This window comes from Legionella wadsworthii DSM 21896 = ATCC 33877 (assembly GCF_000701265.1).
Classification (GTDB): Bacteria; Pseudomonadota; Gammaproteobacteria; order Legionellales; family Legionellaceae; genus Legionella; species Legionella wadsworthii.
Genome location: NZ_KL370760.1, coordinates 1 through 56706, shown reverse-complemented (window position 1 = coordinate 56706; position 56706 = coordinate 1). Strand labels below are relative to the sequence as shown.

Sequence of the window (56706 nt, the reverse complement as noted above, 5' to 3'; positions counted from 1 at the left end):
TGAGCGAAGAAGATCGCTATAACCGCAGTTCTCTGCTAGCCTACGTCTCAAAGCCCTTTCCCTCAATTCCTGTTTTGTAAACTATCTACTCGCCTACGCCCGCGACTACTCACCTAGGTCCCGTGACTATCCACCTACGTCCAGCGACTACTCACTTACGTCCCGCGATTATTCTCCTACGTCCCGCGACTTGTTCGCGGGATCAAAATTAAATAGTTTGGCTTCTGCTGGTCAGCAATACATTGTATTCGCAATAATCGGCCATTTGAAAAAAGATTTCTTTGAATTTTTAACTCAATTTGGGTAAATGCCATAATATTAGATTTACAAAGAATCTGTATGTGTGATATCTAATAACTGTGTATTGTAATAAGGCAAGTAATTAGGACAGTTATAGATGCTATCAAAAAATAATATATTAAATAAAAAGAAGTGTAGTGCGCCATCGGCTAGAACTCATCTGCCTGCAGTTAAAACTATAGACTTGACTCATTTAGTCGAACAATTGATGCGAACAGATCTCGCGATTCAAACGATCAACAAACCCGCTGCGCTAGCTTATGATCGGGTCAAAAAGGAAATCACTGAGGCTGAAACAGAGCTTAATCAAATAAAAAAAAGAAAACGCAGAACCCAAAAGAAAAACACTTTAAACGAAACAATTACTAAAAAGAGAAAATGGATAAGTGACGTACAAAATATAGAAAGTAAAAATTTTCTAAGCCTTTGGGCCGCTATGTTTCATGGATATCGTATGGATGTAGTAGTCAATCAAAATGAACATATTAAAAGCCAGGGTCTTGTTGTCCAATCTGCAAGTGAAGAATTCGTCAAATTACTAAAAATGGTTTTACTACAAGATATAGCAATCTATGGAAAAACTTATTCTTCTGCAGATTTAAAAAAATACAAAGAAATTCTTAGTCGTTTTCATGATTCAATTGAAACAATCATCATTGAAGATAAAAGTGAAATTACTTCAGAAAGAATAAAAAAACTTTTATCTGGAATAGATCTGACGATAGAACACAACTGCACGGGCCATGCAATCTATACGCAAATATACCAAGAAAAAGATGAATTGGTCATCATACATTGCAATCGGGGTAATGGCTTGAGGGCGAATTATAATTTAGTTTACCGAAGGACCATCGCCGGCTTGGATTTAGATAAGTTAAAAACGGCATTGGAAACAATTACTGAATTAGAAGTTGAAACTGGTAATGAAGAGAATTATAAGAAATTTTATGATAGCTACAACAAGACACTAAACGATTTGGGATTTAATTTTAGGTTGGGTCAACATGTAAAAACTCAAAAAATAGGGAATTGTGTTCTGGCTAATATAAAAGGGCTTCTAAAAGAACGGTTACCTTATGATGTTTATAAATGGTGTACCCAAGAAATGAGGGGTTTAAGCACGGTACAACATTTAATAAAGCCCATGCTTCAATCAGGCAAAGAATTAAAAAACAAACCAATTAATATCGATACAGATGACAATTTTTTTCATCTAAGACAAGTCATTAATTATATTTTTGATAAATCCGTTGAAGCATTAATTAATGCTCATTTTGGTAATGTGAGAAAATATGAAAGCTTAAAAAAAGCTTTTAAAGCCTTGGGTGAATATGAGCAAGCCATTAATGAGAACAAAAATTTAAACAGCGCAAACAGGGCTGCTATAAAAAATTATATTCATTCAAAAACGGATAGGTATAAAAAAATATTTTTTAACCCCGAGATGCGAAAACCAGACATTTTTTACCAGGTATTATGGGGTGAAGCTGAGAAAGCTGCTGCCTCATCTGCAGATGATTTAACTCAAAATGATTTTTTTAAATATTTAATCAACAAAGCAGTCAGCAATCCTAATTTTTTTACTGATATTTATCATCATTATTGTAGAAAAGATACCGAAAACAAGTGTGAAGTACTTCAAATTATATTGACTCAAGCAATGGAGTTTATGACTGATGATACTATTTTAAATGATACCGAATACCTTACTGCGTGCCAAGATTCCCTAAGAAAAATACTTCTGTCAGAATGTAGAAAATTGGACTATGAATCTAACCTGGTTACCTTCTTGGCGAACACAGAATTAACTTGTGTTAATCCGGGTATATACCTCTCTGCCATTGCTGCAATGGGTGATCATAAGCACAGTCAGGAGCAAGCTGCTGCCCTTAAATTATTGTTAGGCAATGCGCTAAAAAATAATGAATTTTTGGATTTATTCCTCCGAAAGAAAAAGCCACCTGTTTCAATATTTTTTAAACAAAAGAAAGAGAGCTTCGATTTTTCTGACTTTTTTAAATCGGCAGCCGAGCTGATAATAGAAATCACAGTACTGCCTTTAACTCAAGAAAAATTAAAGCTCTCTGTGGCTACCCTAGTTCCCAATACAACAGAACGAACAGAAGAAAAAGAAAAAGTGAGGCAATTGGTAGAATTGTTCTGTTATAAACAATTATTGGACACTAAAAAAATTAATGAAAAAAATATAAAAAATTGGAATTGGCTCAATGTACTTGCTAATCAATGCAAACAGCTCCAATATTGCTATCCTCATGTACTTAAAGTAGCTGATGGTGTCATTGGAAGTCTTCGCCAATTAGAAATCGCAAATGGAAGATCCGAAAAGAACTATGGAAAAACATCTAATCCAGCTCCGAGTAAGGTTTTTTGATGTCTAAAAATATTTGATATTTCTCCATATCTAAGTCTGATTGCGCGCAACCAGACTTAGATTATCCACCTTAATTCAATAAAACCCAAGCATCTTTCCAGGACAATCCAATCCCCGGCTCATAATAAGCGGGTGCCTGGTTACACCACCCGGAGTAAGGCCAGGGTTTGCATTGGTAGCGTTGATGATCATTGCGCCCAAGAACTATAGTATTGGCTTTGTACTGGCCTATACCATCAGGATAGACAAAATCAAATTGGCTTTGAGGTTCAATAAAATCAATGGCGAGATGATATTGGCTCACATCCTTGTCTTTAATAAAAATTTTATTTGCTGTTTCCCCGGGGGTTAACACAATGTCACCTGTGTCGGGTTGCAGTTGCCCAATCTTCAACAACGAAGAATCGGAGTTCACTTTTTCTGCTAAAGAAAATGGCCATTTATCGCGCGTATTATTTTGGTCGGTTACACTGATACTATGGGATTCGATCTCACTACCATCATGTTTAAAGAGTCTAAGCCTTACCGTCGTTCCCGCGGCGATATCTGCGGTATTGTAAAAGGGCTGCAACTCATTCCATACAGCAGGTTCTGTTGTGGTGGATTTAACAAAGACATCGCTACAAGAATAAAAAGCCTCAGGGCTGTCATCTCTTTGCCAGATCATAAATAGAATACGTTTCCCAGATACATCTGTAGGTATTTTACAAGGTAAATGATAACGATTATTGACTAAGTTGACAGAAGTGATGGTACAAAATGGAGCTTCTAAGTCAGACCATTTTAAAGGTTGGCTAAAGTCGTAGTTCGCGCGAGTGAAATATAATCTAAAATATTTAGCCTTATGAGGTGCTGTAGGGTAGAAAATAAAATTAAATAATCCATCGGCATCTGGTGTGACCAAGCTTGTAGGCCAATCCTGACGCGCAAGATTTAATCCTTTATAAAAGTCTCTGCCGCCTGCACATAAAGTGCCGTCTGCAATAACGTCTTGATGCCGATCATTAGCCGCAGGTTGGTTCACTTCATTCCAATTGTAAATGGGTTGTTTCCCACCAATAGCAACCGCGGCTTTGCAAGCTTCTGATTTAGGATTTTCTGGATTTTCTTTATAGCATTGATAGACGCGAGAAATAGGTGTTTCCATGGAACCATGCGCAAAAATACATGAGCTAAAAATTAAAGCGCTATAGAATAAAATTTTGCTTACATGCATACGATCTTCTCCTTTATTATGGTGGTGAACCTTTAAGGATAGACTACTCGAAGCAACAAGGAAATAGTAAATGGATTCAATCAGATAGTTTCTTCTTGCGGACCCGTTCGTAATATTGTAAATCATCCAGTCCGCGTCAGATTTCTCCAATATTGAATGCAATCATCTATAATGAATTTCATAATATAGTGAAAGCCGTTAGGAAGAAATTGCCATTTAATACTAAACTAATAAAGAAGTAGTCGGTTCATCAATATAATTTTAATAAAAAAATCTACCAGGAACATTTACTTACAGGATGTTAAAATGGATCTTAGTCATTGGTTTCAGCTGCAGAGCATACCAAAAAATGCCATTTATGGTTACTATTCGCCAGGGCTCGTTTTGCTTTCCTATGTCGTTGCTGTTTTAGCTTCGTATGTTGCCTTGGATTTAGTGGGTAGTCTACGTAGTGAACCGCGGAAGGGCGCTCGCTATTTTTGGCTCATGGGGGGTGCTTTGGCAATGGGGGCTGGAATATGGTCCATGCATTTTATTGGTATGTTAGCCTATATCATGCCAATGCCCATGAAATTTTCTTTTGCTTGGACAGTAGGTTCCTTGATAGCTGCTGCCCTTGCTTCTGCTTTCGCATTATTTATTTTACAAAAAAAGAACTATTCCCTAACTCAATTCACCATCGGGGGAATTATCATCGGGCTAGGCATATCCACCATGCATTATATGGGCATGGAAGGTATGAAGGTCCATATGTCCATTCATTATATTCCCAGTTTATTCATTCTTTCAGTGATTATTGGAATTATCGCTGCGGAAGGGGCCCTTTGGCTTGCGCTACGCAGCAATGAAAGTACCAGCAGAGAACAGTTTAACCTTAAATTCGGTAGCGCTTTAATCATGGGCGTTGCCATTTGTGGCATGCATTATATGGGCATGGCGGCAGCAGTGTTTACACCGCTTACAGCCGATCAAATGATTCCCGTAAGTGTGGAAATTATTTCTGACCGCTATATGCCTTATTTAATAGCGGGTACTACCGTTTTAATATTAATTTTAGCTTTAATCACAACAACTTATAAAAAGGCGATGAACAACGAAAAAGCCTTTCTTAAAGCGATGCTCAATAATTTAGAAGATGGCATCATCGCCTGTAATGATGCAGGAAAAATTACAGTAGTTAATGACGTACTTCATCAAAAAATATCTGCAAATATAGTGGGGAAATGTATTCAGGATTTACCTCAATATTTTAATCTCTACACCACCAGCAATGAGCCGGTTACTGAGGAAAAATCACCCTTTAAAAGAGTGCTGGATGGTGAAAAAATCCAAGGGTTACCCTACCTCATGAAGTTCGAAGACAATGTGGTAAAGGATGTCATCATTGACGGGCAGGAAATTCATAATGCGAACGGAAATGTGATTGGGGCGCTTACTGTCATCCATGATGTGACTGAACTAAAAAGAACAGAGAAATTAAAAAAAGAATTCGTTTCTATTGTGAGCCATGAATTGCGGACACCGCTCACATCGATACGCGGATCACTGGGATTACTCGTAAGCGGAACTTTGGGTGCATTTCCAGAAAAAGCAAAAAAATTACTTGAAATTGCAAACAACAATTGTGAACGACTTCTTTTATTAATCAATGATATTCTTGATATTGAAAAAATCGAAGCGGGAAAGATGGAGTTCCGCCTAGAGGATAAAGAGCTACAAAATTTAGTAAATGAAGCCGTTGTGAGTAACAGAATGTATGCAGAGAAATATGGAGTACAAATCAATTATAAGCAACCTTCAGAATCATTTAAAGTAAAAGTTGACCCTGATCGACTCATGCAGGTATTAAATAATCTGATTTCAAATGCATGCAAATTCTCCAATACAGGAAAAGACGTTCTCATTTCAATAGAAAAATTAAAAAATATGGTTCGGGTTTCGGTATGCAATTATGGACCAGAAATTCCTCTAGAATTTAGACCTCGTATTTTCCAAAAGTTCTCCCAGGCAGACTCCTCAGATACTCGCGGAAAAAGTGGCACCGGGTTAGGGCTCAATATCAGTAGAGCGATTATAGAAAAACTGGAGGGTCGGATTAATTTTACGAGCTCTCCAGAAAAAACTATTTTTTATTTTGATCTGCCACTTATTGAAAGTAAAAAATTAACCGACATGCAAGAGCGAATTACGCCAGAGGTGAAACAGAAGTTGCTTATTTGTGAAGATGATGAAGATCAATCCAATTATTTACAAGCTTTATTGGAATCAGGGGGGTACGACAGTGATGTGGCACATACCGTTAGGGAAGCAAAAAAATTAATAAAATCAGATGAGTATCAGGCGTTATTAATCGATTTGGTTTTACCTGATCAAGATGGGGTTTCCTTTATTCGTGAACTTCGAGCCAATCCAAAAACGCAAGACATGCCCATTATTGTACTCTCTGTTATCGCTCAGACCGGACGGAGCTTACTCAATGGAGATGCCATTAGTGTGGTGGATTGGTTAGATAAGCCGATTGATTCAACTACTTTGTTGAATTCAATCCGCCGGATTAAAAACGTAGGCATCAAACCCAATATTCTTCATATAGAGGACAATATTGAGCAGCAACATATCCTCTCAGTTTTATTAAATAATAATGCCAATATCACTACTGCAAATAACTTGCGGCAAGCGAAAGACTTATTGCAGCAACAAAGATATGACTTAGTAATTTTAGATCTGTTATTGCCTGACGGAAACGGAATGGAGATTTTGCCCTGGCTGGCTAAATATCATTTTCCAGTTCTTGTCCTGTCAAATTTAGAACTAAGCCAAGAATATTCTAAATATGTGAGTCAAGCATTAATAAAATCCAAGTCCTCTAATGAGGTATTGCTAAAAACAATAACCAATCTCCTATAAAAGAGCATTACAAGGATATGTCACATCAAGGAGGTGTTATGAAAACCGAACTAAAAAAAATTTTATATGCGGAGGATGAAGAAGACATAAGAGCCATTGCACAAATTGCCTTAGAGGATATAGGGGGATTTGAAGTCAAGTATTGCACCAATGGCGAAGATGCATTGACAGCTGCCCAAACCTTTATACCGGATTTGATTCTTCTTGATGTCATGATGCCTATAAAAGATGGGCCAACCACGCTTCACGAATTAAGAGGATTAAATGAGTTTTCTGCAATACCTGCGGTTTTTATGACTGCAAAAATTCAAGCACAGGAAATTAAAGAATATAAGGAGATGGGAGTTGTGGATGTGATCTCTAAACCCTTTGATCCCTTGGAACTATCAAATCAATTAAATGAAATATGGGTACGATGCAATGGACGTGAATAAAAGATTACAAGAGCTTTTTAACAACTATTCTAAAAATTTGCCAGATAAAATTGGGCAGATCGATGCATCCTGGCAAGAACTAAAGGCTCATTTTGATTCTGAAAATTTCACTGTTTTTCATCGACAAGTTCATAGCCTATGTGGTTCAGCAGGAACTTATGGCTATTTAGAAATCAGCCAAATAGCGCGAGTATTGGAAATCTATTTAAAAAAATTCCTAGACAAAAAAAGCTTGTCTGAGGAAGAGCAGGAAATTATTTCTCAATTATTAATGGACATAAAAGATAAATTGGATCTACCTCCACCTAAAAATATGTTCAAATTAAATGTAACGCCCAAAGAGATTGAAAACAAAGTGATTTATATTTTGGAGCAGGAAAAAGAATTAGAAGCCGAACTTACTAACGGCCTAAACCAAGCAGGATATTCTGCGGTGGTTGTTACCGATTTGAAAGAGTTACAAGCTAAAGTTACTCAGAAGAAACCCATAGCGCTGCTCATTGATACCTATTTTATTATGAATTTAGGTCATCAGAAATATCTAAAAAGAATGTTAAAAAAGGAAAAAACATTTATACAATTATTTGGCATTGTCCCTAATTATGAATTATTACCACGATTGATCGCAGTGCGGACGGGATGTAATGCTTTTTTTCAAAAACCAGTTGATACTTTTAATTTGATTCAAACGATAAACCAAAAATGCAGTTTTGCCATAGATATTCCATTTCGCATTTTAATTGTTGATGATTCCGAATCTCTTGGAGAATATTATTCATTGGTTTTAAAACAGGCGGGTATGATTGCTCAGGCCATTGCGAATCCTATGGATATTTTTAATCATATTGAAAATTTTAGACCGGATTTAATATTAATGGACATTTATATGCCTGATTGTACCGGTCTGGAGCTTGCCTCGGTATTACGGCAAGAAAATAAATACAACAAGATCCCCATTATTTTCCTTTCTACCGAGCAAGACAAAAGGAAGCAATTATCTGCTTTAAGCGTTGGTGGCGATGATTTTCTAACGAAGCCGATTTCCCCTGCGCACTTAATCTCTGCGGTAAAAATTCGTTCTCAAAGAGCAGGAGTATTAAATTACTACATGTCCATAGACGGTCTCACTGGCTTATTAAACCATTCAAGTTTTTTAAAGCGTCTCGAGTTGGAACTGGAGTATGCAAAACAAAAAAATACCACCTTGTCCTTAGTCATGATCGATATCGATTATTTTAAAAAGGTGAATGATACCTATGGTCACCCCTTTGGGGATATCGTGATAAAGAAGCTGGCCACTTTATTGTCGCTTCGCCTTCGCAGTAATGACATCGTGGGACGATATGGCGGTGAAGAATTCGCTGTTGTTTTACCCGGCTCAAATGCGCACCAAGGTAAAAAATTAATCAATGAATTAAGAGAGCAATTTTCTCGCGAATTTTTTTCTAATTCAGACCAGTTTCATGCCACTTTTAGTGCCGGAATCGTGCAAAAAAAAGAGGATAGCGATATCAATACCCTGGTAAATCAAGCAGATAAAGCGCTATATGAAGCAAAACGATTAGGCCGTAATCAAGTTGTCATTTCTGAGGAAATCAATAAATCAGGATAAATGATCTTGACTCTATCTTGGTTTGCATGTTCCCTAATACATTAAATCAGAAACATTACACTATAATGGTAATGTGCATTCACCATGCATACCTATCATGAATAGTTATTTTTTATAGTAAATGATATCCAACTCATTTTTTATTTGGACATATTAATATTTCATTAAGCTTATACAAAGTATAATATATATATTCTCTATTGTGATCACTTTAAAATGCCTTCTCCTAAGATTTCCGCAGTACTTAATAACTGCCCTCTTCATGCCATAACACCTGAGCTAGTAAAGGAAATATATTGTTATGGTCAAGATGAACATTACGACAATCATCACAATGAGGCCTATCATTTATTAAAGAATAAGTTTGCTGAATTTTATGGATTCGATGTGGATAATTTCTCATGGGAACAATTTGCAGCGATTCTAAAGCAGTATAACCCTTTTGATATTCAAATATTGATGGGGCCAGTATTGCGTCTTTTTATAGGCGCACAACTTGAAATTAATCCGAGACTTGGTGATGTTAGGACTTATTCCCATATCAGAGCAGATACAGCGCGTTATGAAAGTTTAGATCCAGGTGAACTGGCCGAGATGGTTTGTAACCCTTTGGGATTTAGCCTAAAATTTATTCCGCAACAAGGGCATGGACTAGAAAATACGTTGATTCCAGACGTTCCTCTCCCAATACCTACCGAAATTACGATTTGTCATACAGGAAATCGTGAAGGTGCTGGCAGTGGAGGTCATTGGGAAAGGACTCTGGATCCGTCCCAACAGGTTTGTTATGAAGAACGTATCAGCACACAACTCCTTCATTATTCACATTTATTAGGCCACAACGCAAATGTAAACCCTACAGGATTTGATTTAATAAAAAGTCACGTCCAATTAACAGCGAGTCTGCTCGAGGGAAATGATGTTAAAGCTGAATTTTGTAACTTATATAATGCAGCCGCCATTATTGAAAAATTCCTTAAAAATATTGGGTATGTACCCCACCTGTTGGCCATTGAATTATTAGGCCCTGCCTTAAATAATAATGAAATAGCTCTAACGTTTATTGAAAATTTCCCTTTTGAAGGGGCTGAGGATCATGATGAAGTCATGGAAGCTTGGTTGCGCGCTAAGAATGACTTCGAAAAGCCTGTTTTAAAAGATCAAAGGCTGGAGTTAGCCCAAGAGCTGGCCACGCCCCCAGTTCTCATCCAACCGGGTCAATTACCTCCTACAGGGCATGAAATGAAGGGTGAGATAACCTTCTATAAAAAACTTGCTTTACTTCAGAATAAAATCACTGAACTAAAAAACAGGAAAGATCATGCTTTGACTGAATCAATGGGTGATATGACGGATAAAGACTATGTAGCACATCACCATGCTTGGGAAGCTGCGACCACGCTACGTATTGAGCTTGTGAAAAAGGCAGATATATACTTTGCTAATCCCAATGAAGCAACCTACCAAAGATTTAAAAGAGACTCCCTGGGTTTAATTAAGAATGCTCATCGAGTGTTGGATAACCATAGAGGTGATACAGAATTTTTAACAAACCTTACTCTTGGGATTATTAGTTTAGGTATTTTGGTCGCAATCAAAGGAGGTATAAACTGGTTGTGTAATCGTCCATTCCTCTTTGTGCATGAAACAAAATCCAGTCAAATATTACATGATATTGAAGTATTTATAGACGATGTTGATCCAAATCAACCTGAAGAAGAAGTAAGGGGTTTGGACCTTTAAACATTTTTGGTAGAAGCAATTCTTTCAAGGATGGTTTGCTCCAAAATGTTTCCACATCAATCGAAAGTAGTAATAGCACTTTAAAGATGACCAATAACTCGGTCATTCCCACTGACTATTCCTGACCTTTCTTGCGAGATGGATTCCCGCCTGCGCGGGAATGACACTATTTTTAGACAAAGAACGAAGGATTTGTGAGTAATGGATTCCCATTTGCACGTGAATGACAAGAATTTTCAAAAAATGAACAAAGCATTTGTGTGAGATGTATTTCTCCTGTGCGTGAATGACAAGCTTTTTAAAAAAAGAACGAAGCATTTTTTCGAGATGAATTTCCGACTTAGGCGGGAATAACAGGATCCTAAATAAAGGAAATAGTGATATGTACTGTATTTCTTTTTAGAAATTCTGTAGCTTTGGAGATATAAGTAGTAATTCAGCTTTGTCATTCCCGCGCAGGCGGGAATCCATCTTGTACTTATTCCTGACCTTTTTTGAGAACTTTTTTGTCTGCACGTAATCACTTGAGCCTCCATAGAGACCAATTTTCACCGTTTAGCATTCTAAAACTTAAAATAATGATTTAACCAATCGTTTTTAATTTTGTTTCTAAATAGGATATAAGCGGCTGCTTTATAATTTTTGCAATCATGTTTTATATATGCTTTGATAGAAGGCTGTGATTTGCACCACGAGATAATCGTGCACCTGATTTATCCAAGTATTACTTATACTACGGCAGCATTATTTGTGTTATCCGCATTGTCTGTCAAACGTATTATTGTTTTACGGTTCCTCTATCTCCTAGGGAGCATTTTATATTTTATATATGGTTTTCAAATAGAAGTTTTAGAAATTATTTTCTGGAATGGTATTAATATTTTAATCAACTCAGTCCGAATTGGACTTTATTTTTTAGAAATAAAACCCTGGTTTATCAATCCTACAGATCTGCAATTATATAATTCATTTTTCAAACAATTTATGTTGCCGGGTCATTTTAGAAAAATCATTAAATTAGCGGAAAAAATAATTTATAGGGATACCATCATTCTTAAAGAAGATGTTTATAACAAAGAACTTTATTTTGTAATCCGGAAGCAAGGCCAGCTCTTAGTGCGGGCGGAACATTATTCCGGTAAATTGTACGAACATAATTTTTTTGGTGAAATGAGTTTTTTAAAAGGGCAAAAAACAAATGCTTCTATTCAAATCATTGGGGAGGCGACCTGTTATCATTGGAGTGAGGAAAATTTGCAAATCTTAAAAAAGAATTATCCCAATATATTTAGCACGTTGATATTAATTTTATCCCATGATCTGATTCAAAAGCTTAATTTATCCCAAACCTGTCCTGTTTAGGAACTTTCAAAGTATCATGCCTAACTGTTTCATTCATTTAAATAAACTAATTGAGTCAGTTAGGCAATGGATTAATGACTTACACAGAAATTTTGGCCGTGATATAAAGTTCATTTGCTGACAAAGAACTTGACCAACCGGGAATAGTTTCTGTTGTAATCGGAGCTCCCGTCAACGCATCCAAACGAGTAATTAAAGCATCGTTCGTTACAAAAGTACCTGCATTAAAATAACGATATCCTGCATCTAAGCTGAAGCGGTTCTTTTTCAATTCAATACCAGCATTTAATTGCCAAGCAAAAGAGGCTCTGGTCAAATCCTGCATGACCGAAGTGATACCTTGAGTTGCGTCTAGAACAGTATGAAAATTACTTATCGAATTGTAAGAAACACCAACCCCGCCGCCAATGATTGGTTGAATCAGTCCAAAATTTCCTATTTCGTAAGCAAGCTTATCAGACCATCCTTGGCCATAAAGAGTTCCCTGAAACATAATGGAATTACTGTTTAAATCAAAAAATCTTGTTCTATCACCGAAGGGGTTTACATTATTTGAGGGCTGAAAGCTTTGATGTTTTTTATACACATAAATTCCACGATAGGAATAGCTGAGATCAACAGAAGCTAAAGGGCTAAACCTGTAGCCAATACCAGCGGTATACAAAGGTACAGTACCTAATCGGTTATCATAACCATCTGGGGATGGGTTCCAATGGATGGGATTAAATTCAATATGTGACGTATTAGACCAACTAATTCCTGATCCGAATTCTAAGAACCAGGGCATGCAGGATAGATCAGGACATGATTTTAACTCTCCCATTGCACCAGCGTAGGTAGAGTTGAATAGGATTGTTAGGGCTGCATAGCTTAAGATTTTATGTTTCAACATTTACATCCTTATAACGTTGTAAAGGGTTTTTGAATTAAGAGCCTGCTCTGAAATGAAGGCTCTCATTTATAAACTTTTCTATTCCTTCTGTAAAGTGCACCGGAATTATTCCGGTAAAGGTTTCAAAATGTTCATATACTTAATATCTGAAAATTCTGTATTCAGAAAAGGGTCTGTTTTGCCTCATGCAAATACAAAAATTTATTATGAATATTTGAAAAAAGATAATTTATTTTATGGGCAATCTGGGTTAAGCTGGATCATTAGGTTTAGAATATGTCTTCTTCGGCCTAATTGAGTCATGTTATAAAACAGGAGGTTTTTATGTCTAGAAATGATCCCGCCGATGTCAAAATGAAAAAAACACTACACGTACTCGTTTATACTAACCTGATACTATCGCCCTTGTTGTTACTGGATACACAGTTTGCATTATTAGCAGCGTTGGTCGTGAATGCGGTGTTAATTGCTCAATTTAATGAAATTGGAAAAACAAGGAGAGCAGGTTCTAACTTAATCCATCATACCCGGAGTTTTGCCCAAAACTTCTTCGCGCAAAAACCAGCGCGAGAGATCAATCTAGAAGATGCCGATAATACGCTGCGCAATATTATTAACGGAGGTGCAGCCGTTTATGATGAGCTTGCTGATTCATTAATGGGTCTATCAAGAAACTAGTAAAAATCCTGGTGTGTTTCCACACCAGGTTCTTAAAAAAATTATTTCCTCTTTTCAACACATTGGTTATTCAAATCCCTTTTAAGCGTTACTGTTCAAAATGAATGTTGGTATGTATTTTTGTTCGGTGACAGATTGAGCATGTTTATTCGATATAGCTAGGACAAACTATCGTTTAAGTATTGCCACGCCATATAAAAAAGCAAGAACGTATTTATTCTGGTTATTTTGAAATAACCAAGCCTACTATTTGACACATTGCGACGGCAATCTCGGCCATAAATTCATCAACTTAATATATTATTAATATAAATGGTTTAAAATTAAACTAATATTGATTAATTTATTAGGCTACCAAATGAATATTCATGTGTACGTTAATGGAAAATACTTATTTAGTATAAAAAGCAATGTAAAGCATGAGAATGTGAAAAATGAGAATCGTGATTATATAGGGGTTCGTGGTTCTGAAGAGATGTTATCGATATACAAAGAAGTTGAAAAAAAGTTAGGAGAGGTGGATTATGGCATCCGCGCGAGCCATGAAAGTGAGTTAAGCAGCATTGACTTGGATGAGACTAACATTAGCGAATATTTAGCTAAAAAATATCCTGGCCTTGAACGATTAGAATTGAGAGCAGATGATGACAGTTATACCTCTAGAGTATCGAATACTGTAGGCAAACAATATGGGTACCCTTTAGTATGGTTAAATTGTAATAAGTATAATTTCCCTTTTTATATCCAGTCTGAGAATGCAGATGAACATCAATGGGAGCGTTGCCTGATTGAACCCCAGGAGGGATTAGATAAAATAGGATCACTCATTGAATATTTTAGAGAACATAAAAACAAGGATGAGCAAGCATTATATCAAGGCAGAATGGCCACCTTAGTGGATTGCCTAAAAAATTCCACAACTGACAATCTATTGCTTCAAGGTAGACCCAGTAATTTAGATGTTGAAATTCTTCGAATGAAAGACTATCACGGTGACGAAAAATTTGCATTTTATGAAAATTCCTTACAAGCCACTTACATAACAACTGATATAAAATCCGGCTTAGCGGATATTTTGAAGAAAAAACTTTTTGATAAACAGTTAGTTCAACATCTTGATGATTTTGATGAAATAGCCGGGGGATCATCCATACCCATAAAAATTTTGTCCCCTATTGATTTCTCAAATGAGAAATACAGCCATGTCACGATGCAATCCATCACTTTAACCATGGTTGATGGAAAAGTACACTGTGATATTACCTTATATGAAGGGCTCTTGAGTGATCCTTTCCGTATTGAAGAACAGAAACATCTAGAACAAGTAAAACTACAAGTAGAAAAATTTCTGGTGGAGCAAGGTCTTGAACTTGACCATATTTCAACACGGGTTAACAATATGAAACTCCAGCTCCCACTACAAACCCATTGCGGTCGTTTTGTTATGACTTGGATGGCTGCCGAAGTTGCTGGTATCGATATTACAAGGTTATCTAATTATAATGAGCCAATTACCCTGCTTTTCGGAAAAGTTGACAAAGTAGGTAAAAAGATTTTTCCTTCGGGGGAAAAAAGAGTTCTTCCTGGAGAGGCGCTCGATGATTTCAAAGAAAAATTAGCTCAATTCTTAAAGGTGCGACAGGAAGAATTTAAAAAGCAATATTTTAATACGGGAAAAGAAGAGATTGAACTCACCCGGGAGTTGATTGTACTTCTGGGTAGTTTACAAAATGAAGATCCATTAAATAATCTGAAAAAGATAGAGACGAATGTTCAATATTTGAACGATCCACGCTTGATAAAAATTATTAATGAAGGCATGGCAAATCTTGGTTATGGATCGCTTCAGTCCTTTATAATCAAAGCAAAACGGGACGACTTCCAGCTATCTTCCAGAGATTCAATAGAACAACAATATTACAAAATTGATCAAATGACGCAATTAACGGTTGTAACTTACGATGAAGATGATTTAAATCTTGAAGAGGTTGTTGAACCTCCTAAAGTGGAAGAGGATGATCTAGGATTCTTTGCAATCGAAGACATCGATGGCAGTCAATTAGCAACAAGTGAAAGAAATGCGACGTTTACCTCAAAAAGCAAGGGAACTGACATAGATTTAGTAGATACAGCAGAAAAGAATGATGAGGAAGTGGTAATAACTACTTCGGTAAAAGTGAACTAATGATAATGAAACTGTTGCAGGTCAATATCAATGGTTCACCGCGACATATTCAATGCCTGTAAGAAATGCAAAAGGAGCGCTGTCTTAAAGTTTAAGCTGGGGAAATACTAGAGTTGTCGGGATTTTCTGGCAGGTTTTGTTTCAATAAATCTTCCAGCATATTTTTTGCATCATCGGGTGAATCAACACCAAAAGAATTACTAAAAGCCAGACCTTTACCTAAACTGGCGTTCTGTATCGAATACTTACTTTGTTCCAAATATTTTGATGCTTTATTACAAGAACTAATAGCAGCCTCTATCGCTTTGGTAAATGTATATGTATCTCTCTGGTTTTTTGCGAATAGAGCATAACGATAATATGCTTCAGCCAAAAGCATATATGCATAACTTCCATGAAGTTCTAAAAGGGGTTTGAAGTTGGTGTTTTGAATGGCTTCCTTGAGTAAACTTTTAGCGTTTTCGTTTTCTCCCAATTGTTCGTTGGCCACCTTATGATATAAAAACTCATTATATCGTTGTACTGCATGAATTGAATTAAAGCGCATTGCCTCTTTTAAGAAATGAACTTCACTAGATGAAAATTTATCAGAGAAAGCAGTTCTAACCTGTTGTGAAAGATAATAAAAATAGGTACCCCTAAGCAAATCAAAGCTGTCCACGTTATCATGGGTATAAAAGGTAAGTGGATTCTCTTCAGAAGACAAAGCAAATCCCAGTTGAGAATAAAGATTACTCCATAATTCAGCATATTTGTCTTTTTTACACATATTAACAAAATCAGGACTTGCATGAGCCATTTTAATGATAAAACCAATATCCGTTAGGGATTTTGTAGTAGAAAAAAACTTAGACTCATTGAATGTTTGGCTTTTAACGTCTTTTAGAGTTATCTCCTCCAAAAAATTAAGCCTTAAAAATTCACTTAAGGTGACAAAGGTAAAAACATGTTCGCGAGCGTGACTCATACACTATATGCGTTAATTATATTCATATTGTATTTTATCAGAATTAATTGGTTCAAGCAACGTCAAACTCACCGAAAGCACTAAACCAAGAATTTTCTTATCTTAGGGAGTTGGGTAAAGTAGAGGATACTCTACCCTGGTGCTTAAGCTTTAAAAAGGGGATGGGAAGGTATCGGGATCAGCCTTTTTGGTACAAGATGATGTAACAGGCATGGAAAAAAATCCCTGACCCTGATTTAATATAGAAACAGGCGTCTCTAGCTGGGGACTGACTGGTGTTATGACAGCAGCAGTAGAATGGCTTATCCTTTTCTCTCGTGCTTTTTGAATGACTTCCTGATGATTTGATGGCAGCAAAGTGACTGAACGAAGATCCTCACGCGGCTGAGTTCGATAACTGAACACGGGATAGTCACATGAAGCTTTTCCCCAAAGCATATCCAAATCTGTTTTCCAATTAAATAAAGCACATCCAGTAGCTGATGGTGCAAATGGATTTAGCTCTATCACCATAATAATATAAGTGCTTCCCCCAATATGAATCGTATTGTCATCAGTCATTTCACCATGATATTGATTAATTGGGATTAAGGCTATGTCAACAATATATTCGCGAATACAATCTATTGAATTATCATCATCCTGTTCGCTTGCAAAATTTAAAAAATTTGCAACAGCAGGATCAATTGATTTAAGGATATAATTTTGAAATTTTAATATAAGATTTTTTTTGGTGTCTTCCTCTAAAAAATTGAAACAATCTGTGGGCGCCTTATCAAAGTACAAAAAGTGAAAATATTGTGCGATAGCGGTAACGATACTTTCTTTACGACATCGTCTGGATACAAAAGCTCTAAATTCATGATCTGGGCGAATAGAGTACCATTCGCGCAAAACGATATTTGTAGTACAATTTGATCGGGATGCGGTACTCATGAGTGCGATTAAATCATTGTGAACTCTTGGACTTTGTTGGATAGTCTCTATAATTTTGCGGCCACTGGTTATTTTCATTGCTTTGGTCATGGATGCAACAAATGCAACCAATTGCTGATTTTTATTATCGAACTCATTCCAATTAGAAAAGTCTTTACTCATGATTGTTGCCGCTTCATCGAATAAAGCTTTAGAGTCTTTAGGACTTCTGCTCGACAATCTCATAAAGGCTTCTTGATTTCTGAGTTGAGAAAGGAAGTGATCGAAAGAGTGCTCCAGCAGGGTACTGTCATATTCAGGTGAACCGTTTCCCATTAAAAACTGAATATCATCATAATCTAGTTTAATAAAAGTAGTGACAAATGTGTATTTTTCCAAATGAGGGTACCAGTTTTCTACTGAAAATTTATCTACAGCTTCCCATCGAGTTAATGAGGTCCCATCGGATTGTGTTGCAGGAAAGTATAAGGGATGCTTGGGGTTTAACCATGGGAAAGTTTCGAAATCAATTTTTTCGCCTTCATCGTTGCTGTCTATAATTACAAAATCGTCATCCTCACTTTCTTCCGGAGAGAAGCTCATCGGATCGATGCTTTGTTTTTCCTTCCTGTTTTGCACTAAATTACGGAGATCATTTTTAATTTGATCAAAAATGGAATCATTTAAAAATTGATTGCTTACGAATAACTGATTGTTGATTGAAAGAGTATCCACAGGTAATTTAAAAAAGATCAGCAGCTTTTTAAAGTCACTCACTGATATTTTGCTCACATCAAAGGATACTTCATTATTATCTTGATCATCGTAGGAAATAGCATCTACATCGCAGTTCAATTGTGCTTGTTTTATTAACCAGGGGATAAAAACGTTTTTTTCCGTAACGCCCATTTCAATTAGAAAAAAATTTAATTTATCAAAAAATTTCATATTTGACCTGTTTTTTGGGGGAGGGTTTTAATCTAGTGCACACATGATGAGCTTACATATGAGCTTGGATATAAACTTTAACAAAAATCATACTTTATTTCAATTATTTGTACTTTATGATCTCATTGACTACACAAAAATCACGCTTTTAAAGAGGATTTGATAGAAAATAGGAGGTAGAGAGCCAAACAAGCTGGCTCTTTGATTTTAATTTTGATTGACCAAACTGAGTTCGCTATTCCAATAATTAGCTGAGGGTAGCGAATCCCAAGGGTTGGGCAAGGTATCTGGAGTGACATACACCCAGCCTGCATGGCGATTTTTTGCCAGGTTTATCGCATTGCTCAAGGATTGTTCTGTAGTATTATAAATCAAATGCCAGAAATGCGAGGCGGGGTATTTTATTTCCCATCCCATTGGCTGCCAATTGAGATAGGTGCTGTAGGATGCTTCAAAATTAATCATAATATCGGATGCATCTACGTAACACTCAGGGGTTCCCGTACCAAAATTTATTGTGGTAAGTCCTTTTCCTCCTTTGGATTTCACATAACTATTTAAATCCTGATAATACTGAAGCTTAGAGCAGTCGCTGGAGAAACCTTCATCAAAAAATATACCATCGACTTGATACCAGCTATAGTACTTATCTATATCTGATTTAACCGCAGTAAGACTACGTTGCCCATAACTGGTGTAAACATATCCCTGGACTGTTTGTGCAGAATTCTGAGCTCTTATGACTTGCTGTACGTAATCATTACTTTGGGTAGAACCTGGTCCATTATATGGGTTAATTAACACTAATCCTGCGGTGGGTGCGGCATTGATTAATTGGTCCCAATAACAATTAGATGATCCCGTACAGGGATAAAAGTAAGAGGGCACCGCTATTTTCTGCGTTTCCTGACACTCTGGGGTGGCTGGGTAGGAGAGTGTCGCTTTGGCCAAAGAAGATATACCTGCTGAGGATTCCACCTGGTATAAGTAGTCGACTGTCCCACTACATTGTTTTTGTGGGAGAATATCTGCTCTTTGCAAATTCCATATTTTGCTCTTCCCAGGAGGCATGGCGATTGCTTTTATTTTAGTCCAATTCCAGCCTGGGCCTTCATATTTGTATAAGGTGTCATTTTCTATTAAATATTTTGCAGCCAAACCACCTTGTGGAAAGCCTGAGCTGGCTTGGTGGTCACTATCAATATATACCCTATAATATTTTTGTTTTTTGGTTACAGCATAGCTAAAGCTAAACTCAGTGGGTGTTGCGGTTGCTTTGGGATTGATAATAATATCAGCTGCTAGAGGGATGGCCCAACTATTAAAGGCGTACAGGCATACGGCTATGGCTGTAATTTTTTTTAAGTCCATTTTTATCTTCCTTTTTTTGAAATTATTCTGCCTTGTCTCTGGATGTGAACTTTGATAATAACATACTTACCTGAAAGATTTTTGCTTTCAAAGTCGTGTAATTAAAGAAATAAGACCTATTTATTTTCAACCCTGAATGAAGTCCCAAATCCTTAGTAATAGTTCACTATGGGATTTTAGTCCAATTGATCCTACCCTTTACTATAATCTACCGGCTAATCAATTATCATTTTCGCACAATTGATCTGAATCTATTGAATTAGATTTTGCTGAAGTTATTTTCTTTATCAGTTATAAGGCTATTTTCTTGAATTTGACCTACAGAACTTAAGAGAACATGGGCAATACAATAAAATTTTTGAATTTCCGGATCTCTCGATCGAAAAAAAGGTAATGCACCATCAGGACTGATGCCTTCAATCTTACGTGTAAATTTACCGTAGGTGTTGGCATCACTGCTCACTACTTGATTTAACTTATTAATACCATCGTTATTTTTAGGGCCAAAAAATCCCCATCCTTTCTTGGTATATTTGTTACTGTGTTCCTGAACCTCATTTTTTAATGCATTCATAACATCCTGTGCATTAAAAATTTGCCTAAATTCTTCTTTTCCCAAAGATTTTTTTACTTCAAGAAACACTGAAAGGTTCTTACATATCTCCTCTTTATATTCCTGGCATAAACGATGGGTTATGTCCTCACCCGGATTGAAGTGAATCGCTTTGGGATTATCACGTACAATTGGAGAGATGGCTTTGACCAAGTCAAGATTACCAAGAACCTGATCTAAGTTATCATGATGAACTCCCTTACTCACAACCGGGGCAATTAAATGTCTCGTGGGAGAGTCCAATTGTAAAAAGGTGGATAATGGATGGCCCTCCAAATGATTCAAATTTAATTTTCCATTTAAAACTTCCCCCACAATCTTTGCCTGAGCTTCTTTATCCAGCAAATGCATGATAGGCCTAAGCTTTGCCAAACATTGGATGGTATTGTCATCATGTAACAACGCTTTAATAAAATGCTCATCGGGGATGATGCATCCAGATTGGTATACGATGTTCAAAGCTGCAATTGCGTCTTGATTTTCTTTAAAAGGTTTGAAGAGGTCTTGACAGTGATGTTTCGTTAAAATGAGTAAGAAGGCTATTTGCGCAGGGCTGCTGTCTTTAGGTAATTTGCCCTCCGCTGTATCAAACCACTCGATCAATCCATTATTTTCAATACATTTTTTATTTAATATAGAAACAATTTCAGGGGGTCTATTTTTTGGCATACCCATTCTATCGGTAAATTCATCGGGCATATAAATTGTTCTAAGTAGGGCAAAAGTATCGACTTGTTGTCGAGTATAGTTTTTACAAAAGCTAGATAAATAGTCAAACGAACCTGAATCATTCCTATGTATTTCCGAGAGCCCGGTACGGGCATTCCCGAAATCAATTAAGGATAATTCTTTGTGAGCATTAATCACCAGCTGGTCAGGCTTTAAATCACCATGAACGTAGGGAACCCCTGAACTCGATAAATAACCTTGATGTAATAAGTGACATTGCCATGCCGCCTGAATCGAAAAATCCAGCATTTGCTCCTCAGATAAATTTGAGGTTTGGATTTTTTTCTTTACACTATCACCCTTAAATTCCATCAAGATGTAAGATTGTAATGCAGTGTATTCTCTTACATCGCCTAACTTATCATCAATGATGCCTTCAACTACTTTCTCGCCTGATGCAACTATAAGGCCCACATCCTTTCCGATGGCTATTTCCTGGTCATACACAATTCTGAGCGACTCTCCGGCAAATATTTTTTGGAAAGCTTGTTGTTGAAGGAGAGCCTTATTTTCGATTTTCATCAAAAAAACATGTCCATATTCGTCCATGGCCAAAGTACCCTTGCCATACTGACCTGAACCTATATCCCCTTGTTTCTGAGGTAACGTACAAACAATCCTTCCGTTGAAATTAAAAAAGCTATGCTCTATATCAGGAATAGGAGTTTGCGCGCTATATCTTTGTTTAAATTTTTCCTTATTGGTCCTCCCTAATTTAAAAACATCAGGGTGGGTTTTAAAATATTCAGAAGCTTGAGCAAACTCTTTTTCTAACTGAGGAGGTAAAGTGACTGGCTTTTTTTGTGGATCAGCTATCCCCATGGAGGCCAAAAAAGCAAGGGAGGTGTCTTTTGAATTCATAAATTGCACACTATAAACATATAGCTGCATTATAGCCCAAATAATGATCAAGTAGAATAATTTATGAGATTATTATTGTAATTTATTGACAGACCATCCAAAAAAGAAGTGAGTCAGGCCATTTTCATTCCAATTAACAGATAATTCTCGATAATATTTTGAATGTTTTTTTGATCTGATTCTTTTTATGCGCTGCCGTGATGAATAGGCGTAGACGTGCTAAATCTTCCGGAACAGCTGGATAAATGATTGGCTTAATGTTGACTTGCTGTAGGAAGCATCGACGGGAAATGGAGATACATTGCATGGAGTCACCGATGATAATGGGCAAAACTGGAGTATGATCATTCAGGCCAATATTAAAGCCGTAATCCAAGGCAAGCTCTCGTGCAAAGGTGCACAATTGTCTGAGTCGTCTTACTCGTTCCGGTTCTTGTTTCAACAAGCGAATTGCTGCTAAGGCTGCTCCTGCCAGGGGAGGAGCCATGCCGACAGAATAGACGAAACCGGGGCAAGTATATTTTAGGTATTCAATTAACTCTGCGCTGCCTGCAATATAACCTCCACAACTGGAAAAGGCTTTACTCAAAGTTCCCATCCAAATATCAACATCATTCGGATTGATATGAAAATGCTCTCGTATTCCGCCTCCTTTTTCTCCCAATACGCCAATAGAATGCGCTTCATCTACCATAAGCCAGGCATTGTGTTTCTTCTTGATTTGAATTAATTCTGGTAAATCGGGGATATCGCCATCCATGCTGTAAATACCTTCAATGATGACCAGAGCCCTTTGATAGGAATGGCGGTTTTCTTCTAATAATCTATCCAAGCTGCGCCAATCATTGTGGGCAAAATTAAGCCGGGTGGCCCCGGAGTATTGGGCACCTAGAATCAGACTGTTGTGGGCGAGTTCATCATGGATAATAAGATCGTCAGGACCATACAAATGGGCAATAGTATTGACGTTGGTTGCGTGGCCTGTAGTAAAAACCAATGCATCTTCTGTTCCAATTAATGATGCAATTTCTGATTCAAGTTCGGCATGTAAATTTTTTTCACCAGAAACAAGGCGGCTCGCTGAAACGGAAGTACCATATTGACGCATGACGCGAATGGCTTCTTTGATGACTTGCGGATGAGTACTTAATCCTAAATAATTATAGGAGGTAAAATTAATCATCTTGTTCCCATTGATAATACAAGTATCTGTGGATGCTGCTTCTTGTTTATCAAAAAAAATATTCGGTAAATTTTCTTTGGTTTTTTTAAATTCCAGATAGGGTTTATAGTGATTCAGATCGGTGGACTGTTCATTAGCCGCCGACAGTTTTATTTTGGATTTGTGATTCTTAAGGTGAGCAGATTCCAGTATCGGGGAAACTTGTTGCGTCTTGATTAGTTCTTGAATGATGACGGCTGTTTCTTTGATGTTTTCCTCATCCAGTGTAAAATAATCATCCAGTTTAATTAAGAATACTTTTTGAATTTCAGCAAATAGCTCCTGGATATGCAATGAATCAAAACCAAAAGTATATAGAGATTTATTGGGATCGATATGTTCCGGTTTTTGGTTCAGAACATGGCCTATTTGTTTGATTAACCAATGTTCTATATGCTCCAATGGGATTGATTTTGCTTTTTCCCCCTTCATGCCGCACCTGCTTTGTTCCATTTAAATAATAGAGACAATTGATTCTCTTCGATGGCTAGTTTGGTATAAGAGCGTCTCAATTTACCGCTTGTCGTTTTAGGAATTGTTTTTGGAGGTATTAAGTAAATTTCATAGACAGGAATACCAAAGTTCAAGTGAACTTGTTCATGAATTTTTTCTGCAATTTCCTGATAAATTACTGCATTGGCAATTATTACTTCCGCAATCACAACCACTTCTTCTTTGTCTTCATGATTCAGTGCCACCGCAACACTACATCCTGAACGGATGGAGGGGTGGCTTGCTTCAATCACCAGCTCAAGGTCTTGAGGATAATAATTCTTTCCATTAATGATAATTAAATCTTTGATACGTCCGGTAACAAATAAGTGTCCATCTAAAATAAAACCCAAATCACCCGTGCGTAAATAGCGGTGATGAGGGTCTGACCTCAATGAAGCAGAATAAACTTCCTGAGTCTCTTGTTCTTTGCTCCAGTACCCTTTAGTCACACTGGACCCCCTTATCCAGATCTCACCAATTTCTCCTTCGTCGCAGGCTTTACCGGAGGTCTGGTCGGTGACAATACAGATTTGTACTTTAGGTTTTCCACTACTCACCAGAACTTTTGAATCGTGATTCTTTGAACTGATGATGACTTTATTTTTCTTTAGGCTTTCTTTGTCAACGGTAAGATAATAAGGAGGTGCATCAAAGCTTGTTTTTTCTCCACTCACATAGACCGTAGATTCTGCCAAGCCGTACAGGGGGTAAAAGGCATTTTTCTTAAATCCGCAAGCGGCAAATTTTTTTGTGAAGTTTTCTATAGTGGCATGATGAATTGGCTCTGCTCCGTTGAATGCGACACGCCAATGCTTTAAATTAATTTGTGACAATTCCGTTTCATTAATTTTTTTTGCGCAAAGTTCAAAAGCAAAATTTGGGCCGCCACTTATTGTCCCGCCAAATTCAAAAATAGCCTGAAGCCATAAAAGGGGATTTCGTAAGAAAACTACAGGCGACATCATCATGGCTTGATAATCGCAATATACCGGGAATAGAACACTACTCACCAAACCCATGTCGTGGTAAGGAGGAAGCCAGGAAACCAAACGCTCATTCGCTGGTTTTCCTATGGTTTCATATACCAAACCAGTATTATCCAGGATGTTTTCATGGCTCACCATGACACCTTTTGGCATCGCGGTGGACCCAGAGGTATATTGCAGATAAGCGATGTCATCCGGATGACTGTTATGGGGTTTCCACGTTCCGGAATAATCCTTAAGTAAATTGATGTCAAGCCAAAAAAATTGCTTGAAATCCCATGCGAGTAAATCGATTGTTTTACTGGCAAATTGTTTGAGTAACTGGTTCATTAGCCGGTTTGCAGCAATTTTTTTTACCAGGCCTAATCGCTTTATTGCAGTGATGACTGCTGTATTTGAAAGAATTAAAGCAGGTTTTGCGTTCTCAATAACTGCCTGGATTTTTTCTACCGTATTTTTATTAAAAGGTGGATAAGCGGGAACCGCAATGACTCCTGCATAGATACATGCCCAAAAAGCCACTATATAATCCATCCCTGGGGCGAATATCATCAATACACGATCCCCTGGTGATGCATGTTCTTGGATAAGCGCTGCAAGATGGATTATTTTTTCTTCTAAAGCACTATAGGTGTAGGACAAATTGTCTTTAACTAGACCGGTTTCAGAAAAATGATACACTTTTTTTTCTGGAAATTGTTGTGTTCTTTTCTGGAACAATTCAACGGCATTTCTTACTTCGATACTCATACAGAATAACTCATGGGTCGCCTTAAAAACAAAGATTGAATCAAAATAAATAATTTATCCTGTAGTATAGTTTCACAACGCCCATTGTTCAAATATTGTCCAATAAAATTATATTTTTTTTTCATCACCTCAGCCATTGCTTTAATTTGAAGGAGAGGGTTGCACATTTTTAGGAATAAAGGAAAATAGGAAAAAAATTTAAAAGCAGGTATCAAAGGCGCTCTCTCATGTTAATTATTTTTGGCGGCTTACCCGGTACAGGAAAAACAACCCTTTCAAAGATAATCGCCCAACGTCTCAAGGCGGTATACCTAAGAGTCGATACCATTGAGCAGGCTCTTATCCATATGGAGGGTTATCCTGATGCGTTAATCATAGGATCAGAGGGTTATCAAATTAGCTACGCAATCGCGCGCGATAATTTAGCTTTAGGCCTGGATGTAATTGCTGACTCGGTAAACCCCATTGAGGTAACACGGATGGCTTGGCAAGAAGTGGCGAAAAAAACTCAATCGGATTTTATGGAAATTGAACTCATTTGCTCCGATGAAGACACCCACCAAAACAGAGTGGAAACACGTGTAGCAGATATAGAAGGCCATGCACTCCCTACCTGGCAAGCTGTTCTGGACCGTCAATATGAATTTTGGGAAAGCAAACAAATAGTACTTGATACTTCAAAGTACTCCATTGAGGAATCTGTGGTTCTTATCATGAATTTTATCGCATCAAAGTCCACTTGATACCCCACACAGTTTTTTGAAAGCGAATGAAATTTGTATTGGTGGTTGGGAAAACTGCTTATCTACCCTAAAGGCACTTGTAAAATGAGCCTGGGTTTTCAATTCATATGGTTTATTAATAATCGTTTAATCTTCATAAGATACAATATATCGTATGTACATCACGGTATGAAAGCATGCAAGTTATCATTATTGGCGCAGGACCAAGCGGTCTTTACACAGCAATCCAACTTAAAAAAGCAGGGGTTAAAGAGATCATTATTTATGATCCTCGTGCAGGGAAATATGTTCGGCCTGGCCATATCAATAAGACAGTAATAGAGCGTGCTGAAAGAGGTCTTGGCACCCATTTTAATTTTCCAGATAAAACCGCCCATATCAAAGATATTGAACGGCTTCTCTACAAAGAGGCTCAATCTCTAGATATACCTATCGAACAAAAAGAATTTTTAGGTTTTGATCCGCAACAACCCGGAGTCATTCTTCAAGATAAATTAGGAATGAAGTCTCAAGTCCCCTGTGATTATGTAATGGATTGTACTGGTGGAAAGCGTTTGGTCATCCAGGCTGTGAACGATCTTGGACAGAATGAATCCAAACCATTTCATCCTTCTGTAGTGACTCAGGATGTTATGGTCCCGCATCATTTATTGGCTTTCGTAAAAACGAACCAGCGCAGTTTAAAAGTCAGTACCAATCAGCCAGAACCCCAAGAAATAACAGGGATGGTTTCTCCGTTAGAGTTTGTCCGTGGTCTTGAACGCTTACGTCAATTTGGGTGGGATCAGTTCGCCGTGCCCAGATGTTATAACATGCCTTTTGATAAAGATAAGGCTTGCTTTTATGTGGAGGCGCCAGCAAATTTGCTGCCTGAGCAAAGAATGCAATGGTTTCAAGAAGTTCTGGAAGTAAGGACAGGTGATGATGGCTTATTCTTCGAACAATTACCTGCTTCTCGAAAATATAAAGACAAACCAAGACTCTCTTACTTTAAAGTAAATCCGGAAGAAATCAGCCCATACACTTATCAAAGTGAAGGTTTGCCTATGGTATTAATCCATGGAGATGGACAAATCGATCCCAACTATTTTTTAGCACACGGAATCATGGGTTCATTTGATCGTATTGATTGTATGGTTAAAAATATGACCATTGTAGATGGGGAAATAAAAGACTTCAACCAGAAAGAATATGAGCTTAATGTGTCCCTAGAAGTGGATAAACATCGAAAGGCACTGATTACTCATTATCAAGAACGAAAAGAATATTTTATTTCCTGGTTAGAAAAAGCGAAAAAACATTACGAAACGGCAGCCTCACGGACAAGAAATCCTAGGGAGGCTTTAATTTTCAACGAACGTCTTACGGAAATTAATGGACGTATTGCTTATTACAGTGCCTTAAAAATTTTCGAAAAAATTCCTTTGGATTCCAATGTGAAAATACCTATCATGGATTTAATCGAAGCAAAAGACCGATTTATTCTAGCGCTTCAAGATTTACCTAAAGAATCAAAAGAAAGAAAAGATGTTTCTATGAAGCTGGATCAAATACTGTCTATTCTAAGAAATCAAGCTAGAATGTATCACGATCAGCAAAATGATGATTTATCTCTACGGTTATACCAAGAAGCACAAGTTCTGGCTCGTCATCTCCTATCTGAAGGAATCATACGAAGTAAAGATTGGGAAGCCGGGCTGTGTGCCAAAATGATGGTGATTTATCGAAACTTGAACCGGCTCTCTGAAGGACTTCCCTTCGCTAATGAAGTTTTAGTTCACCCGGATTTACCATCTCACACCAAAGCAAAAATTTTGTTTCAAATTTTAAAAGGTGCGGCAGATGAGATAAAAGGTATGACTGAAACCGAAATCAAGGGCTCAAAATCGTCCTATATTGAAGAGATCAAAAAAATATATACAAACCATAAAGAATTTGTAATGAAAGAACTGGAAGGTTCATTGAAGTATGAACTCCTTGTTTTAGACTCCATAGGGGAGCCTGTTATGATAAATGAAATTATCAATTCGATGAATTAAAGCAAAAAAACACACTCCAAATTTAGCTGTTCGCAGCCACACCTCTACTGATTTCTCAAGACAAGGTGCTCACGATATTCCATTTATCCTGTGATTTATTTTTTTCATATAGTCCAAAGCCAAGAATACATCATCCACTGCATAAAAAATAAAACTGCCAGGAACTGCCTGTTCTATCGCATAATCAAGGGCATGGAATTCATCTGAAATGACCTTCACTTTCAAATCTGAATTTTGCGCATGAATACCTTCCATAAGTAAATCTGTGAGGTACTCATTCGTACTGCCCCTTTCATCTTTATTATGTTTAATGATTATTTCATCAAACATTTGCGCAGACAGCGTACCTAATTCTTGAATGTCTTTAGAGCGTCTATCCCCGGTAGCACTGATGATTCCTATTTTTTTAGGGCGTTCCAATGTGGATAGGTATTTTTTTATTTCAGCATATCCTCCTTGGTTGTGGGCATAATCTACCATGATGGTAAAATTTTTAAATTCATAGACATTCATTCTTCCCGGTGTATTTTTTGCAGAAGGGACAAAATCGATTAATGCTTTTCGTATCTCAGAGTTAGGCAATCCACTGACTTTGCCTGCCAGAACTGCAGCTAAAATATTTTGAATCATACATTCAGCTGTCCCATTAAAAGAAAGAGGGATTTCATTTATCGATGCGATGCAGTTCCGTTTATTTTTTTCGAATAATACTATCGAGCCGTCCTCAATAAAAGCAGCCATCCCGCCATTTTTGCAATGATGTTTGATGCGCTCACCGTTTGTGAGCCCAAATAATGCCACATGACATTGAACTTTCTCTTTTAAACCATAAACGAGATCATCTTCGGCATTTAATATGGTATATCCGTCTTTTTTTGTACTATGAGCTACTACCGATTTGACTTTGGTCAATTCTTCAAGAGTATGAATGTCTTCTAACCCCAAATGATCTTCTGTAATGTTGGTGATTACACTGATATCGCAGGTATTAAAACCGAGCCCTGATCTTAATATACCCCCACGGGCACATTCTAAAACTGCAAAATTGATATAAGGATTTAGCAATACCGCCCGTGCACTTAGAGGACCGCTACAATCGCCCTGGTAAATTAATTCTTCATCAAAATATATTCCTTCTGTGGTCGTAAATCCCACTTTAAATTTATTTCTTTTAGCTAAATGAGCAATAAGTCGAACAACGGTAGTTTTACCATTTGTTCCAGTCACTGCAACAATAGGAATCTGGAAATCCTTTTCTGGAGGAAAGAGAGAATTGATTAATGCAGCAGCAACATTTCTTGAATTTCCCTGCGAGGGCGATAAATGCATTCTTAAACCGGGAGCGGCATTTACTTCAATAATCGCACTGTTCCTTTCATTCATTGGCGCTTCTATATTTTTTACAATGGCATCGATGCCACAAATGTCCAGCCCGATGATTTTAGCAACACGCTCAACCATTCTTTTATTAAAAGGATGGACACGTTCGGTGACATCCATAGCTGTTCCGCCAGCGCTTATGTTGGCTGAATGTTTTAATGGCAAAACTTCTCCTTCCTTCAGAATGGATTGTAAATTTAAGTTGCGCGCCTCTAAAATCTCTCTGGTGACTTCATCTACGGAAATTCTCGATAAATAATTATCGTGACCCTCACCTCTTTTAGGATCTTGATTGATTTCGTTGATAAGCGCCTCTATTGTTTTGTCGCCTGTACCTATCACTTGGGCAGGTGTTCGCAGGGATGCAGCAACCAATTGGTAGTTAACCACTAAAAAACGAAAATCACATCCTTCAATATGCTTCTCAACAATGACTTTATCGGAAAAACCTTTAGCCAGTTCGAAACCAATTTTTGCTTGTTGCCGATTAATTATATTACAGGTTACTCCTTTACCATGGTTTCCGTCATAGGGTTTGATAGCTAAAGGAAAAGGAACAGTGCTAAAAACATTTTCCAATTCTTCAAATGAGCTTATCAAGTAGCCTTTAGGGACAGGTATTAAGTGTGACTCCAGAATTTTTTTCGTTAAATCTTTATTTCCAGCAGTTTCTACGCCAATGGATGAGGTTTTAGAAGAAACAGTCATCCAGATCTTCTGCTGATGTACCCCATAGCCTAAAGTAATCAATGGGCCATCTTCCATTTGAGACCATGGAATTCCCCTGGCTTCAGCCTCCTGGACTATAGCTGAGGTGCTTGGTCCTAATCTTTCATTCTCATAGATACTTTGCAAGTAGTTAATTTCTTTATTAAGGCTAAAAAAATTACGGCCTCGAGCAAGGCATTCGGTAATTTGGACTGCTAATTTTGCTGCATATAAGGCCGCATTTTCAATTTCATAAGAAAAAATAATATAATAAATATCTTTTTCTCTTGTTTCGGCTTCTTTTTCAAAACAAGCGTCCATTCCTGCCAGGTTTTGTAACGCTACGGCGACATGGCCAATGACAAAAGCCAGCCTCATTTCCCTTTCCAACCTCTCGAAAAAACTTGTATTTGGCATATCAGGGCTTTGATACTTATGAAGACTGGGTAAAAGTTCTTTTAAATTTGTTACAAAACTGTCTGCTATAGAAGTAGGGTTTTTGAAATCTTCTAAATCTAATTTAAGAGCAATTAATTTGTTTTTGTCTTGAAACCAATAATTAGGGCCTCTTAATACTTTAATGTTTAATATTTTCATTTCCCTTTCCGTTCAATATATATCTTCCAACCGGTTCAATATAAAGATGAGACAAACAAAATTACTTTGTATTTCAAAGCCTGACCTGAATGAAATGAGTATAGCTAAAATTAAGAAAATCAGGACATATTTCGAATATATCGATTCCTTGTAATTGGTTTGGTGAATCAAAAAGAGATTTGACAAATAGACGTAACTTATTAAGCTTAAATTGAGGCATTTTGAAAGGAGAAACGTCATGAAGGATTTTAATGACAATGCAAAGGAAATCAAAAGGAAGGCTGGTGAACTCTATGATACCGCCAAGGAAAAAGTAGGTAACGCTTATTATGAAACAAAACCTAAAGCGGAAGAGTTAGCCAATCAAATTGGGAGCACTGCTACAGATTTATATCAATCTGGAAAGGCAGAATTAAGTAAAGCAGAAGGATATATTGAGGACTCTTTAGCTAATTTGTCCGGTTCAATTCGAAGCCAACCCCTCACATCTGTACTGGTAGCAGCAGGGATAGGGTATCTTCTTGCTAAAATTTTTAAATAACCAAAACAAGGAAGAATAAAATGGTAAGCTCAAATGTTCGATCTGGTGAAGTAGTCGGGGTTTCAGTTAAAAATACGGAACTTGAAGATATAGGAGAAGTTGCTGAAATGGTGGTAGATAAGGTTTCCGGAAAAGTGACCTATCTGGTTCTTGATTTCGGTGGCTTTATGAGCTTTGGCAATAAATATTTTGCGATTCCATGGCATGCCTTCAACTATGATCCTGATGAAGATTGCTTTATTTTGAATATAGATAAAGAACGGTTAAAAAATTCACCTGGTTTTGATAAAGATCACTGGCCCGATTTCTCGCCAGAAATGACCAAGACCATTTCAGATTTTTATGGTTAATTCTCATGAAGTGGGCTTGGTATAGCCCACTTATACTACCTCCCCCTGTCCTTGTTTCAGATAAGACTAAAATGCTGGTTTTCCGTATAGGATATTTTATGATAATTCCTGTTTTTTTGCGGATTTATCCTATAATAAATAGGAATTTATAGAAAAATGAATCAATAAGACATTATGAGTTAAAACATGATTTCTGTATAAGAAGTAAATACTGAACAACAGGATGTTGGAAAGTTAAAGGAGTTAACAAATGCCATCCCAATCTAATTTGAAGTTAGATTCTTTAGGGCCCGCAGAAACAAAAAAATTATTAAATGCATTACTTTCTTTTAAAAAAGGTGATTTCGGTGTGCGATTGCCCTCTGATTGGATAGGCCTGCCTGGGAAAATTGCTGATGCATTTAATATGATTATTGAAACTGCCGACGGTCAAAATAAAGAATTGGCTCAAATTAGTAAGGAAGTAGGGAAAGAAGGGAAAATCGAAAAACGAGCAAGTTTTTTACAGGGAGATGGCGCCTGGCGGGTTAATGTGGATTCAATCAATAACCTTATCACGGATTTAATTCAGCCAATGTCTGAGATGGGACGAGTTATCGCTGCTGTGGCTTCTGGAGATTTGACCCAAAAAATGCCGCTTAAGGTAGAAGGCAAAACCTTAAAAGGCGCTTTTTTAACCACAGTTGAAATCGTCAACTCGATGGTGGCCCAGTTAAACGCATTCTCTTCAGAGGTAACCCGGGTTGCCCGGGAAGTAGGTACCGAAGGTAAATTAGGAGGCCAGGCAGAAGTCTCGGGAGTATCAGGGACTTGGAAAAACCTCACAGAAAATGTGAATATGATGGCCAATAATTTGACTTTGCAGGTTCGCAATATTGCTGAAGTAACTAAGGCGGTTGCAAGCGGCGATCTCTCTAAAAAAATTACTGTGGATGTTAAAGGTGAAATTCTTGAATTAAAGAACACCATTAATACCATGGTGGATCAATTAAGTTCTTTCGCTTCAGAGGTTACCCGTGTCGCGCGTGAAGTAGGTACTGAGGGTAAATTAGGCGGTCAGGCTACAGTGAAAGGTGTATCGGGAACATGGAAGGATTTGACAGATAATGTAAACCAGATGGCCAGTAATTTAACGGCACAAGTTCGGAATATTGCTGAAGTCACTACAGCTGTTGCGAATGGGGACTTATCAAAAAAAATTACTGTGGATGTGAAAGGGGAAATTCTTGAGTTAAAAAACACCATTAATACGATGATGGTTCAATTAAACTCTTTTGCCTCAGAGGTAACTCGGGTTGCTCGTGAAGTAGGCACGGAAGGAAAATTGGGGGGGCAAGCCGAAGTAGAAGGCGTGGGCGGTACCTGGAGAGATTTAACAGAAAACGTCAATTTAATGGCCAGTAACTTAACGGCCCAAGTGCGGAATATCGCTGATGTGACGACTGCGGTTGCAAATGGCGATTTATCCAAGAAAATTACTGTAGATGTGAAAGGGGAGATTCTCGAGCTAAAGAATACCATCAACATCATGGTGGATCAGCTCAATTCTTTCGCCTCAGAAGTAACCCGTGTAGCCCGCGAGGTAGGAACTGAAGGAAAACTGGGAGGACAGGCAGAAGTTACCGGGGTCGGAGGAACTTGGAAGGATTTAACAGAAAATGTCAACTTGATGGCCAGCAATTTAACAGGCCAGGTGCGAAACATCGCCGAGGTGACGACTGCGGTGGCAAATGGCGATTTGTCCAAGAAGATTACAGTGGATGTGAAAGGAGAAATTCTTGAGTTAAAAAATACCATCAACATCATGGTCGATCAATTGAACTCTTTCGCTTCGGAAGTAACGCGTGTGGCCCGTGAGGTGGGTACCGAAGGAAAACTGGGAGGTCAGGCGGAGGTTACAGGTGTTGGCGGTACTTGGAATGATTTAACCGAAAACGTTAATTTGATGGCGAGCAACCTTACTGCGCAAGTCCGTAACATCGCAGAGGTCACTACTGCGGTGGCAAATGGTGATTTGTCCAAGAAGATTACGGTGGATGTGAAAGGAGAAATTCTTGAGCTAAAGAATACCATCAACATCATGGTGGATCAGCTCAATTCTTTCGCCTCAGAGGTCACGCGGGTGGCCCGTGAGGTAGGTACCGAAGGAAAACTGGGGGGCCAAGCTGAAGTGGAAGGGATAGGTGGTACCTGGAAGGATTTAACCCAGAATGTGAATATGATGGCAAATAATCTCACAGACCAGGTGCGAAATATTGCAGAAGTGACGACCGCTGTGGCCACAGGGGATCTATCCAAGAAAATTACTGTAGATGTTCGGGGCGAGTTTTTGCAGTTAAAAGACACCATCAACACCATGGTGGAGCAGTTACGTACTTTTGCTTCTGAGGTCACGCGGGTAGCTCGTGAAGTGGGTACTGAAGGAAGACTGGGCGGGCAGGCGTATGTACAAGGGATGGCTGGAACCTGGAAAGATCTCACTGAAAACGTCAATTTGATGGCCAATAATTTGACAGGCCAAGTGCGTAATATTGCCGGGGTGACGACCGCTGTTGCGAATGGGGATTTGTCTAAGAAGATAACGGTTGATGCAAAAGGAGAAATACTAGAATTAAAAGAAACCATCAATATCATGGTGGATCAATTAAATTCTTTTGCCTCAGAGGTTACCCGGGTAGCTCGTGAGGTAGGTACTGAAGGCAAACTTGGTGGACAGGCAGCCGTGCAAGGGGTATCGGGAACCTGGAAAGATTTGACCGATAGCGTGAATCTCATGGCGACTAATTTAACCGATCAAGTACGGGGTATTGCCAAAGTGGTTACTGCAGTAGCGAAAGGGGATCTCGAAAAACAATTGGTGGTTCAGGCAAAAGGCGAAATCGCTGAGCTTACCGATACGATTAACAGCATGATAAATACCCTCTCTACTTTTGCAGAACAAGTCACGACTGTTGCGCGTGAGGTAGGGGTTGAGGGTAAACTGGGTGGGCAAGCCAATGTTCCGGGTGCCTCAGGGATCTGGAAAGATTTAACTGAAAACGTAAACCAGTTGGCGGCTAATCTAACCACTCAGGTGCGTGCGATTTCTGAGGTAGCCCAGGCAGTGACTAAAGGAGATTTAACTCGAACCATTCGTGTGGAAGCCCTGGGTGAGGTCGCTGTTCTTAAAGACATCATCAATGAGATGATTAATAACCTAAAAGACACCACATTGAAAAATACTGAACAAGACTGGCTTAAAACAAATCTTGCGAAGTTCACCCGCATGTTGCAAGGACAAAAAGATCTCATGTTGGTCGCCAAGCAAATTTTGTCTGAATTAGCGCCCGTGGTGAATTCGCAACATGCCCTGTTTTATCTCATGGACAATAGCGGAACGGTTCCAAAGCTCAAAATGATGGCCGCTTATGCTTTCAAACAGCGTAAAAATTTATCTAATGAATTCTTGATTGGTGAAGGATTAGTCGGCCAATGTGCTTTTGAGAAGGAACGAATTTTACTGAATAATGTTCCTGAAGATTATATTTATATTTCTTCCGGGTTGGGCGAATCCACTCCCCTTAATATCATTCTTTTACCAGTTTTATTTGAGGGACAAGTCAAAGCCGTGATTGAATTGGCCTCTTTTGATCATTTTTCTATGGCACAACAAGTATTACTGGATCAATTAACAGAAAGTATCGGTATTGTATTGAACACAATTGAGGCCAACAGTCGAACCGAAGAATTGCTCAAACAATCTCAATCCATGGCTCAGGAATTGCAAAGTCAGCAAGAAGAATTGCAACAAACCAATGAGGAATTGGAAGAAAAAGCGAGATTATTGGCAGAACAGAACAACGAGGTGGAAAACAAAAACAGGGAGGTTGAGCGTGCCCGCCAATCTTTGGAAGAAAAAGCGGAGCAATTGGCTTTAACTTCTAAATATAAATCTGAATTTTTAGCCAATATGTCCCATGAATTAAGAACCCCGCTGAATAGTTTATTACTTTTATCCAGACAGTTGTCAGAAAATCGTTCTAAAAATCTATCACATAATGAAGTGGAATTTGCAAACACCATTTATTCATCAGGAGTCGATTTGTTAAATCTGATTAATGACATTCTCGATTTATCTAAAATTGAATCCGGTACAGTAGCGATTGATATAAACCCAGTGTCTCTCACAGAAATTTATAATCATTTATACAAAATGTTCTCTCATGTCGCTGAAGAGAAAAAATTAGATTATAAAATTGAATTTGCCCCCGATGTCCCTTCAACTATTTTTACGGATACCAAACGGTTATTCCAAGTTTTAAAAAATTTATTGTCCAATGCATTTAAATTTACCGAGAAGGGAAGTATTACTGTTGATATAAGTCTTGCTAAAGGGGGGTGGAGTAGTAAATCTTCGAATCTGGTCAACGCAGATCAGGTGATCGCTTTTTCGGTTCGCGACACAGGTATTGGTGTTGCTAAAGAAAAACAAAAAATAATATTTGAAGCATTCCAACAGGCCGATGGCAGTACAAGCCGCAAATACGGAGGCACAGGCCTTGGATTATCCATTAGTCGTGAAATAGCCAGGTTATTAGGAGGGGAGATCCGTTTAACCAGTGAAGAAGGAAAGGGCTGTAATTTCACTTTATATTTACCTCAAAAATACGAGGGCGAGCCCGAAATTTTAAAATTAATTGACAATTCTGACAGGGAAGACACGCAGAATAAATTTCTTGAAAAACGGCCCCAGATCAAGGCGAATCTTAGTGGAGAGAAAAAGAATCAAATTAGAGATGAATCCACGAACAATTCCCTTCCTGAAATATCAGCCATGATCACGGATGATGAAGCCGATATTACACCTGATGATCGAATCGTTCTTATTATTGAAGATGATTTATCTTTTGCAAACCTTTTGCTTGAAAAAACGCATGAACAAGGTTTTAAAGGTCTAGTAACCACCTTAGGTCTTGAGGGGATAGAATTAGCTAATCGCTATCTGCCCAATGCCATTATTTTAGATCTTCTTTTACCCGATATGGATGGTTGGCGTATTCTTGATACATTAAAAGAAAATCCGGCTACTCGCCATATTCCCGTTCATATTATATCTGCTGATGAAGAATCATTCCGCGGCTACAGGCATGGGGCAAAAACATTCCTGGTGAAGCCTGTTACTGATGAAAAATTACAAGAAATGTTCGAAATCATTAAAAACTTTTCCAATAAGGAAATCAAACAATTATTGATTATCGAAGATGAAGAATTAATGCAGAAAAATATTGTGGAGTTGTTAAATGGGGATGATGTGGAAATCACAGTTGCCGGTACTGCAAAAGAAGCCTTGGATAATTTGAAAAAAGTAAAATTTGATTGTGTGGTTTTGGATTTGGGGCTACCTGATAAAGATGGCTTTGAATTAATAGAAGAGATCAATCAGCACCCAGAGTATAAAAACATTCCCATCATTATTTACACAGGAAAAGAATTAACCCAAAAAGAGGAAATGAAATTAAGAAAAGTGGCTCAAACAATCATCATTAAAAATGTTGCTTCCCAGGAGAGACTTTTGGATGAGACAACCCTCTTTTTACATCGTGTTCATAATAAATTGCCCAAGGAAAAAAGAAAAGCTATAGAAAAATTGCATCAGGGAGATGAATTGTTCGCCGGGAAAAAAATATTAATCGTAGATGATGATTATCGAAATATTTTTGCATTGACCAGTGTATTAGAAGTATACCAGATGGAGGTTTTAACCGCAGATAATGGAAAAGCAGCCATTGAGATTTTAAACACCAATCCAAATATTGATATTGTGCTCATGGATATTATGATGCCAGGAATGGATGGCTATGAAACCATGCGAGAAATCCGTAAACACCCTAAATTTAAAAAACTACCGATTATTGCACTCACGGCAAAAGCAATGAAAGGTGATCGCGAAAAATGTATAGAAGCGGGTGCTTTTGATTATATTGCCAAGCCTGTAGACATTAACCAGCTTGTCTCGATGTTTCGGGTATATCTATTTCATTAAAGGAATTGTATGAATCATTCTCCGATCATGCCCCTGGATAACGCTCAAGTTATCTCTTTGCTCGAGGAGATTTACAATCAGTATGGATATGATTTCAGAAATTATGCCTCTGCTTCTTTAAAAAGACGCTTACGACACTTTATGATTATGAATAACATTCTCACCCTGGGCGATCTGCATGAGCGAATTTTTCATAGTAGTGAATGTTTTAATAATTTATTGTTGACATTATCTGTATTAATCACCTCAATGTTTCGTGATCCGGAATTTTTTCAGGCATTAAGAAAAAAGGTGATTCCCCTATTACATACTTTTCCATTTATCCGTGTTTGGGTGGCAGGATGCTCTACAGGTGAGGAAGCTTATTCCATAGCCATACTGCTCTCGGAGGAAGGGCTTTATCATCGCAGCATCATTTATGCAACGGATATGAATCTAAAAGTCATTGAAATGGCCCAAAAAGGTATATTCTCCGTACCCTTGATGGAACGGTATGCAAAAAATTATGCTGAATCAGGTGGGAAAAGAGCTTTCTCTGAATATTATACTTCCGACAGTGACAATGCAGTGATGCATGATTCGCTTAAAAAAAATATTCATTTTGCCCAACATAATCTTGTAACCGACTCAGTGTTTAATGAGTTTAATCTTATTCTTTGCCGTAATGTGATGATTTATTTCAATCACCATTTACAGCACCATACACACCAATTGTTGTATCAGAGTTTGGCTCCTTTTTGTTATCTGGCATTAGGTGAAAAGGAATCCTTGTTATTTACACCTTATGAACATTGTTATGTCACAGTGGATGAAAAGGAAAAGATTTATAAAAAGGTTAAATGAAATGTCATACCAACTTTTGGTCATCGGGGCATCCGTTGGAGGTTCTAAAGCCATAACGGCCATTTTAAAGGAATTACCTCCTGATTTCCCCACTCCCATCGCCATTGTTTTGCACCGAGCAAAAAAAGTAGAATCTTTAAGCCAATTTTTTCAAAAAAATTGTGTCTTAACCGTAGTTGAAGTCCAAGATAAAATGGTATTCCAACCAGGGTATGTATACTTGGCTCCTGCTGATTATCATTTAATTGTAGACAAGCTTTGTTTTTCTTTATCTTTAGATGAACCGATTCATTTTGCCAGGCCTTCCATTGATGTTTTATTTGAGTCCGCTGCAGACAGTTTAAGAAACAGGGCCATAGGTATACTCCTTACTGGCAGTAATTCGGATGGGGCTGAAGGTTTATTATTGATGAAATTATGTGGAGGGCACACGATTGTAGAAGACCCACGCACTGCTGAATGTAAAATCATGCCTGAGTCCGCCTTAAAATTAGGTGCTGCTACTCAAATCTTGCCCCTGAATAAAATGCCAGGGTATTTAATTGGGCTGGTCCAAGGCTGATAGAAAAGTGGCTCAACCAATCTGAGTATAGGGTGGAAAGCGTTTGATGGTTAATGTTTTGGCAGGGCAACATATAACGATCCTGCATGATTGATCTGATTTGCTTCTACACCAGCTTGATCTCCTTCCCCTTTATAAACATCAATATGTGCCCCTACAATCGCACCCCCAGCATCTTGAGCCACACACCAGGAGGTGGTTTTTTTACAATGATAGACAATATTCATGCCTATTGGTATTACCCGATGATCCGTCGCGCATGAGGCGTGTGGGGTAAGTGGAATATTTTCTGAACCATATGGTCCGCCTTCTTCTTTAACAAAGAATACATAACTTTGATCCCTATTTCTTAAATTATCGGCTTTATCACGGTTAAGTGGGCTATCTAAATATTGGCGGATAAATTTTTCTGAGCCCCCGCTTTGTCTAATCTGTTTTGATAAATTACAGCGCAATTTTGTTTCATCGTGGCATTTGGGGTCTTTTGCACAACGTTCCATGGCATCAAGATTACCACCACAGGTTGGGTCTTGTGCGCATTGAACAATACGGCCAAGCATGGTACGTGGTCTGCCATTGGCCGCATCGTAGTTGAGACGGTATAATTTACCATCTAATTTTAATGAGCCTGAACCTTGAAGCATTAAAAAAGCTGGGTCATTGGGATTTTTAACGTAACCAATGATATATTTTGGATCTAAGGCTCCATGATTGATTTCTTCTCGATCCGGCACTACTGAATACGTGCCATCGGCATTTTTCAAGCAAAATCCCCGCATCATTTTCGTCATCGGATCGACACCGCAAAGAGGGCCTTGCAACTTGAGTTTTTTAGATTCTGACGCGACGTGTACCACACCTGGATTACTGTAAAGAGGGTATAAAAATCCTCCACCACGATGTGAGCGGGCTTCAACTGCGGCAGGTGCGTAATAGGCTGTAAATTGAAACTCACCTTTTTTAAATCCTGCGTGATTCTCAGGCCAACCCTCGCTTTTGTACCAATCAAACTCCGTTTTAATACTGGATAAATATTTTTGAAAATTTCCCTTGGCGGCTTTCGCAAGCATGAGCATTTTTTTGTTGGTGTGGTGGCACCATTCTTGTCGTTTGAATTGCTGCTCCGCAATAACCACTTTCTGAAATTCTCCACGGCTTTTGCTGCAGTTTTCAATTTGATTCGTTAAACCTTGAATGACTTCATCCATATTGCCAGTAGCATTGTCTAAGGGTAATTCGGATGGAGATATTTTATGAAATTTAAATCGCAATACCCCCGGTTCTTTAGCGGCCATTTTTTGTCTTGAGGTAAAGTCCACAAGTCGTCTCACATCTAAACAGCGTTGAATGGGATCAGCAGGCAGGGCAGCTTGAGTGAGAAAACTAAATGCCATAAGCACAATAATCAAAGCAGATTGACGCATGGATATCCTTTAACCTGAATAGGGTTTGGCTGTGTATACCACAAATTTTAAGTTGTATTAAAGATTATATAGATTATTGACCCGCTCTCAAAGGGATGATGGAACAGTAAATGAGTCTGGTAAGGAACTGGAGCGCTTATCGCTGCCAATCCTATTTCAATGTACGAAGAACCACCCAAAAAGTACTCAATCATAATTCACAATATTCTTTTAAAATACATTTATTATAAAAATTAAACTTCTTAAGGTTGTATTAAGTTTAAACATTTAAAATATGGTTTAAACTTAATCAAAATGGTTGTTTTTATGAAATCTAAAAAATGTATTTTAATTGATAATGAAACCACAACTTTAGTTGATTTACCCTCAGGAAAAATATCCGTAAGAGAAAAGCGAATGCCAATCCAACCTCAAAGGAGTGTTTCATGTCTATTATACTCCATGAGAAGAATTGCTTTTTTTAATGATCCTGATGTGAGGCATTCCAATTTATACAAGGCTTTTCGCAGAATAAAACTTGAATTGAAAAATTTCAGAGGCGACTATGATTCTTTATACCGTACTTTGAAGGAACTCTGTGGGCAGCTTAATATTAATTGCAATCAAGTCATTACTCATGCTAAATCATACTCGGAATTTGAAAAAGAACGCATACAAATTCAATGTAGTTTGTTATACGAAGCATTGATCAAACAACGTTTTTATCCACTTTTTCATCTTCATGATTCTGGATGGCATCCTGATAAGGGATTTATCGGCTTAAAAGAATCTTTAGCAACACATGGTGCCCATGTCTTTATTGGTAAATTTGGTGCCTGGTGTCATCGAGGAGAGGATAAACTTGTTCGCTTCTCAAGTGAGGATACTACAGAAAGAGAAGCATATGCCTTTAAAAAAGACAGCTATGCTGGCGATTCCACTACATGGACCCATGCGGTTATTGTCGATATGGTCAAAATTATCAATGATAGAGAGATGGTTTTCTTTAGAGATCCTTATGATTATTCTGGTCCGGATGCTAAAGAAAAAGTATACGTGCTCAGCTATGAGATGTTTATACAACGACTCACTAACCAACAATCACATCGGTATGCCCGAAAGCAATGCGAATATGAAACCAATTTTGGAATCGTAAGCTCTGATCCAGATAGCTTACTTAAGATTTAAGAGGGCAATTGATAATTCTTTGTGCTGGAACGGGGACTTGCTAAAAACATTGATGTATTGCGCCGGTTTGGGTACAAACACGATCCCATATAACAATCGCTGTTCGTATTCCATGAGGTACCTCCCGGAAAAGAAGGATGGATCTTTTGCGCAAAGCCGCTTATTAAACCAAACCCTACAGGCTGACTCCGATGATTCACAAAAGTGATGGTACGCGATTGAGCTGTGGCTGGTTTATTTTTCGCATACGTGATATTTAAAAAGCTGCTTCAAGCAAAGAACAAAATATAGGGAATAAAAAATTAATTTTTAAAATAAATTTGTTTTTATCTCATTCTTTTTTTCCATATTTAGGACTTCATTTTTAAATTACCATTCTTTCCATCTTAAAAAAACCTCAATGAGATAGCTCGATTCTATGGAACACATCGAGCAATCTCATGAGGGTAAGAGTAAGAGTGAGACCTAATTAATAAAAACATCCTTCTGCAACATGGTTGAACTTTGGTCATTGCATACTGAATTTATGTAATAGGTAAATTTTCCTGAAGTTCCGGGTAGAGAATGATCTGTCCAATTTTTTAATGCTCCTTGCCAAAGTATTCGCTGTTGCCAGTCACGGACTTGGTAACTGCTGACAGGCATACTTTGTGTTGGTGCAGTCCAACTCAGGCTAATGGACTTTTTATCGCTGCTGTAATTCGCATTGATATTGGTTGGGGGTAGGCACTTAGGCGTATCAGGAATGATGACATCATACTGAACATCTTTAGAGGCACCGTTACTGCATACCGAACTCAGAAAATAGGTAAATTTTCCTGAAGTACCGGGTAGTGTGGTATCAGTCCAACTTAATTTGTTTTCTTTCCATAATACTCTTTTTTGCCAATCTTTAACCTGGTAAGCCACGACATTCGTGCTGTTCGCTGGTGGTGTCCAAGTCAAAGTAATATTTCTTTTATCCGGTGTGTATGTTGAGGAAAAATCAATTGGCGGATTACACTCATCAGTTGGGGTAGAACCTCCTACTTGATACACTTTGATGCTGTTCACTTTCATACTGGCTGATTGCATTTTTGGATTGGGTGCACCAGCATAAGGACCACCCATTGCCAAATTCACGATGAGATAATACCCCCCATTAGGATCATTAAAACCGCGCTGCAATGCTTTGGCGCCATCGGCAGGAAGTGTATCAGTTTTTAAAGGCCCCCAAGATTTAACATTATCAATATAGCCTGTGATAATATAGCCTCCGTTTTGGCTCCCTGGATCGGCTTCCCATTCAAATCCCCACGTATGTGGGCTAGCATAAGCAAGTTGAGGAAACTGATGGGATTCAAGTGAATATCCCCAACCGCGACAATCCCCCCCACCACATTGAGAAGAATTTCCATTAAAATGCAGGGCAGCGGTTGTTATGTTGAAAGCAGTATTTTTGGGATAAGCTTCCATAATATCAATTTCACCATTTTGCGGCCAATTCGAATCGTAGGTCGGCATCATCCAAATTGCGGGCCATAATCCTTGATTGTAGCTACTTGGATTTTTTCCTTGCTGGCAGAGGTCATCAGTACTTTTAGTACATACGGGTAGATTAATATTCACCTCCAGATATCCATGTTTGGTTTCTTTCGTTGTCCATACTTCAGAAGGTACAGGAGAGTTAAATGGAGGGGAGTTCAGGTTGGCGCGTGTCATGATTTCACCGCTTCTCCAAAAACCGGTGTTTACGAGATCTGCCAGAAGCGTTAATGACCCCCCCGTGTTTTTAATGACTTTTGAAGTATCATAAACATTAATCTCACCTGACATGCGATGATCGTAATTGGTGGATGCATAATAATTAAGCCCATTGCTCGCCTTATCTTGTAAAATGTCGGTAATTATCTGACATGATTTGGATTGATCAAAAGAACATGGTGCAGAAAAAGCAAAAGTACATGAAAAAACAGATGGCAAGATAAATAGCAAGTTTTTAGTTTTTATCATTATTTATAGTCCTTATATTGATAATATCTTTTCCTGTTGAATTGATAAGTTTCTGATTATTTTTTAATAATCAATTTAGGATTGTAATAAATTAACGGTGCCATTGGCAAAGCTTATATGGGAAATACCTCAAGTATTTCATGATAAATACCGATATTGCGCCCTAAAATTTAAATCACATGCTCATATTTTGACTGTTATCATTCATTTTTTCAGAAAGTGATTTATGTAAATGAATTAAGAGTTTCTCTGCTTCATTAAAGATAAGGCCAATTTCATTTAGATCTTGAGAAAAGAAAGACATAAACAAGTCATTTTCTGTGGCTTTTTTAAAATAAGGCCGATTTTTCATCTCAAGAATTGAGCCAAGATCATCTGTTTTCACTGCATGGAATAAATCCTCCAGGAGAAAGAATTGATTGAAAGCATCCCTATCCTCTTTAGGTCCTTCTTCAAACGAAGTCCGAAAGGCGCATACCATATCGTTTATTGTTTTTAATAGACTTTCTTTCGCCGCTTTGAGCTTCTCTATCTGCTGTTTTTCCAATTCATTTCGACGTGTTTCGATTTCGTTTTGTTTGGCATCCATCTCCTGTATCTTTTTTTCCTTTTGCTCCATTTCGCACTTTTGTTCATATTTCTTTTGCAATTTCCCATGCAAATCCACATGCCTGTGCGATTTAGCAAAACCCAAACATTTTTTGTTTGGCCAGCCCGAATGTTCAAGAATTTCCTCATCGCTTTGATATTGAGCTGGACTTACTTTAGTTTCCATATTTTTATATCCATAACAGACCATGCCTTTTTCATTCACAGCAATACTTTTTACACCAATCATATTAAGTAAAGTAATCTCGTAATTTTCAATTTCATGTTGAGCACATATTGTTCTTAAATAGAGCTCCATGCCTAAATCCGGATGACTGTCCATTATTTTATTTTTATTTCCATGAATTAAGGGCCTTCCGATTTCGAAATGTATTTTTTGACCTTGAGCCCGTTTTCCCAAGTCACCAATCCAGTTTCTAAAAGGTTCATTGGAATCGCTATATCCTTCGACCATGTGGGATTTTGTAGCAAAAACAGAGCGTAAATGATAAAGGCCATAAAAGCCTGGTTTGGTTTGATCAATTTTGGCGTAAATTGCGGTACATCCACCAAATCCTTTAGTAAACTGCTCCACATTTGAGCCAGTTTCACTAATTGCCCCACCGCTATCGGCAATGACTTCTACTCGAGAAAGCATAAAGTACCTACAAGCATACGCTCCTTATATTAAGTATACAGTCTGTGCAAATTTATGCTGAAAGAGTGACGCATTACTTGCATTCTTTACAGGATGTTTTATTAAATATGAATTTGAGTATAGGCAGCAGTATGTTCGAAGCGAGACAACAAACTAAATGAATCGAAATATATTAAAAACAATTTGCCTTTTTTTATCCATTATCCTGTTTGTGATCTCCTTATTTCTTCCTTCTGCGGTGATACCGGATATAGAACGGGGTATTCATCAGACAATCTATGGATTTGAAATTCTATATACTGGCTGGTTAGGTTTCATTGCTTTTCAACCTGCATGGCTGGCAAATCCTTTTTATATTTTTGCATTGATGACTTATGGTTCACGAATAAGCCATATTTTTGCCACAATCAGTTTGTTTCTTGCTTTAATTTCGCCGTTGATTTTTGTCATTAAGTTGCTCACAGGATTTTATGTATGGCTTGGCAGTATCATTGTTTTGCTGTATGGAATAAATTTACATCAACGTAGTTCCTAACGCTGTTTGTAAAATTACATTTTAATTTGAAAGGAAGCTATTTTTTATAAATCCAGCATATCCAGTTTCTTGTTTTTCGAATAAATTTAAATTATCCCTTCATAAGAAAAAATAAAAAGTATTTCAAAAATAATTTAATTGACAAGTATTTACTAGCATTCGCATGGGGACTAAGGTATCAACATGGTTCCGGCAAGTAATTCCTGCGATAAGAATGTTTTCAACTTGCAATAGATGGTGCAAGTGAGTCACTGGCACCATCTATTATCGACCACTCTTAAACACCCGGACCTCCTTTTTGGCCCCCTTTGACGTCTTGTTCTCCACGCTGGATGCCTGGATGCCCGCTCTTATTGCCTTGATGGGTACCTTTGCTACCCTGTTGGCTACCAGGGCCATTTCGTTGGCCACTTGTTTTATCCTGTTTCATTTTATCTTTATTACCTTCCATGATACGGCTCCTTTTTTATTTAATCCTATATTTTAATAGTAGAAAAAAAACAAATTGTCATTTGAGGATTGATTCATATTTCTAAGGGAAAATCCCCAGTGTCTTGAATGAGGCCTCGTGGGTATCTTTCAGAGTCCCTTTCCTGGATGTTTTTCAGGTCCGCCTTCGTAATCGGATTTTTCCCCTTTCCCATGGCTACGTTTTAATTGGTCAGGTTTCAACTTACCCAGTCCCATATTTTCCAGCGCTTTTTTATCATGAGGTTGTTTCTCTTTTTTCATGTCTCACTCCTTAGTTCATTGAAGGAAATGGATTCTTCATCTGTGAGTATAGCTAATGAACGGATGATGGGTTTAGAACGTTTGGCTTACGAAAGGATGTCACTCTATTTATGACAGGTATTAAAGATTTAGGTCACCCCTCCTTCCCATGCAAGAATCTTGCCAATATGAACAATTAGCGTTATAGTTGTTCACTTTCGATTTAATAAGTTTAACATGACTCAAAAAGTTACCCTCTTTAGAGAATCCTATTTTAAAAATCTCATTGAAAAGCAACAGTTTCTAACTCACCCACATGCTGCTTCTGTTTGGGATGACATGGTTACTCATAAAGATACAAGAAAGGAAATGAAAAAGGATCCTAACTTTAAGGTGTTCTCTTCTTATATGGAGTCACGTTTTGCCCACGAACACGCCAAACTCCTTGATGCAAAGTTACGGGGAGGACCTGCAGCAGATCGCGCAGACAGAGTTACAGCGAAGCTACAAGAAAAGGGTACTTTTGAGGAATGTGTGGAAAATCAAAAACAATTAATTCAAGAAATTCAAGAAGACATTAACAAACAAACTACTCAAGAAGATAAAATTAAAGCAATTCGCCGGTGGAAGGACGCAGCAGTACTTTTATGGAAAAGAGAACATAGAGACGGATATTCTTTAGTGCGGGAAGCCCTGGAGCCAGTTGCTAAAAAACTTAAAAAACAGGCCAATAAAGATACAATCGCTGTAGATCATTTAGAAATTCGGAAAATAGTCAAATTTTATATTACTGAAGATATAAAGAAACACGACTCCCAAAGCGCTCAAATTAATGCTTTTCATCGATGGATGGAAACTGCGCTTATCTTAAGGAAGAGACATGATAATCCTGAGGGGTATTTATTGGTGTGTGACACTTTAAAAGCATTAGATAAAAAACTTAAAGTAACAAAAAATAAAGCTTTTCACCCTTACCTTAAGTTGTATCAGCAGCTTTTAAAAACTGATTCTGAATTGGATGCTGCACTCATCGATTATAAATTCCGAGCAAAATATGCTGCACTTTCAGTACAAGATTTCAGTAATTCCAAGGGATTAGAATGCTTTGAGAAGGCAAGCCCCAATCTAAAATTACTCCTCAATTACAGAACATCATTACATGAGAGGCTCATAAAAGATATTAAATATGCCCAAGGTGAAGATAAAATAAACGAATTTTGCCGCTGGACTGATATTCTTATTGAATTAAAAAATAGACACAATTATGACCTGCTTGTATATTTAGGTACATATTTACAAACAATAGATCAAGTAACCCAACAAAAAGGTTTTCCTCAATCTTATCTTGAAAAATATAATCAAATCGTTAAGGAAGCTAGTCCTTCTGGTCTTAGAGAAAGAATGAATCAAGATGACTCTCCTTACAAAATTACATCTATTTTTTATATATCCAGGAAATTAATTTTACTTGACGGAAATATTGAATCTACAAAAATGAGATTGGATCAGGCAACGGCAGAAGAAAAAGAATCATTAAGGCAATCCTTTACCACTTTGAGTGGTGAAAGATATAGTACTGTCGAACCGATACATCATGAAATAAAGAGTTCTGAGAAATATATGATGGGTTCTTCCACCACTCCGAAGCATTTGGTAACCAAATATGCAGAGGTGGAGGAGGCATATCAAAACCAACATAAAGCAATACTGGCAATAAGACCTTCCTAATTGATAGTAGCAAGGTAGATTGCCTATAATCAGTCTACCTTTACTGCACATGCAAAGCATTGGTCGTTACCCCTTGGGGGTAAGTGTTTCCAACCCACGCATCCATCCACTTCAAGAAATGCAGATTTTTTCAGAATTTTGTCCTATAACAAAAAGAAGTAATTAAAAATCTATTGGCTTTGAAGGATATAATTATGTGTGGCCGGTTTAACCTCGATACTGATCCTGTAAAAATTAAAAAGCAATTTGGTATTTCAGAAATGGAATCTTTGCCTAATAGCTTTAATGTCGCGCCAACAGAAGCAGCGCTTTGTCTTATGAACACACAAAAAGGTTTGGTCGCTGTGCAAATGCGTTGGGGAATTGTCCCCTGGTATGCCAAAGATAATAAAAATGCGCTTTTAATTAATGCCCGGGCAGAAACGGTGGCTGAAAAACCTGCTTTCCGTCAAAATTTAAAATACAGACGCTGTATTCTGCTGATGAGTGGTTTTTTTGAATGGCAACACCATCAGAAGGATAATAAAAAAATAAAGCAGCCTTTCTATATCATGCGACGCGATAAAAAATTAATGGCAATTGCAGCATTATGGGACAATTTTAAACCTGAACCAGGTATAACGATACCTTCTTGTTGTGTTTTAACCACAAACCCCAATGATGTCGTAATGAAATTACATGACCGCATGCCCTGGATTTTATCCGAACAACAACAAAAGGAGTGGCTAGAGACCAAAGAGTTTTCGCAAGCCGACCTGGAGCGCGTGTTAAACCATCAACAAGGCGTCAAACTGATTTGTTATCCTGTGACTCAGGCAGTGAATAGTGCATTATATAAAGAAAAGGATACAGTGACGCCATTAATAAACGAGGATGATTAGACTAGGAATCATTCAATCCCAGGAGTCCTGGATATCGCATCTCTTTCTCGCCGATTACCCTGTTTTTTTACTCCTTAAAATGGAAAAATTAAGCTGTATCCGTTCTTGAACTATAATAAAAAAGTGGATAGAAGTACTACAAATAATGAGCGGAGGCGGTTGTGCCACTAGCAAGAGATGAAGACAACAAAGATTGGCTCATTGAGTTAATGGAAGAGGCTGGGTATCACCCTGATCCTGGCGGCATGTGCTTTGGGGTTGCCAATATGGGAATGCAAGCCATTCTCGCTCAGGATTTCCAAACACTTTCAAATCGATATGATAAGCTTATCGAGATTTATGATAATCTTGATGGCCATCTCCAAGCCCTTGAAATGTTCGAAGCAGAAGCTCAAAAGCCGCCCCAAGTATTAGCAGAAAGCACCAAATCCGTTTTAAGAGATATGTATAACCTTAAAGAAGAACTTCCTAAATTAAGAAAAAAATGGTCCGATGATCTACTCCTTACTGACAAAATTGATTTCAGGCAGTTAAAGGTAAAACTTAAAGAGAAAGAAGAAACATTTCTTTATGATTTATTTTTGAAGCATGAGATAAAAAAATGCAATGAAGAATTAGATTATCTTCACGAGATACTTACCGATCCTGAAGAGGATTTCTTGGCTTTTTTTGAAGGGGTAGAGGTACATCAACAACCTGGGAAGCACAGCCCTTTATTTGAAAAAGGAGTGCCACTAAAACAAAATACCATGCTCACTGCTCCTGTGGCGCTTTCTAAAAAGCTCTCTGAGAGCGGAGGAATTCAAAGAGTTGGCGACAGATTCGTTGGAGCCTATAATATTGATGAATTAATGCAATATTTTATCTCACTTCAAAAGGAACTAGATGGCATTGAAAAACCAATTGCGCTAATTCTTGGCAGTGGAGATCATGCGATTACCGTGGGTTATGACCCTTCATTGAAACAATGGTTATTCGTTAATAGCGGCTGTAAACCAGAGCGTATTCCCAAAGACAATTTAGAAGAGTTAACGGCCAAAATTTTACATGCGTTTTCAAAAGGTACTGAATGCGCTTTTACAACAAATATATATTGTAATGCAGCGAATGTAGAGGAGTTCACAAAACGGGTCACCGCTTGGAAAGCCAATCCAGAGTTTATAAAAATTCATACAATTGATAAAGAAAAAGTAAATAGATCTGGAGGACAACTGCTTCTTCTTGCGGCAGATGATGATGATCCTGAATTGACTCATAGGATTATCCAGGCGGGGCTTAATCCAGACAATGTAGAGGACGAGAACGGATATACTCCCATGATTACCGCGATATGCAATAACCATATTCACGTGGTAAAAGAAATCCTTGCCTTTCCCAATAGATTATCGATGTCTTTGAATGTGAATTTGAATTCTTTGTACCAATTTGCTCGTAACATGCATATAGAGGAGCAATGTATCGATGAATTAATAAAGAAAAAATTTAATGTCGACAAGCCAATAGATCCAGCTGCTACGATGTCGCTATCATTTCATGAGCTTGCCACTACGCTAGGTTACCAGGAAATTTATAATCTCTTGGAGCAATATGAAAAAGACCATTCTAAGAAAACAAACTCAGATAAATATCTGTTTTTTAAAAGTGAGGGACATCCAAAGAGGACAGAAATTGACAGTTCAAAAATTGAAGAAGAATCGATTTCCCCTAACCCTTTTGATAAATAAAGATAAATATCTGAGTGTGATAATAAGCCAAACAATTCTTATATCAGGGGTTTCTACAAAAATTAAGAAAAAATCTTATAATGAAAAAATATTTAGTTGATTTTGCTAAAACCAATGAAATAATTTTTCAAAATTAAAATTAATCAACTAAAATGTTAAAAAATAAGCATGGAGAGCTAATATGAGTGCTCAGGATAATTTAGAAGAAATCAAAAATCAGCTGTTGGCCATTAAAAAGCATGGTAAAAATATTGCTCAAGATGATGCCAAATTATTTGACTTATTTATTGATTCTTATAGAAATAATTACATGGATTTAGATTCATTTCCTATTCTAACTGCTGAAGAAATTAAAAAAGCTCTAGCCTATGACAGTCGGTTTCAAACTTCTCCTGATAAAACACAATATAATTTAGAGGAAGCTTTTTATATTAAATGGCTTTATTGGACTGAAGCTTTTGAAAAAGGTTTTAAGACTAAATCAATAACATGGGTGTAATTTTCAAGTAACTTCTTACCCGTTTGGAGAACACATTTGCTTTAAATTTTTAAAGTCTATGGTACAACCCGCCGCTAATAGGTGGACTGTCAAATTAAAAACACTGTCTTTTTCTGAAAGGGTTTTAATTTGGATATTTGAACCATCAACTATGGTAATCGGTCCATCTCCGTAACATTTCGCTATATGTTCATTTTCAAAAAATAAAGCAGAATTCGCTTCGATCCCAAGTCCAATATGGTTGGGATGGCGTTTAATGGCATGGGCAAGTCGTGCAAATCGGGAGCGCTGAATAAAATGGGTGTCGATAATAAAGTTGGGAAGGAGGTTGATTCCCGGTAACATGTCCAGCTCATCATTAAGCCGAGATTCGGCATTGCTGCCTTCTGCAATAATTTTATCAGAGAATATCATTGCACCTGCGCTCGTTCCTGCAATTAATACATTGTCATTGTGAAAACGATTTTGTACTTCTTTAATAAAATCAGAACTTAACCCCTCCATATATTTTTTCTGCTGGCCTCCACCAAAATAGATTAAATCCGTTTTTTTAATTTTCTCGATATCTGTTTCTGTAGTTTTTGAATTTTCTTCAAGAAGAATAAAGTGAGGCAAGTTGCCGGTTATTTTTTTAAAAACTTGCTGATATTTTCTCACTCCTTTTTGCTTTTCATCGGAAGGAGGAAAAATTACGGTAGTGCGCTTAATATCCTGCCCACGAAATATTTGGGCCAGAAGCTGGGATTTACAATCATCACAATTTCTTTTAACTTCCCCGCCGCCAATTAATATAAGTTTCCCTGGCATTTTTTCCCCTTGTTATAAATTTTTTCTTTAACTAATGGATTGACTCAACCCTCTTCAGTTTCGGAGTCATTTGATACCCCAACAGCCCACCAATGGAACTTGAAAGCGCACCAGTAAAAAATAATAGAAAAGTCAAAAATGCATTCAGTGTAATGATTTTTTTATGTGTTTCAATATTAAAAGTCAGAGGAGAATTATTGATACGATGCGCTTTAGTTTCGGTGAGCATAGGGGAATCATTTCTGATTTTTACTTCAACTAAATTGGAGGTGAAATTAGAATGGAAAGAAGCATACTGAATCATGTTGGTTAGTAAGACAATAATAAATATTAATAAAATACTCCAGGAGAGAAACCCAATTAATAATCCCCAAAGCTTTCTTTTTAATATCTTTGGAGATAATGCCCCTGCGACCCACCCCGTAGTAAACATGGATATTAAAGAAAAAAGAATAAACCAACCAAAGCCCCACAAGGATAAATTTGTTTCTCCCGATGCAGTGATCGAAAAACTACAGAGGCCAATTGTCAGCGCTAACAAATTTAATAAAAAATTTAATCCTACTCCCGCTAATGCGCCAGAAAATAGAGCAGTCCATGAGATGGGAGAAATAGATTGCGCTGGAGTGTTCATTAATTTTCCTTTTATTTTTAATTAGTAAAGGGAATGATGGATTCAATAATTATTGAATTAAACTACAATATAGAAATAAGGCCTTAAGGTCTTTTTTCAATATACTTTTATTCGAAAATAATTGACATGATTTCTTGATGAATTAGGGAAAACCTCAGTTTTGGCATGGCTGAAAAAGCTGTGCCCTGTTTATTAAATCGCTTTAGCACTAAAGGATAAACCGTGGTTAAATCAGTTCACGTTTTAATTGTAGGTAGCGGGATCTCGGGATTGGCTTTGGCTAATTTATTGGTGCATGGCAGTAAAAAAGTAAAATTTCGAGTAACCCTATTTGATTCCCGGCCTTTTTTCAACTCCTCCGAACAGAGTATCGGCGGGGGAATAGGGATTTGGCCACCAAGTCAGTCTGTATTGAGAAATATACCCAACTATCAAGCTTTTATGGAGCAATATGGTTTTTACATGCCATCTCCCAGTTACCGGGATCCCAGTGCAAGAATTTTGGCAAGAGCAACGGAAGGCTTTAGTGCGCGCTTTCCTGTCCAATGTATGGATCGGCATGATTTAAGCCATATGTTGTATGAAGGTTTGCAATATCAAAATGATGTTGAAATGATTGCCGCGCAAAAAATCTATCAATACAAAAGAGATAAAGAGCAAATTATCATTCAAAGTAGTGACAATAAAATATATCAAGGGGATATACTCATTGCTTGCGACGGCATTCATTCCAAGATCAGAAACCGCTTGATGGCGGAACTAGGCCTACCCCCCATTTTTGAAACGGAATTAGGTTATACTTATTTTCGCGCAAATACGCGAATTCCAGACAATACTCAATATAAATGGTGGTCCGCCACATTCGAAACTTGGGGATGTGGTCAATCAAAGAAGTATGGAAATTATGCCCTTCGGTTTGGGTACGTCCCGTTGAAACCGCCTCATGTCTTTTGGTTTATCGCCTTGAAAACCCAAAAAAATCATCCCTATTTATCCCCAATCCGTGGGGTTAAAATAGTGGATGAGGAGACTAAGGAGTTTCTCCTTGATTTAATTCAAAATTGGAAACCGGTCTCCACCCCTTCGGGGGAAATTGTAGTGAACTACGAAGAATTAATTCGTTTAACCCAACACATCTTGAGAACAGATATTGCCAAAATTAAAAACGTGGAACAATTTCCCTGGACATCCCGGGACAATCGAGTGGTGTTAATGGGGGATTCAGCTCATGCTACTGCACCGAATATCGCCCAAGGGGCAGGCTTGTGTATCGAAGATGCTGCCTATTTGGCTTCTCATCTTAACCGCGTGGATTTTTTACATGGGCTTTCCGAATACGAACGAGACCGTAAACCACGCGCTAAAACGGTACAAAAGATCGCCGATCTTATTGCCACAATTGGGCAAATTCAAAATCCATTACTCCGAAGATTACGCGATGGAATCATGCATGCTGCCGCGCACATAACTCCTTCCTTCCAGCGACTTATTTTTGAATATGTCGTTTCTTATAGCTTGGGTGGATCTAGGAGGGCAATCTATTGGCAGACTCCTCCCTTATCCGACACTGATGATGCGCTCGCTACCTTATTTGCGCGAGTTTTTCCTCAATACTATCTATTGGAACAAGCGGTAAAAGAGTTTAAAACCTCACGTCTTGGCGGGAGCGGGCAAGGAATTGTTACCGTTGAAAAGCCCACCTTTCTGGCCAAGCTATTGGGCCTTTTTGCAGGCCTTCCCATGGAAATGCGGGAGCAACCGTTTTGTGCTGAAGTGATCAATTTATCTGAGGAAGTACAATGTTGGAAAAGAGTATTTGGAGCTAAAACCCCGAACCAGAAAACCTATTCAACCACACATTCCTCCTATAGCGGATTAAAAAGACACATGTATTTAAGCGAAGGACTCGGTGGATTTTTGGATAAAGCAATCCGCTTTATCTATTCGATAACTATTCAACCGGATAAATCCTTAAAATATGAATGCCAAGGCTTAACTTGCTTTGATTTATTTAAAATACCTTTGCCCGCCTTTTTATTACCCAAATCTGTTTGGGTTGAAAAACCCAGTTCAGAAGGGTGGACATTTGATGGCACCATCTCTTTCCCTCTGGTGGGCATTCTAATGCGTTATTATGGTCATTTTAAAGCAGACAAAATAGAGGGAGTCAAGGGGCGAAGAATTATTATTGCCGGAGGATCCGGCATGATCGGGAAGGAGGTGTGCAAGGAGTTTATTAAAAAAGGATATGATGTATATTGCTTAAGCCGTTCTGCGACAACCCGAATAAATATTGAAGGGGTTAAAGTTCGCCTTGTCAGTGAAGACTGGTCGGATCTCATTGATAAAGAGACAATCATATTAAATTTAAGTGGTGCAAATCCAGGCGCTAAAAGATGGACAACTTCAGTAAAAACGAATATAGCGAAATCACGCGATAGAGTTATAGACACAATCATTCATAATATTGAGCGGGCGCAGGAAAAACCTTTGAAATATCTTCAGGCTTCAGCAACCGGATATTATGGTGATGCTGGCGATATCTTTATGACGGAAGAAAGCGAGCCCCTCCTTGGAAAGGAGCCGGGAACAAAGTTTAGGGTTGATGTTTGTAAAGAAATAGAACAAAGAGCAAACCAGGCCAATTGTCATGTAATCAATTTAAGGATGGGGCACGTTTTAGCGAACACAGGCGGTCTTTTAACCTACTTGAGGTTCGCAGGTTTGGCTTATGTCGGTCAATTGGGTTCAGGGAAGCAATTCGTGCCTTTTGTGCATATCCGCGATGTGGCCAGAGCCATTGAATTTATTGCAAGTGATGACTCTATGAACGAAGGCCCTGTCAATATAGCCGCTCCCCAGCCGTGTAGAAATTTTGAAATGATGAAGGAGTTACGCTGGATTAAATGGGGCGCAGGTATCCCCATGCCAACCTCTCTTTTAAAATTCCTCGTTGGCCAGTCCTTTGTAGTATTAACCGATTCAGAACGTGTACTGCCCCAAAGACTCATTGAGCGCGGTTTTCAATTTAATTATCCCACCATACAAGAAGCTTTATGGGGATTACAGTAGGATATTAAAACAATCTCTTGGGTTGAAGGTCTTTTTTCGAAACCCTGACTTTTTCATTATCTTATGGATGCCGCGAACAAGTCGCGGCAAGTAGGCGTAGGAGATGCTGCAGCAAGTAGGCGTAGTGACACTGCGGCAAGTAGGCGTAGTGACACTGCGGCAAGTAGGCAGTAGTGACGCTGCGACATTAGTGTAGGTGACACTGCGACAAGTAGTGTAGGTGACGGTGGGAAAAAGTGAGCGGGGAGTAGGTATGAGAGCACGTGGCAAGATCTCCACGCCTAAGCACATCGCCCCTTGCCTACGTGCCGCGACTTGTTCGCGGCATCTAACGTGCACTGAATTAATGGCAAATTTCTTCATATAGATCTCGCCATTCTGGATTTCGTTCTTCTATTAAATTTATTTTCCACTGCCTACACCAATTTTTAAAACGTTTTTCCCGTCGAGCAGCTTCTTCATAAGTTTCATGCATCTCGAAATATACTAATGTATATACCTTGTACTTGGCGGTAAATCCTGGAATAACATTATTTTTATGCTCCCAGACTCGTTTAATTAAATTTGATGATGAGCCGGTATATAGCGTTCCATTCGGTCTACTTGCCATAATATACACATAAAATGACTTCATTGTTCTTCCTTGTTTTAATTAGAGTATTGGACTCATGTGATGATATCACCTCGCAGATAACCATTAGAAATATGTCTCTCCAATTTTTTTATCTTTGCAAATTCTTATGGATGCCGCGAACAAGTCGCGGCACGTAGGCAAGGGAAGCGATGCAAGTAGGCATGGGAAAAGTGCGGCAAGTAGGCATGGGAAAAGTGCGGCAAGTAGGCGTGGGAGAAGTGCGGCAAGAGTGTGGAAGACGGTGTGGCAAGTAGGCGTGGGAGAAGTGCGGCAAGAGTGTGGAAGACGG

General features: G+C 38.0%; 40 protein-coding genes. 23 read left to right on the top strand and 17 right to left on the bottom strand.

Annotated features, from left to right (window positions below; genetic code table 11):
* Window positions 1-397: 397 nt before the first annotated feature.
* Window positions 398-2692 (top strand): hypothetical protein, encoded by a 2295-nt coding sequence (locus BU07_RS0111890; RefSeq protein WP_051635563.1) that lies wholly within the window; start codon window positions 398-400, stop codon window positions 2690-2692.
* Window positions 2693-2762: 70 nt separating this feature from the next.
* Here the strand turns inward: BU07_RS0111890 and BU07_RS0111885 are convergent, their stop codons facing one another.
* Window positions 2763-3908, bottom strand: coding sequence for a lytic polysaccharide monooxygenase (locus BU07_RS0111885; RefSeq protein ID WP_031566336.1), 1146 nt, complete (start codon window positions 3906-3908; stop codon window positions 2763-2765).
* 306 nt (window positions 3909-4214) lie between these two features.
* Between BU07_RS0111885 and BU07_RS0111880 the strand changes: the two genes are divergently transcribed.
* The 5 genes from BU07_RS0111880 to BU07_RS0111860 all read left to right on the top strand — a co-directional run bounded on the left by BU07_RS0111880 (window position 4215) and on the right by BU07_RS0111860 (window position 11966).
* Window positions 4215-6815 (top strand): MHYT domain-containing protein, encoded by a 2601-nt coding sequence (locus BU07_RS0111880; protein ID WP_031566334.1) that lies wholly within the window; start codon window positions 4215-4217, stop codon window positions 6813-6815.
* A 38-nt stretch (window positions 6816-6853) separates the two neighbouring features.
* The gene (locus BU07_RS0111875; RefSeq protein ID WP_031566332.1) at window positions 6854-7249 is read left to right on the top strand and encodes a response regulator; all 396 of its coding nucleotides are present in this window, start codon (window positions 6854-6856) and stop codon (window positions 7247-7249) included.
* A complete protein-coding gene (locus tag BU07_RS0111870) occupies window positions 7236-8861 on the top strand; it encodes a diguanylate cyclase (protein WP_031566331.1) in 1626 nt (541 codons plus the stop codon). Before BU07_RS0111875 ends, BU07_RS0111870 begins: the two co-directional genes overlap by 14 nt.
* A gap of 216 nt (window positions 8862-9077) precedes the next feature.
* Complete coding sequence (locus BU07_RS0111865; RefSeq protein WP_031566329.1) at window positions 9078-10604, top strand: hypothetical protein; 1527 nt, start codon at window positions 9078-9080, stop codon at window positions 10602-10604.
* A gap of 684 nt (window positions 10605-11288) precedes the next feature.
* The gene (locus tag BU07_RS0111860) at window positions 11289-11966 is read left to right on the top strand and encodes a cyclic nucleotide-binding domain-containing protein (RefSeq protein ID WP_162173979.1); all 678 of its coding nucleotides are present in this window, start codon (window positions 11289-11291) and stop codon (window positions 11964-11966) included.
* Window positions 11967-12045: 79 nt separating this feature from the next.
* Here the strand turns inward: BU07_RS0111860 and BU07_RS0111855 are convergent, their stop codons facing one another.
* The gene (locus BU07_RS0111855) at window positions 12046-12858 is read right to left on the bottom strand and encodes an outer membrane protein (RefSeq protein ID WP_031566325.1); all 813 of its coding nucleotides are present in this window, start codon (window positions 12856-12858) and stop codon (window positions 12046-12048) included.
* A 324-nt stretch (window positions 12859-13182) separates the two neighbouring features.
* Between BU07_RS0111855 and BU07_RS0111845 the strand changes: the two genes are divergently transcribed.
* Window positions 13183-13536 (top strand): hypothetical protein, encoded by a 354-nt coding sequence (locus BU07_RS0111845; RefSeq protein WP_031566322.1) that lies wholly within the window; start codon window positions 13183-13185, stop codon window positions 13534-13536.
* Window positions 13537-13894: 358 nt separating this feature from the next.
* Window positions 13895-15721, top strand: a complete 1827-nt coding sequence (locus BU07_RS0111840; protein WP_051635562.1) for a hypothetical protein — start codon at window positions 13895-13897, stop codon at window positions 15719-15721.
* A 91-nt stretch (window positions 15722-15812) separates the two neighbouring features.
* On the opposite strand, the gene BU07_RS0111835 is transcribed toward BU07_RS0111840, so the two are convergent.
* The 6 genes from BU07_RS0111835 to BU07_RS0111810 all read right to left on the bottom strand — a co-directional run bounded on the left by BU07_RS0111835 (window position 15813) and on the right by BU07_RS0111810 (window position 25578).
* Entirely contained in the window at window positions 15813-16688 is an 876-nt protein-coding gene (locus BU07_RS0111835) for a DUF5630 domain-containing protein (RefSeq protein ID WP_031566319.1), read from the bottom strand.
* A gap of 150 nt (window positions 16689-16838) precedes the next feature.
* Complete coding sequence (locus BU07_RS16815; protein ID WP_115262309.1) at window positions 16839-18551, bottom strand: hypothetical protein; 1713 nt, start codon at window positions 18549-18551, stop codon at window positions 16839-16841.
* A gap of 207 nt (window positions 18552-18758) precedes the next feature.
* Window positions 18759-19922: a spherulation-specific family 4 protein gene (locus BU07_RS0111825; RefSeq protein WP_031566314.1), complete on the bottom strand. Its 1164-nt coding sequence runs from the start codon at window positions 19920-19922 to the stop codon at window positions 18759-18761.
* 259 nt (window positions 19923-20181) lie between these two features.
* A complete protein-coding gene (locus tag BU07_RS0111820) occupies window positions 20182-22125 on the bottom strand; it encodes a protein kinase family protein (protein ID WP_133134498.1) in 1944 nt (647 codons plus the stop codon).
* A gap of 133 nt (window positions 22126-22258) precedes the next feature.
* Complete coding sequence (locus BU07_RS0111815) at window positions 22259-23779, bottom strand: aminotransferase class I/II-fold pyridoxal phosphate-dependent enzyme (RefSeq protein ID WP_031566310.1); 1521 nt, start codon at window positions 23777-23779, stop codon at window positions 22259-22261.
* On the bottom strand, window positions 23776-25578 hold the full coding sequence (locus tag BU07_RS0111810; RefSeq protein WP_031566309.1) for a fatty acyl-AMP ligase: 1803 nt from the start codon (window positions 25576-25578) through the stop codon (window positions 23776-23778). The genes BU07_RS0111815 and BU07_RS0111810 overlap by 4 nt, the downstream gene beginning before the upstream one ends.
* A 227-nt stretch (window positions 25579-25805) precedes the next feature.
* On the opposite strand from BU07_RS0111810, the gene BU07_RS0111800 reads away from it, so the two are divergent.
* Window positions 25806-26321 carry a P-loop nucleotide/nucleoside kinase family protein gene (locus BU07_RS0111800; protein ID WP_031566306.1) on the top strand — a complete coding sequence of 172 codons (516 nt, stop codon included), beginning with the start codon at window positions 25806-25808 and terminating at the stop codon, window positions 26319-26321.
* Window positions 26322-26497: 176 nt separating this feature from the next.
* A complete protein-coding gene (locus BU07_RS0111795; RefSeq protein ID WP_031566304.1) occupies window positions 26498-28360 on the top strand; it encodes an FAD-dependent monooxygenase in 1863 nt (620 codons plus the stop codon).
* Window positions 28361-28429: 69 nt separating this feature from the next.
* Here the strand turns inward: BU07_RS0111795 and cphA are convergent, their stop codons facing one another.
* Complete coding sequence (gene cphA / locus BU07_RS0111790; protein WP_031566302.1) at window positions 28430-31045, bottom strand: cyanophycin synthetase; 2616 nt, start codon at window positions 31043-31045, stop codon at window positions 28430-28432.
* Window positions 31046-31283: 238 nt separating this feature from the next.
* Between cphA and BU07_RS16810 the strand changes: the two genes are divergently transcribed.
* From BU07_RS16810 to BU07_RS0111765, 5 genes are all read left to right on the top strand, one after another.
* Window positions 31284-31586: a hypothetical protein gene (locus BU07_RS16810; protein ID WP_035899123.1), complete on the top strand. Its 303-nt coding sequence runs from the start codon at window positions 31284-31286 to the stop codon at window positions 31584-31586.
* Window positions 31587-31606: 20 nt separating this feature from the next.
* Window positions 31607-31936 carry a PRC-barrel domain-containing protein gene (locus BU07_RS0111780; protein WP_031566301.1) on the top strand — a complete coding sequence of 110 codons (330 nt, stop codon included), beginning with the start codon at window positions 31607-31609 and terminating at the stop codon, window positions 31934-31936.
* Between the two features lie 250 nt (window positions 31937-32186).
* Entirely contained in the window at window positions 32187-37958 is a 5772-nt protein-coding gene (locus BU07_RS0111775) for a HAMP domain-containing protein (protein WP_031566299.1), read from the top strand.
* A gap of 9 nt (window positions 37959-37967) precedes the next feature.
* Window positions 37968-38801 (top strand): CheR family methyltransferase, encoded by an 834-nt coding sequence (locus BU07_RS0111770; protein WP_031566297.1) that lies wholly within the window; start codon window positions 37968-37970, stop codon window positions 38799-38801.
* Between the two features lies 1 nt (window position 38802).
* Window positions 38803-39363 carry a chemotaxis protein CheB gene (locus BU07_RS0111765; RefSeq protein ID WP_031566295.1) on the top strand — a complete coding sequence of 187 codons (561 nt, stop codon included), beginning with the start codon at window positions 38803-38805 and terminating at the stop codon, window positions 39361-39363.
* 50 nt (window positions 39364-39413) lie between these two features.
* On the opposite strand, the gene BU07_RS0111760 is transcribed toward BU07_RS0111765, so the two are convergent.
* Window positions 39414-40787 (bottom strand): MltA domain-containing protein, encoded by a 1374-nt coding sequence (locus BU07_RS0111760; protein ID WP_031566294.1) that lies wholly within the window; start codon window positions 40785-40787, stop codon window positions 39414-39416.
* A gap of 306 nt (window positions 40788-41093) precedes the next feature.
* Here BU07_RS0111760 and BU07_RS0111755 point away from each other — a divergent pair, with 306 nt between their 5' ends.
* The gene (locus tag BU07_RS0111755; protein WP_031566292.1) at window positions 41094-41954 is read left to right on the top strand and encodes a hypothetical protein; all 861 of its coding nucleotides are present in this window, start codon (window positions 41094-41096) and stop codon (window positions 41952-41954) included.
* Between the two features lie 465 nt (window positions 41955-42419).
* On the opposite strand, the gene BU07_RS0111750 is transcribed toward BU07_RS0111755, so the two are convergent.
* On the bottom strand, window positions 42420-43946 hold the full coding sequence (locus tag BU07_RS0111750; protein ID WP_031566291.1) for a glycoside hydrolase family 16 protein: 1527 nt from the start codon (window positions 43944-43946) through the stop codon (window positions 42420-42422).
* Window positions 43947-44121: 175 nt separating this feature from the next.
* The gene (locus BU07_RS0111745; RefSeq protein ID WP_031566289.1) at window positions 44122-45192 is read right to left on the bottom strand and encodes an OmpH family outer membrane protein; all 1071 of its coding nucleotides are present in this window, start codon (window positions 45190-45192) and stop codon (window positions 44122-44124) included.
* A 157-nt stretch (window positions 45193-45349) separates the two neighbouring features.
* Here BU07_RS0111745 and BU07_RS0111740 point away from each other — a divergent pair, with 157 nt between their 5' ends.
* Complete coding sequence (locus BU07_RS0111740) at window positions 45350-45727, top strand: hypothetical protein (RefSeq protein WP_031566287.1); 378 nt, start codon at window positions 45350-45352, stop codon at window positions 45725-45727.
* A gap of 277 nt (window positions 45728-46004) precedes the next feature.
* On the opposite strand, the gene BU07_RS17455 is transcribed toward BU07_RS0111740, so the two are convergent.
* Both BU07_RS17455 and BU07_RS17450 read right to left on the bottom strand, forming a co-directional pair.
* Window positions 46005-46178, bottom strand: a complete 174-nt coding sequence (locus tag BU07_RS17455; protein ID WP_154659373.1) for a hypothetical protein — start codon at window positions 46176-46178, stop codon at window positions 46005-46007.
* A gap of 128 nt (window positions 46179-46306) precedes the next feature.
* Window positions 46307-46459, bottom strand: a complete 153-nt coding sequence (locus BU07_RS17450) for a hypothetical protein (RefSeq protein WP_154659372.1) — start codon at window positions 46457-46459, stop codon at window positions 46307-46309.
* 216 nt (window positions 46460-46675) lie between these two features.
* On the opposite strand from BU07_RS17450, the gene BU07_RS0111725 reads away from it, so the two are divergent.
* The 4 genes from BU07_RS0111725 (at window position 46676) to BU07_RS0111710 (ending at window position 51270) form a co-directional block, all read left to right on the top strand.
* Window positions 46676-48166, top strand: coding sequence for a hypothetical protein (locus BU07_RS0111725; protein ID WP_031566285.1), 1491 nt, complete (start codon window positions 46676-46678; stop codon window positions 48164-48166).
* 194 nt (window positions 48167-48360) lie between these two features.
* On the top strand, window positions 48361-49047 hold the full coding sequence (locus tag BU07_RS0111720) for an SOS response-associated peptidase (RefSeq protein ID WP_051635561.1): 687 nt from the start codon (window positions 48361-48363) through the stop codon (window positions 49045-49047).
* Between the two features lie 161 nt (window positions 49048-49208).
* The gene (locus tag BU07_RS0111715) at window positions 49209-50771 is read left to right on the top strand and encodes an ankyrin repeat domain-containing protein (RefSeq protein WP_031566282.1); all 1563 of its coding nucleotides are present in this window, start codon (window positions 49209-49211) and stop codon (window positions 50769-50771) included.
* 181 nt (window positions 50772-50952) lie between these two features.
* Window positions 50953-51270, top strand: coding sequence for a hypothetical protein (locus tag BU07_RS0111710; protein ID WP_031566280.1), 318 nt, complete (start codon window positions 50953-50955; stop codon window positions 51268-51270).
* A gap of 15 nt (window positions 51271-51285) precedes the next feature.
* Here BU07_RS0111710 and BU07_RS0111705 read toward each other — a convergent pair whose 3' ends face one another.
* Window positions 51286-52077 (bottom strand): cyanophycinase, encoded by a 792-nt coding sequence (locus tag BU07_RS0111705; protein WP_031566278.1) that lies wholly within the window; start codon window positions 52075-52077, stop codon window positions 51286-51288.
* Between the two features lie 31 nt (window positions 52078-52108).
* Complete coding sequence (locus BU07_RS0111700) at window positions 52109-52711, bottom strand: hypothetical protein (protein WP_031566276.1); 603 nt, start codon at window positions 52709-52711, stop codon at window positions 52109-52111.
* A 222-nt stretch (window positions 52712-52933) separates the two neighbouring features.
* On the opposite strand from BU07_RS0111700, the gene BU07_RS0111695 reads away from it, so the two are divergent.
* Window positions 52934-55783, top strand: coding sequence for a TIGR01777 family oxidoreductase (locus BU07_RS0111695; protein WP_031566275.1), 2850 nt, complete (start codon window positions 52934-52936; stop codon window positions 55781-55783).
* Between the two features lie 343 nt (window positions 55784-56126).
* Here the strand turns inward: BU07_RS0111695 and BU07_RS0111690 are convergent, their stop codons facing one another.
* The gene (locus BU07_RS0111690; RefSeq protein WP_031566273.1) at window positions 56127-56417 is read right to left on the bottom strand and encodes a GIY-YIG nuclease family protein; all 291 of its coding nucleotides are present in this window, start codon (window positions 56415-56417) and stop codon (window positions 56127-56129) included.
* Between the two features lie 106 nt (window positions 56418-56523).
* Here BU07_RS0111690 and BU07_RS17625 point away from each other — a divergent pair.
* Window positions 56524-56706 (top strand): hypothetical protein (locus tag BU07_RS17625; RefSeq protein WP_035899122.1); only part of this gene is annotated, 183 nt, incomplete at its 3' end.

What these genes read in the sequence shown, in the direction of transcription:
- BU07_RS0111890 (WP_051635563.1), top strand. Translation starts at nt 398, where the DNA reads ATGCTATCAAAAAATAATATATTAAATAAAAAGAAGTGTAGTGCGCCA.
- BU07_RS0111885 (WP_031566336.1), bottom strand. Translation starts at nt 3,908, where the DNA reads ATGCATGTAAGCAAAATTTTATTCTATAGCGCTTTAATTTTTAGCTCA.
- BU07_RS0111880 (WP_031566334.1), top strand. Translation starts at nt 4,215, where the DNA reads ATGGATCTTAGTCATTGGTTTCAGCTGCAGAGCATACCAAAAAATGCC.
- BU07_RS0111875 (WP_031566332.1), top strand. Translation starts at nt 6,854, where the DNA reads ATGAAAACCGAACTAAAAAAAATTTTATATGCGGAGGATGAAGAAGAC.
- BU07_RS0111870 (WP_031566331.1), top strand. Translation starts at nt 7,236, where the DNA reads ATGGACGTGAATAAAAGATTACAAGAGCTTTTTAACAACTATTCTAAA.
- BU07_RS0111865 (WP_031566329.1), top strand. Translation starts at nt 9,078, where the DNA reads ATGCCTTCTCCTAAGATTTCCGCAGTACTTAATAACTGCCCTCTTCAT.
- BU07_RS0111855 (WP_031566325.1), bottom strand. Translation starts at nt 12,858, where the DNA reads ATGTTGAAACATAAAATCTTAAGCTATGCAGCCCTAACAATCCTATTC.
- BU07_RS0111845 (WP_031566322.1), top strand. Translation starts at nt 13,183, where the DNA reads ATGTCTAGAAATGATCCCGCCGATGTCAAAATGAAAAAAACACTACAC.
- BU07_RS0111840 (WP_051635562.1), top strand. Translation starts at nt 13,895, where the DNA reads ATGAATATTCATGTGTACGTTAATGGAAAATACTTATTTAGTATAAAA.
- BU07_RS0111835 (WP_031566319.1), bottom strand. Translation starts at nt 16,688, where the DNA reads ATGAGTCACGCTCGCGAACATGTTTTTACCTTTGTCACCTTAAGTGAA.
- BU07_RS16815 (WP_115262309.1), bottom strand. Translation starts at nt 18,551, where the DNA reads ATGAAATTTTTTGATAAATTAAATTTTTTTCTAATTGAAATGGGCGTT.
- BU07_RS0111825 (WP_031566314.1), bottom strand. Translation starts at nt 19,922, where the DNA reads ATGGACTTAAAAAAAATTACAGCCATAGCCGTATGCCTGTACGCCTTT.
- BU07_RS0111820 (WP_133134498.1), bottom strand. Translation starts at nt 22,125, where the DNA reads ATGAATTCAAAAGACACCTCCCTTGCTTTTTTGGCCTCCATGGGGATA.
- BU07_RS0111815 (WP_031566310.1), bottom strand. Translation starts at nt 23,779, where the DNA reads ATGAAGGGGGAAAAAGCAAAATCAATCCCATTGGAGCATATAGAACAT.
- BU07_RS0111810 (WP_031566309.1), bottom strand. Translation starts at nt 25,578, where the DNA reads ATGAGTATCGAAGTAAGAAATGCCGTTGAATTGTTCCAGAAAAGAACA.
- BU07_RS0111800 (WP_031566306.1), top strand. Translation starts at nt 25,806, where the DNA reads ATGTTAATTATTTTTGGCGGCTTACCCGGTACAGGAAAAACAACCCTT.
- BU07_RS0111795 (WP_031566304.1), top strand. Translation starts at nt 26,498, where the DNA reads ATGCAAGTTATCATTATTGGCGCAGGACCAAGCGGTCTTTACACAGCA.
- cphA (WP_031566302.1), bottom strand. Translation starts at nt 31,045, where the DNA reads ATGAAAATATTAAACATTAAAGTATTAAGAGGCCCTAATTATTGGTTT.
- BU07_RS16810 (WP_035899123.1), top strand. Translation starts at nt 31,284, where the DNA reads ATGAAGGATTTTAATGACAATGCAAAGGAAATCAAAAGGAAGGCTGGT.
- BU07_RS0111780 (WP_031566301.1), top strand. Translation starts at nt 31,607, where the DNA reads ATGGTAAGCTCAAATGTTCGATCTGGTGAAGTAGTCGGGGTTTCAGTT.
- BU07_RS0111775 (WP_031566299.1), top strand. Translation starts at nt 32,187, where the DNA reads ATGCCATCCCAATCTAATTTGAAGTTAGATTCTTTAGGGCCCGCAGAA.
- BU07_RS0111770 (WP_031566297.1), top strand. Translation starts at nt 37,968, where the DNA reads ATGAATCATTCTCCGATCATGCCCCTGGATAACGCTCAAGTTATCTCT.
- BU07_RS0111765 (WP_031566295.1), top strand. Translation starts at nt 38,803, where the DNA reads ATGTCATACCAACTTTTGGTCATCGGGGCATCCGTTGGAGGTTCTAAA.
- BU07_RS0111760 (WP_031566294.1), bottom strand. Translation starts at nt 40,787, where the DNA reads ATGCGTCAATCTGCTTTGATTATTGTGCTTATGGCATTTAGTTTTCTC.
- BU07_RS0111755 (WP_031566292.1), top strand. Translation starts at nt 41,094, where the DNA reads ATGAAATCTAAAAAATGTATTTTAATTGATAATGAAACCACAACTTTA.
- BU07_RS0111750 (WP_031566291.1), bottom strand. Translation starts at nt 43,946, where the DNA reads ATGATAAAAACTAAAAACTTGCTATTTATCTTGCCATCTGTTTTTTCA.
- BU07_RS0111745 (WP_031566289.1), bottom strand. Translation starts at nt 45,192, where the DNA reads ATGCTTTCTCGAGTAGAAGTCATTGCCGATAGCGGTGGGGCAATTAGT.
- BU07_RS0111740 (WP_031566287.1), top strand. Translation starts at nt 45,350, where the DNA reads ATGAATCGAAATATATTAAAAACAATTTGCCTTTTTTTATCCATTATC.
- BU07_RS17455 (WP_154659373.1), bottom strand. Translation starts at nt 46,178, where the DNA reads ATGGAAGGTAATAAAGATAAAATGAAACAGGATAAAACAAGTGGCCAA.
- BU07_RS17450 (WP_154659372.1), bottom strand. Translation starts at nt 46,459, where the DNA reads ATGAAAAAAGAGAAACAACCTCATGATAAAAAAGCGCTGGAAAATATG.
- BU07_RS0111725 (WP_031566285.1), top strand. Translation starts at nt 46,676, where the DNA reads ATGACTCAAAAAGTTACCCTCTTTAGAGAATCCTATTTTAAAAATCTC.
- BU07_RS0111720 (WP_051635561.1), top strand. Translation starts at nt 48,361, where the DNA reads ATGTGTGGCCGGTTTAACCTCGATACTGATCCTGTAAAAATTAAAAAG.
- BU07_RS0111710 (WP_031566280.1), top strand. Translation starts at nt 50,953, where the DNA reads ATGAGTGCTCAGGATAATTTAGAAGAAATCAAAAATCAGCTGTTGGCC.
- BU07_RS0111705 (WP_031566278.1), bottom strand. Translation starts at nt 52,077, where the DNA reads ATGCCAGGGAAACTTATATTAATTGGCGGCGGGGAAGTTAAAAGAAAT.
- BU07_RS0111700 (WP_031566276.1), bottom strand. Translation starts at nt 52,711, where the DNA reads ATGAACACTCCAGCGCAATCTATTTCTCCCATCTCATGGACTGCTCTA.
- BU07_RS0111690 (WP_031566273.1), bottom strand. Translation starts at nt 56,417, where the DNA reads ATGAAGTCATTTTATGTGTATATTATGGCAAGTAGACCGAATGGAACG.